This is a genomic window from Pusillimonas sp., from assembly GCF_044464525.1.
In the GTDB taxonomy this organism is placed as follows: domain Bacteria; phylum Pseudomonadota; class Gammaproteobacteria; order Burkholderiales; family Burkholderiaceae_B; genus Pusillimonas.
On record NZ_JBIQLE010000029.1, the window covers coordinates 1 to 41,441 of the forward strand.

General features: G+C 59.2%; 28 protein-coding genes, 1 tRNA gene and 1 pseudogene. 23 read left to right on the forward strand and 7 right to left on the reverse strand.

All coding sequences use genetic code 11. The features are described from left to right. Positions 1-278: 278 nt before the first annotated feature. Positions 279-2,576, reverse strand: a complete 2,298-nt coding sequence (locus ACIY1O_RS14080; protein WP_397475731.1) for an NADP-dependent malic enzyme — start codon at positions 2,574-2,576, stop codon at positions 279-281. Positions 2,577-2,860: 284 nt separating this feature from the next. On the opposite strand from ACIY1O_RS14080, the gene ACIY1O_RS14085 reads away from it, so the two are divergent. The 5 genes from ACIY1O_RS14085 (at position 2,861) to ACIY1O_RS14105 (ending at position 11,036) form a co-directional block, all read left to right on the forward strand. Continuing rightward, positions 2,861-5,731, forward strand: coding sequence for a 2-oxoglutarate dehydrogenase E1 component (locus tag ACIY1O_RS14085; protein ID WP_397475732.1), 2,871 nt, complete (start codon positions 2,861-2,863; stop codon positions 5,729-5,731). 28 nt (positions 5,732-5,759) lie between these two features. Continuing rightward, positions 5,760-6,974: a 2-oxoglutarate dehydrogenase complex dihydrolipoyllysine-residue succinyltransferase gene (odhB, locus tag ACIY1O_RS14090; RefSeq protein WP_397475733.1), complete on the forward strand. Its 1,215-nt coding sequence runs from the start codon at positions 5,760-5,762 to the stop codon at positions 6,972-6,974. Positions 6,975-7,092: 118 nt separating this feature from the next. After that, the gene (gene lpdA, locus ACIY1O_RS14095; protein WP_397475734.1) at positions 7,093-8,520 is read left to right on the forward strand and encodes a dihydrolipoyl dehydrogenase; all 1,428 of its coding nucleotides are present in this window, start codon (positions 7,093-7,095) and stop codon (positions 8,518-8,520) included. Between the two features lie 75 nt (positions 8,521-8,595). Continuing rightward, entirely contained in the window at positions 8,596-9,687 is a 1,092-nt protein-coding gene (zapE, locus tag ACIY1O_RS14100) for a cell division protein ZapE (RefSeq protein WP_397475735.1), read from the forward strand. 20 nt (positions 9,688-9,707) lie between these two features. After that, a complete protein-coding gene (locus ACIY1O_RS14105) occupies positions 9,708-11,036 on the forward strand; it encodes a tryptophan--tRNA ligase (protein WP_397475736.1) in 1,329 nt (442 codons plus the stop codon). Positions 11,037-11,094: 58 nt separating this feature from the next. Here the strand turns inward: ACIY1O_RS14105 and ACIY1O_RS14110 are convergent, their stop codons facing one another. After that, complete coding sequence (locus ACIY1O_RS14110; RefSeq protein ID WP_397475737.1) at positions 11,095-11,613, reverse strand: hypothetical protein; 519 nt, start codon at positions 11,611-11,613, stop codon at positions 11,095-11,097. Positions 11,614-11,624: 11 nt separating this feature from the next. Beyond that, complete coding sequence (locus ACIY1O_RS14115; protein WP_397475757.1) at positions 11,625-14,006, reverse strand: Tex family protein; 2,382 nt, start codon at positions 14,004-14,006, stop codon at positions 11,625-11,627. Positions 14,007-14,117: 111 nt separating this feature from the next. Here ACIY1O_RS14115 and yoaA point away from each other — a divergent pair, with 111 nt between their 5' ends. After that, on the forward strand, positions 14,118-16,106 hold the full coding sequence (gene yoaA / locus ACIY1O_RS14120; RefSeq protein WP_397475738.1) for a DNA repair helicase YoaA: 1,989 nt from the start codon (positions 14,118-14,120) through the stop codon (positions 16,104-16,106). Positions 16,107-16,681: 575 nt separating this feature from the next. Here yoaA and ACIY1O_RS14125 read toward each other — a convergent pair. Then, positions 16,682-17,503 (reverse strand): outer membrane protein assembly factor BamD, encoded by an 822-nt coding sequence (locus tag ACIY1O_RS14125; RefSeq protein ID WP_397475758.1) that lies wholly within the window; start codon positions 17,501-17,503, stop codon positions 16,682-16,684. 73 nt (positions 17,504-17,576) lie between these two features. On the opposite strand from ACIY1O_RS14125, the gene ACIY1O_RS14130 reads away from it, so the two are divergent. From ACIY1O_RS14130 to phaR, 5 genes are all read left to right on the forward strand, one after another. After that, entirely contained in the window at positions 17,577-18,539 is a 963-nt protein-coding gene (locus ACIY1O_RS14130; RefSeq protein WP_397475739.1) for an RluA family pseudouridine synthase, read from the forward strand. Beyond that, positions 18,527-19,387: a peptidoglycan editing factor PgeF gene (gene pgeF, locus ACIY1O_RS14135; RefSeq protein ID WP_397475740.1), complete on the forward strand. Its 861-nt coding sequence runs from the start codon at positions 18,527-18,529 to the stop codon at positions 19,385-19,387. Before ACIY1O_RS14130 ends, pgeF begins: the two co-directional genes overlap by 13 nt. Positions 19,388-19,526: 139 nt before the next feature. After that, positions 19,527-21,161: a PHA/PHB synthase family protein gene (locus ACIY1O_RS14140; RefSeq protein WP_397475759.1), complete on the forward strand. Its 1,635-nt coding sequence runs from the start codon at positions 19,527-19,529 to the stop codon at positions 21,159-21,161. Between the two features lie 51 nt (positions 21,162-21,212). Continuing rightward, the gene (gene phbB, locus ACIY1O_RS14145) at positions 21,213-21,950 is read left to right on the forward strand and encodes an acetoacetyl-CoA reductase (protein WP_397475741.1); all 738 of its coding nucleotides are present in this window, start codon (positions 21,213-21,215) and stop codon (positions 21,948-21,950) included. Positions 21,951-22,064: 114 nt separating this feature from the next. Then, positions 22,065-22,634, forward strand: coding sequence for a polyhydroxyalkanoate synthesis repressor PhaR (gene phaR / locus ACIY1O_RS14150; protein ID WP_397475742.1), 570 nt, complete (start codon positions 22,065-22,067; stop codon positions 22,632-22,634). Positions 22,635-22,642: 8 nt separating this feature from the next. Here the strand turns inward: phaR and ACIY1O_RS14155 are convergent, their stop codons facing one another. After that, on the reverse strand, positions 22,643-23,791 hold the full coding sequence (locus ACIY1O_RS14155) for a GNAT family N-acetyltransferase (RefSeq protein ID WP_397475743.1): 1,149 nt from the start codon (positions 23,789-23,791) through the stop codon (positions 22,643-22,645). 73 nt (positions 23,792-23,864) lie between these two features. Between ACIY1O_RS14155 and ACIY1O_RS14160 the strand changes: the two genes are divergently transcribed. Next, positions 23,865-24,908 (forward strand): CobW family GTP-binding protein, encoded by a 1,044-nt coding sequence (locus tag ACIY1O_RS14160; protein ID WP_397475744.1) that lies wholly within the window; start codon positions 23,865-23,867, stop codon positions 24,906-24,908. 678 nt (positions 24,909-25,586) lie between these two features. Here ACIY1O_RS14160 and ACIY1O_RS14165 read toward each other — a convergent pair. Beyond that, positions 25,587-25,663 (reverse strand) — tRNA-Met (locus tag ACIY1O_RS14165). Positions 25,664-25,733: 70 nt separating this feature from the next. Between ACIY1O_RS14165 and scpB the strand changes: the two are divergent. The 11 genes and pseudogenes from scpB to ACIY1O_RS14220 form a co-directional block, all read left to right on the forward strand. Continuing rightward, positions 25,734-26,372, forward strand: a pseudogene (gene scpB, locus ACIY1O_RS14170) (SMC-Scp complex subunit ScpB); the annotation flags it as partial. Between the two features lie 131 nt (positions 26,373-26,503). Beyond that, positions 26,504-28,111: a pseudouridine synthase gene (locus ACIY1O_RS14175; RefSeq protein ID WP_397475746.1), complete on the forward strand. Its 1,608-nt coding sequence runs from the start codon at positions 26,504-26,506 to the stop codon at positions 28,109-28,111. A 305-nt stretch (positions 28,112-28,416) separates the two neighbouring features. Next, a complete protein-coding gene (gene rimP / locus ACIY1O_RS14180; RefSeq protein WP_397475747.1) occupies positions 28,417-28,914 on the forward strand; it encodes a ribosome maturation factor RimP in 498 nt (165 codons plus the stop codon). Further along, entirely contained in the window at positions 28,911-30,395 is a 1,485-nt protein-coding gene (gene nusA, locus ACIY1O_RS14185) for a transcription termination factor NusA (RefSeq protein ID WP_397475748.1), read from the forward strand. Before rimP ends, nusA begins: the two co-directional genes overlap by 4 nt. A 65-nt stretch (positions 30,396-30,460) precedes the next feature. Then, positions 30,461-33,454 (forward strand): translation initiation factor IF-2, encoded by a 2,994-nt coding sequence (infB, locus tag ACIY1O_RS14190; RefSeq protein ID WP_397475749.1) that lies wholly within the window; start codon positions 30,461-30,463, stop codon positions 33,452-33,454. A 2-nt stretch (positions 33,455-33,456) separates the two neighbouring features. Continuing rightward, positions 33,457-33,870 carry a 30S ribosome-binding factor RbfA gene (rbfA, locus tag ACIY1O_RS14195; protein WP_397475750.1) on the forward strand — a complete coding sequence of 138 codons (414 nt, stop codon included), beginning with the start codon at positions 33,457-33,459 and terminating at the stop codon, positions 33,868-33,870. A gap of 37 nt (positions 33,871-33,907) precedes the next feature. Next, positions 33,908-34,663: a tRNA pseudouridine(55) synthase TruB gene (gene truB, locus ACIY1O_RS14200; RefSeq protein WP_397475751.1), complete on the forward strand. Its 756-nt coding sequence runs from the start codon at positions 33,908-33,910 to the stop codon at positions 34,661-34,663. Continuing rightward, complete coding sequence (typA, locus tag ACIY1O_RS14205; protein WP_397475752.1) at positions 34,660-36,480, forward strand: translational GTPase TypA; 1,821 nt, start codon at positions 34,660-34,662, stop codon at positions 36,478-36,480. The genes truB and typA overlap by 4 nt, the downstream gene beginning before the upstream one ends. Before the next feature lie 206 nt (positions 36,481-36,686). Then, positions 36,687-38,063: an NAD(P)-binding domain-containing protein gene (locus tag ACIY1O_RS14210; RefSeq protein ID WP_397475753.1), complete on the forward strand. Its 1,377-nt coding sequence runs from the start codon at positions 36,687-36,689 to the stop codon at positions 38,061-38,063. 163 nt (positions 38,064-38,226) lie between these two features. Beyond that, the gene (locus ACIY1O_RS14215) at positions 38,227-39,015 is read left to right on the forward strand and encodes an SDR family oxidoreductase (RefSeq protein WP_397475754.1); all 789 of its coding nucleotides are present in this window, start codon (positions 38,227-38,229) and stop codon (positions 39,013-39,015) included. Positions 39,016-39,090: 75 nt separating this feature from the next. Next, positions 39,091-40,626, forward strand: a complete 1,536-nt coding sequence (locus ACIY1O_RS14220) for a flavin-containing monooxygenase (RefSeq protein WP_397475755.1) — start codon at positions 39,091-39,093, stop codon at positions 40,624-40,626. 39 nt (positions 40,627-40,665) lie between these two features. On the opposite strand, the gene ACIY1O_RS14225 is transcribed toward ACIY1O_RS14220, so the two are convergent. Next, positions 40,666-41,441 (reverse strand): AraC family transcriptional regulator (locus tag ACIY1O_RS14225; RefSeq protein ID WP_397475756.1); only part of this gene is annotated, 776 nt, incomplete at its 5' end.

Below are 41,441 nucleotides of genomic sequence, written 5' to 3' on the forward strand. Positions count from 1 at the left end.
ATCCTCAGCGGCAAAAGATTACTTGGCAAACAGGAGGCGTCCATATACGAGTTCTTTCGCCGCCCGCGCGTACGAGGTAGACGCGGGTAGTCCGGCGTAGCCGGACCGCCGGATGCGACCGGTTTTAAGCTCTCCGGCAGCCGCCGGCGCTAAAGAACTCAATTACGATCCAGCTATAAAACACGCACCAACGACACTGCGCAGAAAAGAAAAAACCGGCAAAGCTTCAAAGCCTTGCCGGTTTCAATACGCTGTGCTGCGTTAGCAGCGGTGGCAAACTACAACTGCACTTGCCCCGCCTCTTGCTGCGCATCCACCACGGCCAGCGCCGTCATGTTGACGATGCGGCGCACCGTGGCGCTGGTGGTCAGAATGTGCACCGGGCGGGCAGCGCCCAGCAGTACCGGCCCCATGGCCACCCCATTGCTGCCGGTCATCTTCAGCATGTTGTACACGATATTGCCCGTGTCCAGGTTGGGCGTGATCAGAAGATTTGCCGGCCCCTTGAGTGTCGAATCGGGGAATGCCTTGAGGCGGATTTTTTCAGACAGCGCCGCGTCAGCATGCATCTCGCCGTCCACCTCGAGGTGAGGGGCGCGCTCGGAAATGATTCGGCGCGCCTCGGCCATTTTCCTGGACGACTCGGTAACCCGGCTGCCGAAGTTCGAGTGCGAGAGCAATGCGATTTTCGGCATTACCCCAAAGCGCAACACCTCGGCCGCCGCCAGGATTGTCATGTCGGCGATTTGCTCGGCGGTAGGGTTCTCATTGACATGAGTGTCGCAAATGAACAGCGTCTGCTCGGGCAGCATCAGTACATTCATGGCTGCATAGCCATGCGCCAAATCGCTTAAGCCAATGACCTCGTCAACATAGCGAAGCTGATTATCATAACGACTGGCCACGCCGCAAAGCAGGGCGTCGGCGTCTCCGCGTTGAAGCAGCATTACGCCGATCAGCGAATTGTGCTTGCGCACCATTGCCTTCGCGATTTCGGGCGTGACGCCATTGCGGCCCTGCAGCTTGTAGTATCCGCTCCAGGTTTCGTTGAAGCGTTCGTCGTCTTCCGGGTTGACCACTTCGATGTTCTCGCCGATAGCCAACCGCAGGCCGAATCGCTTGATGCGCATCTCGATGACGGCGGGGCGTCCGATGAGTATGGGCTGCGCGATTTGCTCGTCCAGCACGACTTGTACGGCGCGCAGCACGCGCTCGTCTTCGCCGTCGGCATAGATGACCCGTTTGGGTGCATCTTTGGCCTGCATGAACAGCGGCCGCATGAGCTGGCCTGTGTGGTAGACCAGGCTCATGAGCTTCTGGCGGTAAGCCTCGATGTCGGCGATGGGCCGACTTGCCACGCCGGAGTCCATGGCCGCCTGGGCCACCGCGGGGGCAATCTTGACGATCAGTCGCGGGTCGAACGGCTTGGGGATGATGTACTCGGCGCCGAATGTCAGGTCTTGGCCTGCATAGGCGTTGGCCACTTCGTCGTTTTGCTCTGCTTCGGCTAGCTCTGCGATGGCGTGCACGCAGGCCAGTTTCATTTCCTCGTTGATGATGGTGGCGCCTACGTCGAGCGCACCGCGGAAAATGAAGGGGAAGCACAGGACATTGTTGACCTGGTTTGGATAGTCGGAGCGCCCGGTGGCGATGAGGCAATCAGGGCGCGCCGCCTTGGCCAGCTCAGGGCGGATTTCAGGTTCCGGGTTGGCCAAGGCCAAGATAAGCGGCTGATCAGCCATGGTCTTGACCATCTCGGGCGTAAGCACGCCGGGCGCCGAAACGCCCAGGAATACGTCGGCATCCTGGCAAACGTCGCCTAGGGTGCGAGCAGTGGTTTTTTGAGCGTAGGCCGCCTTGGTCTGCTCCATGTTCTCTTCGCGGCCCTCGAAGATCACGCCGCGCGAGTCGACCACGAAAATATTGTTGCGCGGCACGCCCAGGCTGACCAGAAGGTTCAGGCAGGCGATGGCGGCCGCACCTGCGCCCGAGCAGACGAGCTTGACCGTCGTGATGTCTTTGCCGACTACCTTCAGGCCGTTGAGAATGGCGGCGGCCGAGATAATGGCGGTGCCGTGCTGGTCGTCATGGAAGACGGGTATCTTCATGCGCTCGCGCAGCTTCTTTTCAATGTAGAAGCACTCGGGCGCCTTGATGTCTTCCAGGTTGACACCGCCCAGAGTGGGTTCCAGCGCGGCGATGATGTCGACGAGTTTGTCCGGGTCGTTTTCATTGAGTTCGATGTCGAAGACATCGATTCCGGCAAACTTCTTGAACAGGCAGCCCTTGCCTTCCATGACAGGCTTGGCGGCCAGCGGTCCGATGTTGCCCAGGCCCAATACCGCCGTGCCGTTGGTAATGACACCCACCAAGTTGGCGCGTGACGTATACATGGCTGCGGCTTCATCGCCGCCCTGATAGATGGCCATGCTGGCCGCCGCGACGCCGGGCGAATAGGCCAAAGAAAGATCGTCCTGGTTCGCCAGTGTCTTGGTGGGCGTGACCGAAATCTTGCCCGGAATAGGGGACGAATGATAGTCCAGCGCCAGTTTTGAAAGGTCCGCGTTGGCATCCATGGTGAGTGTGACTCCTGTTTTATTCAAGTAGTAAGTGTACTGCGTGATAATGTAACCCGCCGAGTGTTAGTTATCGTCAACGCTTTTGGGTCTATAGGCAAAACCCGCTGGGTTTCACGTTACACAATAGGGGTTTGTGGGTATACTATCCGTACTACGGCTGATCACAAGGCGTCGTACACGTTGCCTTCTGCCCCCCGCTATCCGCTAACCGGTCCGGCCGTGTCGCGGAAGGTTGTCCTGCATCATAACGAGTGAGACACTCGGATAGGTGAAGCGTTTATATGTCATCGGAAATAGAACTTTTAACTAACTCTTATCTTTTTGGTAGCAACGCCCCATATGTAGAGGAACTCTACGAATCTTATCTGGACAATCCCGGTTCGGTTTCAGAGCAATGGCGCACCTACTTCGATCAGCTCCAGCATCAGCCTGCCACTGACGGCCAGGAAACCACTCGCGATCAGGCTCACGCCCCCATCGTCGAATCTTTCGCACAGCGCGCCAAGTCCAATGCGTTCGTCGCCCGTTTGCAAGAGCCCGATCTCGCGGTTGCGGGCAAGCAGGTGTATGTCCAAACCTTAATCGCTGCATACCGCACCCTTGGTGTGCGCGTTGCCGATCTCGATCCGCTCAAGCGCCAAGAGCGCCCAAGCATCCCGGAACTCGATCCCGCCTTCTATGGCCTGACCGAAGCCGATCTGGACCAGGTCTACGCCGCTACAAATACGTATTTCACCAAAGCCGACACCATGACCATGCGCGACCTGCTCAAGGCGTTGCGTGATACGTATTGCCGCACGGTTGGCGCCGAGTTCATGCATATCTCCGATCCGGCCGCCAAGCGCTGGATCCAAGAGCGCCTGGAATCCAGTGTTGGCGTCCCGGCATTCTCCACCGAACGCAAAACCCGCATCTTGCAGCAACTAACCGAAGCCGAAGGCCTCGAACGTTATCTGCATACCAAATACGTGGGGCAAAAGCGCTTCTCGCTCGAAGGCGGTGAAAGCTTCATCGTCTCGATGGACGAGGTCGTGAACCACGCGGGCGATAACGGTGTGCAGGAAGTCATCGTGGGCATGGCCCACCGCGGCCGCCTCAATATGCTCGTCAATATCATGGGCAAGATGCCCAGCGACCTGTTTGCCGAGTTCGAAGGCAAGCACAGCCAGGCGCTTACCGACGGCGACGTCAAATACCACAACGGTTTTTCCAGCGACCTTTCCACGCGTGGCGGCCCGGTTCATTTGTCCTTGGCTTTCAACCCGTCCCACCTTGAAATCGTCAACCCGGTGGTAGAGGGCAGCGTTCGCGCCCGCCAAGACCGCCGCGCAGATGCCGACGGCAGCCAGGTTCTGCCGGTGCTTGTGCATGGCGACGCGGCCTTCGCGGGCCAGGGCGTGGTCATGGAAACCCTTAACCTGGCGCAGACGCGTGGTTACGGCACCGGCGGCACGGTGCACATCGTCATCAACAACCAGATCGGCTTCACCACCTCCGATCCACGTGATACCCGCTCCACGCTGTATTGCACAGACGTGGTCAAGATGATCGAAGCGCCTGTGTTCCATGTTAACGGCGACGATCCCGAGGCGGTTGTCTACGTTACCCAACTGGCGCTCGACTATCGCCGCGAATTCAAGCACGACGTCGTCGTTGACATCGTCTGTTTCCGCAAGCTGGGCCACAACGAACAAGACACCCCCTCGCTGACCCAGCCGCTGATGTACAAGCGTATCGGCCAGCACCCGGGCACTCGCAAGCTCTATGCAGAAAAGCTGGTGGCGCAAGGAGTCATGAGCGAAGGCGAACCCGACAACCTCGTCAAGGGCTATCGTCAGCTCATGGAAGACGGCAAGCGCACTGTGGAGCAGGTGCTTACCGACTACAAGAACAAGTACGCAACCGACTGGACGCCATTCCTGAACGCCAAATGGACAGACCACGCCGACACAGGCGTGCATCTGTCCGAGCTTACCCGCATCGGCGAAAAGCTCACCACCGTACCCGAAGGGTTTACGGTGCACCCATTGGTCAACAAGCTGCTCAACGACCGGCTCAAGATGGCTCGTGGCGAAGCCAGGCTCGATTGGGGCATGGGCGAACACTTGGCATTCGCCACGCTGGTGGCGTCCGGCTATGCCATACGCATGACCGGACAAGACTCCGGTCGCGGTACCTTTACTCATCGCCATGCGGTGTTGCACGACCAGAAGCGCGACCGCTGGAACGACGGAGCCTACATTCCGCTGCAGAACGTATCCGAGAAACAGGCTCCGTTCACGGTCATCGATTCGGTGCTTTCCGAAGAGGCGGTTCTGGGCTTTGAATATGGCTATGCCACCGCCGAGCCCAACACCCTTACCATCTGGGAGGCTCAGTTCGGCGATTTCGTCAACGGTGCTCAGGTCGTAATCGACCAGTTCATTTCGTCGGGTGAAGCCAAGTGGGGCCGTCAGTGCGGTCTTACCCTGATGCTGCCGCACGGCTACGAAGGTCAGGGCCCCGAGCACTCGTCCGCACGCATCGAGCGTTTCCTGCAGCTTTGCGCCGACAACAACATGCAGGTGGTGCAGCCCACCAACGGCTCGCAGATCTTCCACGTACTGCGCCGCCAGATGATTCGGCCGTTCCGCAAGCCCTTGGTCATCTTCACGCCCAAGTCGCTGCTGCGCAACAAAGACGCCACGTCGCCGCTCGCCGATCTGGCCGAGGGACAGTTCCAGCTCGTCATTGGCGAACAAGACGACACCATCGACGCCGCGGCAGTCAATCGCGTGCTCGTGTGTTCGGGCAAGGTGTACTATGACCTGGTCCACGCGCGTGCCGATGCGGGTCGTTCCGACATTGCCATTTTGCGCATCGAGCAGCTTTATCCGTTTGCTCACAAGGCTTTCCAGGCCGAGCTGCAAAAATACGCCAACGCCAAAGAAATCATTTGGGTGCAGGACGAACCCCAAAACCAGGGGCCCTGGTTTTATATTCAACATCATTTGTACGAGAATATGGTTGAAGGTCAGCGCTTGGGCTATGCCGGGCGCAGCGCCTCGGCCTCGCCGGCGGTGGGCTACTTGGCCAAGCACCAAGAGCAGCAGCGCAGCTTGCTCGAGCAGGCCATGGCTGCCAAATACAAAGGCTTCATGCTGACCAAATAACGAACATTTATCTTTACGGAAAAACACCATGGCAATTACTGAAGTTCTCGTACCAGAGCTTTCCGAGTCTATCTCCGAAGCCACGCTGCTCAACTGGAAGAAGCAGCCTGGCGAAGCCGTTGAGGCCGACGAAATTCTCATCGAAGTTGAAACCGACAAGGTGGTGCTTGAAGTGCCCGCCCCGACGTCGGGCGTCCTGAGCGAAATCGTTAAGGCTGACGGCAGCATGGTTACCTCGGGCGAAGTGCTGGCCCGAATTGATACGGAAGCCAAAGCCACCGCGGCGCCTGCCGCGCCCGCGCCGGCGGAGGCTCCGGCGGCCGAGACCCCGCCTGCCGCCGCGGCTGCTCCAGCGTCGGCGCCGGCTTCGGCCATCGCTTCACCCGCCGCGGGCAAGATTCTCGCCGAGAAAGGCATCGATCCGGCCAACGTTGACGGTACCGGCCGTGGCGGTCGCGTCACCAAGGGCGACGCGCTGGCCGCCGACACCGCGCCCAAGAAGGCTGTTGCCGCACCCGCCGCCCCAACGCTGTCCCTCGATGGACGCCCCGAGCAGCGTGTGCCCATGAGCCGCTTGCGCGCTCGTGTGGCCGAGCGCCTGCTGCAGTCGCAGGCCGAGAACGCCATTCTCACCACGTTCAACGAAGTCAATATGCAGGGCATACTTGATCTTCGCGCCAACTACAAGGACAAATTCGAGAAAGAGCACGGCGTCAAGCTGGGCTTTACCTCGTTCTTCGTCAAGGCGGCCGTGGCTGCGCTCAAGAAATATCCTGTGGTCAATGCCTCGGTCGACGGCAAAGACATCATCTACCACGGCTATTTCGATATTGGTATTGCCGTGGGCAGCCCACGAGGCCTGGTGGTGCCTATTCTTCGTAACGCCGATCAGCTTTCCATCGCCGAGATCGAAAAGCAGATCGCCGACTTTGGGGCGCGCGCCCGCGACGGCAAGCTGACACTCGAAGAGCTTACCGGCGGTACGTTCTCCATTTCAAATGGGGGCGTGTTCGGCTCGATGTTGTCCACGCCCATCATCAACCCGCCTCAATCGGCGATTCTCGGCATCCACGCCACCAAAGAGCGGGCTGTGGTTGAAAACGGCCAGATCGTCATCCGTCCGATGAACTACCTGGCCCTGTCTTACGATCACCGCATTATCGATGGCCGCGAGGCTGTACTGGCCCTGGTCGCCATGAAAGAAGCGCTGGAAGACCCGCAGCGCCTGTTGCTGGACATCTAAGCACCCGCAACTTTCACCACCATGCCCGGCCTCATGTATCCCTGTCCAAGCGTCGACGCCTGCGTCGGCGGGGCCAGGGGGCTTGGGCGGTCGCATCCTATTTCATTGAGTACATAAAATGGCTAAACAATTCGACGTAGTGGTAATTGGAGCCGGCCCCGGGGGCTATATTGCCGCCATTCGAGCCGCGCAATTGGGCATGTCTGTCGCGTGTATCGACGCGTGGTCCACCAGCGACGGCAAGCCGGCGCCCGGCGGCACCTGCACCAATGTGGGATGCATCCCGTCCAAGGCGTTGTTGCAATCGTCCGAACATTACGAGCAGGCCGGTTCGCACTTCGCCGAGCACGGCATCGAGGTCAAGGGCCTGGGTCTAAAACTCGACACTCTAATCGGGCGCAAAGACACCGTCGTCACGCAAAACAACGACGGCATTCTTTATCTGTTCAAAAAGAACAAGGTTACTTTCTTCCACGGCAAGGGTTCTTTCGTAGCCCAGGTCGACGGTGGATGGTCGATTAAGGTTTCGGGCACTTCAGACGAAGACCTGGTCGCCAAGCACGTGGTCGTGGCCACGGGCTCTGCTCCGCGCGAGTTGCCCGGTTTGCCGTTCGACGAAAAGAAAATTCTGTCTAACGATGGCGCGCTGCGCCTAACTGCAGTGCCCAAGAAAATGGGCGTTATCGGCGCCGGAGTCATTGGCCTGGAGCTTGGCAGCGTCTGGCGCCGTCTGGGCGCCGAGGTTACCATTCTGGAAGCCATGCCCGATTTTCTACCCGTGGCCGATCAGCAGGTAGCCAAAGAAGCGCTTAAGGCGTTCACCAAGCAAGGTCTCAATATCCAGACCGGCGTCAAGATCGGCGAGGTCAAGACCACATCCAAGGCAGTAACCGTACCCTACACCGATGCATCGGGCGCCGAACAGTCAATGGCCGTTGACAGCCTCATTGTTTCCATTGGCCGCGTTCCTCATACCGATGGCCTCGGTGTTGAAACTGTCGGCCTGAAACTGGACGAACGCGGCTTCATCGTGGTGGACGACGACTGCCGTACGAACTTGAACAACGTCTGGGCCGTCGGAGACGTCGTGCGTGGTCCGATGCTGGCGCATAAGGCCGAGGAAGAAGGCGTGGCGGTGGCGGAAAGCATCGCGGGCCAGCACGGCCATGTCAACTATGCCGTCATACCCAACGTGCTTTATACGTCGCCCGAGATTGCCTGGGTGGGGCGTAACGAGCAGCAGCTCAAGACAGAAGGCGTGGCCTATAAGGCCGGAAGCTTTCCGTTCATGGCCAATGGTCGGGCGCGCGCGCTGGGCGATACCACTGGTTTCGTCAAGGTGCTTGCCGATGCCAAGACAGACGAAGTTTTGGGTGTCCATATCGTCGGACCCATGGCATCTGAATTGATTTCTGAAGCGGTCACCATTATGGAGTTCCGCGGTGCTGCCGAAGACATCGCTCGCATCTGCCATGCTCATCCGACTTTGTCCGAGGCCATGAAGGAAGCTGCTCTGGCGGTCGACAAGCGCACTCTCAATTTCTAAGGCGCGACTCATCGTCAACAGCAGAGCAAAAGGGGGCATGCCGCCCCCTTTTCTTTCTTATAGGTTCCATCTTTAATGAATGTTCGTGAATACTATCATCAGGCGCTCGAAGAGCGGGGTTACCAGCCTGATGAGGCGCAAATGGCGGCAATAGAACGCTTGCAGGCGTTTTATGATGAATGGGTGTTGTACAAGCAAGCCCGATCTTCGCCGCTGCGCAAGCTGTTCAAAAGACCGGACATTCCTCGTGGCGTCTATATGTGGGGCGGCGTAGGGCGCGGCAAGAGCTTCCTGATGGATGCCTTTTTTCAAACCGTGCCGCTCAAGCGCAAGGGACGCCTGCATTTTCATGAGTTCATGCGCGGTGTTCATCGCGAGCTGGGCCAGGTCAGCGGCCAGGCCGACCCGTTGGACGAGGTCGCGCGCCGCATCGCCAAGCGCTACCGTCTGATCTGCTTTGATGAATTCCACGTCTCCGACGTGGCCGATGCCATGATTCTGCATAGGCTGCTGTTCAAGTTGTTCGAGCATGGCACATCGTTCGTCATGACCTCCAACTACGAACCCTCGGGCCTGTATCCAGACGGCTTGCACCGTGACCGCATCTTGCCCGCGATCAAGCTCATTTACGACAGGCTTGACGTCCTCAACGTGGATACCGGCGTAGACTACCGGCGCCGCACGCTTGAACAAGTGCCTTTGTACCTGACGCCCATCCGAAAGGATACCGATGAGCAATTGCGGGTGGTTTTTGATCGACTTGCCGATACTGCGGCGCTAAAGCCCGTGCTTACGGTCGAGAACCGCGAGCTGAAAGCCATTGCGCTAAGCGGCACGGTGGTGTGGTTCGACTTCGCCACCTTGTGCGATGGGCCGCGTTCGCAAAATGACTACCTCGACCTGGCCAGTCGTTTTCAAGCCGTCATTTTGTCCGATGTTCCCAAGATGCAAGCGCGCGATGCTTCTGCTGCAAGACGCTTCACCTGGCTGATCGACGTGTTCTACGATCACAAGGTCAAGCTGGTGATGTCAGCCGAATGCCCCGCCGATGAGCTCTATACTGACGGCCCGATGTCCAACGAGTTTCATCGCACAGTGTCGCGCATTATCGAGATGCAGTCGCGCGAATATCTTGAATCCGAGCGCCGCGAAACGGCCGACCTGTAAACCTTGACAGCTTCATACCTATGACTACCCGTGTACTGACCGGCATTACCACCACCGGTACGCCGCACCTGGGCAACTACGCCGGGGCGATCCGTCCTTCGATCGAGGCCAGCCTGCGGCCCGATGTCGATGCCTTTTATTTCATGGCTGACTATCATGCGTTGATCAAGTGCGATGATCCCCAGCGTGTTGCACGCTCGCGGCTCGAGATTGCGGCCACTTGGCTGGCCGCCGGCCTTGACCCTGACAAAGTCACGTTCTATCGCCAGTCCGACGTGCCTGAAATACCGGAGCTGTGCTGGATGCTTAGCTGCGTCACCGCCAAGGGCCTGATGAATCGCGCGCATGCCTACAAGGCTTCCGTGGACCAGAATACGGCCAAAGGTGTAGAGCCGGATGACGGCGTCACCATGGGCCTGTTTTCGTATCCCGTACTGATGGCCGCAGACATTCTCATGTTCAATGCGCACAAAGTGCCTGTGGGTCGCGACCAGATTCAGCATTTGGAAATGGCCCGGGATATCGCGCAGCGTTTCAATCATCTTTACGGGCGGGGCGAAGACTTCTTCGTGTTGCCCGAAGTTCAGATAGACGATGACGTGGCTACGTTGCCCGGCCTGGATGGGCGCAAGATGTCCAAAAGCTACGACAACACCATTCCGCTTTTCGACGGAGGTGAAAAGGCAACGCGGGCGGCGGTAATGCGCATCGTCACAGATTCGCGGCAGCCAGGCGAGCCCAAGGATGCCGAGGGTTCGCATCTGTTCACCCTCTATCGGGCGTTCGCCGGGGCCGAGCAAAGTCTCGCGTTTCGGCGCGCACTTGAAGAAGGTCTGGGCTGGGGCGATGCCAAGCAACAGCTGTTCGAGCTTATCGAGCAAGAGGTCGGCCCGATGCGGGCTCGTTACGACGAGCTCATGGCGCATCCGGATCGCATCGAAGACATTCTTCAGGCTGGCGCGCTCAAAGCACGCGAACTGGCGGCGCCATTGATGGAGCGTTTACGCGAGGCGGTGGGCTTGCGCAGTCCGCAAGCCACAGGCGCGCCCAAGGGCGTGGCCGCGAAGGCGTCGGCCGGCAAGAACGCCCGTTTCGTCAGCTTCCGTGACGACGATGGTCGCTTCAGGTTCCGCCTGCAGGACGCTGACGGAAGCGACGTGTTCCTTTCTGAGCCGTTCGACGATCCCAAAGCGGCCGGCATGATGATCAAGCGCCTGCAGCAGGGTCTGCCCGCCGAGGCCGTGCAGCATCGAGAAGGCTCAATCGAACTGACGTTTGATGGCGTCGTGGTATGCCGCCTGGACGAAGCGCGGTTGCAAAAGGTGCATGCGACGCTGGCTCAGCTTTAGCGAGCCCTGCGCACACGCTTTTCATCGTCGGTGAGGCGTGCGCCCAAAATACCTTGCATCAAGCGGAACACGGCTGGGCGAGAATCCCAAGGTCTTTGCACAGGGCAAGAATCTGGTCGACTGTGTCGCGCAATACCAATATGGTCTGGAAGTCGTGGGTATAGCTTTGCCCGAACTCGATCAAGCGGTATTTGGGGTGATGGGCGAGCAACTGTTCGTCGAGCCAAGCGAAATAATCCATGACGGTTTCAAACTCGTTGTCCTCGTATGGATATTCGGGCAGCGCAGGCGTTTCGAAAGCGGCTATCACCTGCTCGTGCAGCTCGTCAACCGTGTCCGAGACGGCAAAATAGTCTTCCAGCTCGGTGAAGATCACAAAAGCCGTGACCCCCGCCGGGTCGTATTGCTCTATTTGCGAGGCATCCTCGCCATAGTTGTCGGCGAGGGTGCGGGCGGGCTCTTGCCTGGCCTGCATGCACAGCAAGACGATGGCTTCCACCTCGTGCGCGTCAAGGTCGTGGCAGCTTAGCAGTTCGACCAGCTTGGCGAGCTTGTGCTGGATATCTTCCTGTTCCACGCGCGCTGCTCCTATTGCTTGAGTTTGGCAAAAGCGGCCGCCATGGCGCCCGCGCCCTGCCCGTTATCGCGGCCGCTTTGGCGTGTCCGATCGCCGCGTGGACGCTCTGGCCGGCTTTCGGGCTTGCCGGCGCCACGGCGCGCTGCAGGCGGCCCGTCGTCATTCAGGCGCATGGTCAGGCCCACCCGCTTGCGGGCGATGTCCACTTCAAGCACCTTGACCTTCACGGTCTGGCCCACGCGCACAACATCGCGTGGATCTTTTACGTATCGGTCGGCCAAGGCCGAAATGTGCACCAGGCCGTCCTGGTGCACGCCGATGTCGATAAAGGCGCCAAAGTTGGCCACGTTGGTGACCACGCCCTCGAGAATCATTCCTTCATGCAGGTCGTTAAGCGTGTTGACCCCTTCTTTGAACTGGGCGGTCTGGAATTCGGGTCGTGGATCGCGGCCGGGTTTTTCAAGTTCGGCGAAGATGTCGCGAACTGTAGGCAAGCCAAAGCGTTCATCTGTGAATTCGGATGGCGAAATGCCTTTCAGGGCAGCTTGCTTGCCCATGACCAGACTGACATCGGCATTAATCTTCTTGAGAATGCGTTCGACCACGGGATAGGCTTCCGGGTGGACGGCAGAAGCATCCAACGGATTGTCGCCGTTCGCAATGCGCAGGAACCCGGCAGCCTGTTCGAATGATTTTTCTCCGAAGCGGGACACCTTCATCAGCATTTTGCGGTTGGCGAAGGCGCCGTTTTCGTCACGCCAGGCGACTATATTGCGTGCAAGCAGCGAGTTGAGCCCCGACACCCGGCTGAGCAGCGGTGCAGAGGCCGTGTTCACGTCGACTCCGACCGCGTTGACGCAGTCTTCGATTACTGCGTCGAGTGATCGGGCCAGGTCGCGCTGATTGACGTCGTGCTGGTATTGCCCCACGCCGATGGCCTTGGGCTCTATCTTGACGAGTTCGGCCAACGGGTCTTGCAAGCGTCTGGCAATGGATACGGCGCCGCGCAGGCTGACATCCAAATCGGGAAATTCTTGGGCGGCCAGCTCAGAGGCGGAATAAACCGATGCGCCGGCTTCGGACACGACAACGCGCGTCAATTCAAGCTGAGGAATGGCAGCGAGCATATCACCGACCAGTTTTTCGGTTTCACGCGAAGCGGTGCCGTTGCCGATGGCAACGAGCTCTACCGAGTGCTTGGCAGCCAGCGCAGCCAGGGTGTTAATCGAGCCCTGGCGGTCGCGCCGGGGTTCAAAAGGATAGATGGTGGCGGTATCCAGCAGCTTGCCGGTGGGATCAATGACGGCGATTTTGACACCGGTGCGTATGCCCGGATCCAGCCCCATGACCGCCTTGGGGCCGGCGGGGGCCGCCAGGAGCAGGTCTTTGAGGTTGGCCGCGAACACTCTGATCGCCTCGGCTTCGGCATTCTCGCGCAAGCGGCCGATCAGTTCGGTTTCGAAGGCGGTAAGCAGCTTCACGCGCCAGGTCCAGCGACACACTTCGGCCAGCCAGCGCTTGCGCGGCGCCGCATCGACGGCGAAGTCGACGTCCAGCTCAAGCCGCCGTGCAATACGTGTCACGCAAGGGTGGGGCGTCTGGGCTTCGAGTTCGGCGTCGAGCCCCAGGCGCAATTCAAGCATGCCTTGCTGACGGCCTCGAAGCAGAGCAAGCACGCGGTGCGAGGGCAAGGTGCGCAGGGTTTCATTGAAATCGAACCAGTCGCGAAAGTTGGCTCCTTCGGCTTCTTTGCCGTCGGCAACCTTGGAATACAGCCTGCCGGTACTCCACAGGTGCTCGCGTAGATCGGCCAGAAGATCGGCGTTCTCGGCATAGCGCTCGGCAAGGATGTCGCGTGCGCCGTCAAGCGCTGCCTTGGCATCATTGATCGACGCTTCTGGATTGATGTAATCAGCCGCCAGGACGACCGGGTCGCAAGAGGGGTCGGCTACAATAGCGTCAGCCAGGGGCTCCAGCCCCGCTTCGCGCGCGATTTGCGCGCGGGTGCGCCGTTTGGGTTTATAGGGCGCGTACAGGTCTTCCAGCCGTTGCTTGGTGTCCGCCGCACGTATATCGGCCGCCAGCGCGGCAGTGAGCTTGCCCTGCTGCTCGATGGATTCCAGCACCGCCGCGCGGCGTTCTTCCAGTTCGCGCACATAGATCAGCCGCACTTCAAGGTTACGCAGCACCGTGTCGTCCAGGCCGCCCGTGGCTTCCTTTCGGTAGCGAGCAATAAACGGAACGGTGGCGCCGCCGTCAAGCAGCTCGATCGCTGCGGCCACCTGATGCGGCTTGGCGCCCAGTTCGTTCGCCAGCAGCGCAATAATGTGTTCGGGTTTGCCTTGGTCGGCAGTGTCGGGCGCGGAGGTTGCAGTGATACTTGTCATGTCCAAACTGTAAAACAGATTCAAGCAGGACATTTTGCCACATGGCGGGCCTCAAACGCCCGCGGGCCGGGTATTATCCCCTGTGGGTCGAACATTTATTGTAAAGAAGCGTTCCCGATGCTGTCGCAAGAGCTTACCGAGATTTTTTCCGAGCAGGGGCCCATCGCCCAGAAGGTGGCTGGTTTCCGGCCGCGGCAGGCGCAGATGGAAATGGCCCAGGCCATAGGACAAGCCTTGCACGATCACTCGACCCTCATCGCCGAAGCGGGTACGGGCACGGGCAAGACCTGGGCGTATCTGGTGCCGGCTTTTCTCAGCAATGCCAAGGTGCTCGTGTCGACGGGCACGCGCACCTTGCAAGATCAACTTTTTCGTCGCGATCTGCCACGGCTGCGCGAGGCATTGGCCCTTCCCATAGATGTCGCCCTGCTCAAGGGGCGGGGCAACTATGTGTGCCACTATCATCTGGAGCGCTTGTCTGGAGACGACCGCGCCCTGAAGTCGCGTTCCGAAGTGAGCCAGTTGCGCCGGATTCAAGTTTTCGCCCAGAATACACGCAGCGGCGACCGCGCTGAGCTGTCCGAGGTGCCGGAAGATGCGGATATCTGGAATCGGGTCACGTCGACGCGCGAGAACTGCCTGGGCCAGGAGTGCCCTCATGTGCGCGATTGTTTCGTGCTCAAGGCGCGCCGCCAAGCCCAGGACGCTGATCTGGTGGTGGTGAACCACGCCTTGTTCATGGCCGACCTGGCCTTGCGTGAAGAGGGCATCACCGACCTCTTGCCCTCAGTGGACATGGTGGTTTTCGACGAGGCGCACCAGCTGCCCGACATCGCCACTCGCTTCCTGGGTGTCAGCGTGTCGTCGCATCAATTGCTCGATCTGGCACGTGTAATCGAGGCGACGGGCCTGGCGCAAGCGCGCGAAGCAACAAACTGGAGCGAGGCCGGCAAGGCGGTCGAGCAGGCAGCGCGCGCCTTGCGCCTGTCCACCGCCGCGCTCGACAAGCTGCCAGGGCGCAAGGCCACCTTCGATGCCCTACCCAACGCGGACGAGTTCGACGCAGCGCTGGCTGATTTGCTAGCAGCCATGGATCGAGCCTCGGAACTATTGAAAGCGGTTTCCGACAAACATCCCGATCTGGCGGCTGCCGCCAATTCCTGCCTCGAGTTGCGTGCGCGGCTGTTTCAATGGAGCCAGCCCGACCGGCAAGGGCACAACGCGCTAGAGCGATCCGACGAGGACGAGGCCTCCGTTCGCTGGGTCGAAGCGGGCACTCATCACATGCGTTTGCACAGCGCCCCTTTGTCCGTGGCGCGAATTTTCTCGCGCTACCGGCGGCCCGAACAGACCTGGATCATGACCTCGGCCACACTGTCTGTGCATGGGGATTTCGGGCACTTCCAGCGCCAATTGGGGCTGTGGGACGCCCAGACGCTGCGCTGGGAGTCTTCCTTCGATTATTCCACCCAGGGCTTGCTGCTTGTTCCACAGAATTTGCCGCTGCCCAGTCATCCGAACTTCAACCAGAGATTTGTCGAGGTGCTGGCGCCGCTGATTGAAGTGGCGCCGGGCGGTGTTCTGGTTTTGTGCACCACGCTTCGGGCGGTCGACCGGATCGCCGAACTGCTCGAAGAGCAATTCGAAGATCGCGGCATTGAACGGCTGTTGCTGAAGCAGGGCGACAGTTCGCGACGCGCTTTGCTCGAACGTTTCCGCGCAGGACAAAACGCGGTGCTGGTGGGCAGCGCCAGTTTCTGGGAAGGCATCGACGTGCCGGGCGACGCCTTGACACTGGTCGCCATCGACAAGCTGCCGTTTGCGCCGCCTGACGACCCTGTGCTGGAGGCACGCTTGAATCAATGCCGCAGCAGCGGCGGAAACCCGTTCATGGAATACCAGGTGCCCGAAGCGGCCATTGCGCTAAAGCAGGGCGCGGGCCGCCTGATACGTTCGGAAAGCGATTGGGGAGTACTGATGGTGGGCGACACGCGCCTGGTCGACAAGCCCTACGGGCGGCTATTGTGGCGAGGGCTGCCGCCTTTTGCGCGTACCCGCGATCCTGAGCAGGCGCTGGCTTTTTATGGGGCTCGTAAGCCTGATTGACTGACTGTTATATCAGCGTTGGCAAAGGGCGGGCCCGCTGTTGCTTGATCGATAGCGTAGCTGTGGGATTGCGTGTTTGGTCGCGATTGTGTTTGGTCAAGATTGGGTCTCGTCAAGTGCGTATCTGGCCAAAGTTGTGTTTGGTCGAGTTCGTATTTGGCTTTGGTTGAATTTGGGCTAGTTTGAGTTTGGGTCTTTAAGCGCCGTTGTGGTGGATGGTGTTTTACCCGGGCGGTCGGGCGGTTTGCGGCAGCGCCCTCCAACGCCCGGATAAAACACCATCCACCACAACGGCTTGCAGCAACGGCTGACAATGACCGGCAGAAGTACGCCGACCTACGCAGTTACGCTAACCTGAGCCGCTGGAAGGGAAATAAGCCTGGGCCGGACGTTGGAGGGCGCTGCCGCAAACCGCCCGACCGCCCGGCCCAGGCTTATTTCCCTTCCAGCGGCGGCTAAAGAACTCAGTAACGGCCCCGCAAGAACTCCAATAATAGCCAAGCAAGAAAACAAAACGGCGCCGCTCAAGAACAAAGAACGGCGCCGCTCAAGCCGGCAACAACAATATCGTTACGTTAGAACCAGTTCATCGGATTCCAGGCGTTGACCGGTTCGTCCAGGCCTTGCTCGTAATACTTGGTGTCGGGAAAGTTCTCGTCGAGTACCCGTTTGGCGTCGTCGCGCAGGTCGGGCATATTGAGCTTGTCGTACGACAAATACATGATGTACAAAGCTTTTTCGGCCACGGGCACACCTTGAAAATCAGTGACTACGGTTTGCGCCCGGTTGGCCGCTGCCAGGTAGGCCTTGCGCTCGTAGTAATACTGGGCCACGTGAACTTCGTTTTGGGCCAGCGTAGTCACCAGCCACGCTACGCGCTTGCGGGCATCTTCAGTGTATCGGCTGTCGGGGTAGCGGGTAATAAGCTCGTTGAACGCCTCGTATGATTCGCGCAGGCCTTTAGGGTCACGTTCGCTGGGGTCTTGGCGCGTAATGCGCGAAAACACAGCACTGGGCGGCGTGAAGGTGATCAACCCCTTCAGGTACAACATGTAGTCGGTGCCGGCGTGGTTGGGATATTGCTGCTGGAACCGATCGATTGCCGCCAGCGCCTGCTCGGGTTCGTCGTCTTTCCAGTTGACGTAGGCAAGGTCCATTAAGGCTTGCTGGGCGTAGCCGCCAAACGGATAGCGTGCTTCAACGGCTTCGAGCCGCGTACGGGCGTCGTTCCAGTTGCCATCGCTTATCTCGGTGCGCGCACTTTCGTACAGGCGTTCTGCGCTCCATCCGGCGGTCGGGTCAACGTCGCCCTTGAAAGAACCGCAGCCGGCGGCGGCAAGAACGATGGCCAGGGCGCCGAGGGTGCGCGCCCAGTTTTTGAGACTGGAAAAGCGCAATGGTTGGGGGTCGGAGCGAGTCACAAATGAGTCCTTGGTGTTAGCATGCAGGCAGATTATATGATTTGTCGCCATGCCTGACACAAATATCGATCAAGATAGTTTAACCGCGCCCGGGCCGCAGAGTTTTCGGCAACCCTGGGATGCACGGCCCGAGCGTTTGGACAAGGTTCTCGCCCGACTGATCCCCGAACATTCCCGCAGCCGTTTACAAGGCTGGATCGAAGGTGGGCACGTATTGGTCAATGGCGTGGCGGGGCGCGTCAAACAAATCGTCGGGCCGGGAGACGAGCTTACTGTATGGCGCCAACCTCCACCCGATGCCATGGCCTTTTCGCCCGAGCCGGTCGAGTTCGGCGTTGTCGGCCAGGGCGAGAACTGGATCGTTGTTTTCAAGCCGGCTGGGCTGGTGACACATCCGGGCGCGGGCAACTGGACGGGCACCTTGCTCAACGGCTTGCTGCATCGGTTTCCAGAGCTTGCCCAGGTCGCGCGTGCGGGCATCGTCCATCGTCTCGACAAGGATACTTCGGGCTTGCTTGTCGTGGCTCGCAATGAACAGGCTCAGACTCATCTGGTCAGGCAGTTGCAGGCGCGTACAGTCAGCCGAGAGTACATTGCCCTGGTGCACGGCAGGCTGGTCGCCGGAGGCACAGTCGACGCGGCCATTGGCCGCGATGTGCGGGTGCCGGTGCGCATGTCGACCGATCGCCCCATTGCGCCCAAGCAAGCCATTACGCACTACGAGCCACAGCGCGCCGGCCGCCTTGATCCCGGAGGCGCCGTTACCGAGGTGATCTGCAGACTCGAGACGGGCCGTACGCATCAGATTCGGGTGCACATGGCAAGTATCGGGCACCCCCTGGTTGCCGATGTGCTCTATGGCGGAAAAACATTGGAGGTCATGCAGCGGCAGATGCTGCATGCTCGCGGCCTGAGCTTTGATGAACCGGGGTCCAATCGCCTTCTGTCTTTCGAGGCGCCGCCGCCGCCCGACTTTAATAAAGTTCTCCAGGAGGTGGCATGGGAGTCATGAGCTGGCAGGGCCTGCCGGTCGTGACGGGCAGCCCGTGGCCGGGCCTGCGGTATTTTTGCACTTTGCGCATGCGGCCTGGGTCGGCGGCGGCGTGGCCGGAAACAGCGGACGGCGCAACAGGAGCCAGTGCCGCGCCCTACGACACCTTTAATCTTGGCGACCATGTGGGTGATGACCCTTTGGCGGTGCAAGCTAATCGCGATCGACTGGTGGCCACGTTGCCGACGGCTCCGTTATGGCTCAGTCAGGTGCACGGCGTCGAGGTCGTCGACGCGGATAAATTCCCGCCCGTCGGAGCGGCTGGACTGGGCCGGATGGAAGAGGGCGGCCGGCCGTCCACGGTCACGCATCCGAAGGCGGACGCCGTCGTTAGTTCTGTGCCGGGCCGTGTGTTGTGCATCATGACCGCAGACTGCCTGCCTGTGTTGCTTTCCGATGAACGTGCCAAGGTGGTGGGGTTGGCCCACGCCGGCTGGCGCGGACTGGCTGCAGGCGTACTCGAGAACACGCTGGCGACCCTGCGTCGGCGTGCCCCGGCCGGTTCATCGTGGCGGGCATGGATAGGCCCGGCCATCGGGCAGGCTGCGTTCGAGGTTGGCGACGACGTGCGCCAGGTCTTCATCGATCAGGATGCCCGGACGGCGTCCTGCTTTACGCCGGGACGGCCGCAGCGATGGCAGGCCGACCTTGCCGGCATTGCCTCCCACCGCCTTGGCCGAGCGGGTGTCGGCCAGGTAGAGACCTGCGGGCTTTGCACGCATGCGCGTCCCGATTTTTTTTACTCGTATCGCCGAGACGGAATGACGGGTCGGATGGCGACGTTGGCCTGGTTGGACTGCGCCGCTTGACCCTGGGGAATCGGCCGGCGGCTCCCTAGCGTATATTTGCGCTAATCAAGTGTTGACGGGCTCTAGCGACTTACCCTGATTGACACTGACTTGGTTGCAAGACACCATTCCAGCTAAGAGTTTTATGTAGGATTGCATGATGCGCGCCCCATCTTCACCTGAATGGCCCGTTCCGGTCAGCGTCTCCCCCGACAAGCTGGCCGGCATCCAGGCAGAGTTCTCCAAAGGATGGGCCGACATGCTTTCGCAAGCCCAACAGGGCACTCTCACGCCTCCGGCCGATCGGCGTTTCAAAAGCGACGCTTGGGCTTCAAATCCAGCCAACCTCTTCATGGCTCACGCCTATCTGCTTTCGGGCAAGGCCATTCAGCAAATGGCCGACGCGGTGCAATTGCCCCAGCGCGCGCGTGACCGGCTACGCTTCAGCTGCATGCAGTGGGTCGAGGCGATGTCGCCCGCCAACTTCCTGGCGACCAACCCCGACGCCCAGCAGCGCATGCGCGAAAGCAACGGAGAGTCTCTGCGTGTCGGCTTGCTTAACTTGCTGGCCGACATCCAAAAAGGGCGTATCACGCAAACCGACGAAAGCCGTTTCGATGTGGGTGTCGACCTGGCCACTACCGAGGGGCAGGTCATTTACGAAAATCGGCTGATGCAGCTGATCCAGTACGCGCCGCTTACGCCCACGGTGTATCAGCGCCCCTTGCTGATGGTTCCACCCTGCATCAACAAGTTCTACATACTTGATCTTCAGCCGCACAACTCTTTTGTCCGTTACGCGGTCGAACAGGGCTTTACCGTGTTCCTGGTTTCCTGGCGCAACCCCCAGGTGTCTGACGATGACGGCATCGATACCGCCACCTGGGCCGACTATCTTCAAGAAGGGGTACTCGAGGCCATCGAGGCTGTGCGAAGCATCACGCGCCAGAAGCAGATCAACGCGCTGGGCTTTTGCGTAGGCGGTACCTTGCTTGCCTCTGCGCTGGCCCTGGCCAAGGCGCAAGGCGATGGTCCAGTCGCGTCGCTTACCTTGCTTACAACCCTGCTCGATTTTCACGATACCGGCGTGCTCGACGTATTCGTCGACGAGCTTCACGCCCAAACGCGCGAGCGCCAGCTCGGAAATGGCGGGCTGATGTCGGCGCGCGAGCTTGCCACCACGTTTTCCTATCTGCGTCCCAACGAGCTGGTCTGGAACTATGTCGTCGGCAACTACCTGAAAGGCGAGGCGCCGCCGGCCTTCGACCTGCTGTTCTGGAATGCCGACGGCACCAACTTGCCCGGCCCGTTCTTTACTTGGTATTTTCGCAACGCCTATCTCGAGAACCGTATTCAGGAGCCTGGCGAGATCAAAATTGACGGCCATTCGCTCGATCTGGGCACCTTGTCCATGCCGGCTTATCTATACGGTTCGCGCGACGACCATATCGTGCCGTGGCGCGCGGCTTACGCAAGCACCGCGCTGCTGCGCGGGCCCATGCGTTTCGTGCTGGGGGCGTCCGGCCACATCGCGGGGGTCATCAACCCCCCTTCTCAGGGGCGGCGCTGCTATTGGGCGGCTTCAGGGGTGGTCCCCCATTCCGATATGCCAGGTGATCCCGAAGCCTGGCATGAACAAACCACCGAACATCCTGGAAGCTGGTGGCCCGATTGGTCCCAGTGGCTTGCAGAACAATCAGGAGCCCGTAAAAAGGCGATCCGAAAATTTGGTAACGCCCGCTACGCGCCGCTCGAGCCGGCGCCAGGGCGTTATGTCAAAGTACGATCCCAGTAAGGGAAGAGCCGCATACGCGGCAACAGAAATGTTCGCAAGAAGGAGAAGCACATGAGCGGTAAACTGGCTTACGTCACAGGGGGCATGGGCGGCATCGGAACTTCCATTTGCCAGCGCCTGGCAAAAGAGGGGTATACGGTCGTGGCGGGTTGCGGTCCAAGTCGCGATTATCAGCAGTGGCTCAGCGAACAAGCTGCGCTCGGTTATAAATTCCACGCTTCCGTGGGTAACGTATCCGACTGGGATTCCACTACCGCCGCATTCGAAAAGGTCACAGCCGAACATGGGCCCGTGGCCGTGCTGGTCAATAACGCGGGCATCACCCGTGATGGCCTGTTCCGCAAAATGAGCCGCGAAGACTGGCGCGCGGTCATGGACACCAACCTCAACAGTCTGTTCAACGTTACCAAACAGGTCATTGAGGGTATGATAGAAAATCAGTGGGGACGCATCATCAATATCAGTTCGGTCAACGGCCAGAAGGGGCAGTTCGGCCAAACCAATTACTCTACGGCAAAGGCGGGTATTCATGGGTTCACCATGGCGCTTGCCCAAGAGGTCGCCAGCAAAGGCATCACGGTCAATACGATTTCCCCGGGTTATATCGGCACAGATATGGTCAGGGCCATACGACCCGATGTGCTCGAGAAGATCGTCAGCACCATTCCGGTCAAGCGTCTTGGCACCCCAGACGAGATCGGTTCGATGGTGGCTTGGCTGGCATCCGACGAGTCGGGCTTTGCCACTGGCGCCGATTTCTCGCTGAATGGCGGTCTGCACATGGGTTGAGGCTGATATCAAGTCATTTGATAGTCGATGCCATTTAAAAAACCACAGGCCGCGCTCTAGTAGCGCGGCGCTTTCTTCAACGCTGTTTTTTTCTTCGTACTCGACCACACCGACATGACGCAATCTCAAAAGGCAAACTCGCCACGACTGATAAAAAAATATCCTAACCGTCGGCTATACGACACGCGCACCAGCGCCTACATCACGCTGGCCGACGTCAAGCAATTGGTGCTCGAGAACGAAGAGTTCCAGGTAATCGACGCCAAGTCTTCCGACGACCTGACGCGCAGCATCCTATTGCAGATCATCCTCGAAGAAGAAAGTGGCGGAATGCCGATCTTCTCGTCCATGGCCTTGCGCCAGATCATTCGTTTCTACGGCCACTCGATGCAAGGAGTGATGGGTTCCTTCCTTGACAAGAACATCCAGGCCTTCATGGAGATCCAGGAACGTGTGGCCGAGCAGTCGCCGGGCGTGTATGGCACGCAGTTCGGCCCCGAGGCCTGGAGCCAGTTCATGAATGTCCAGACGCCGATACTGCAAAACATGATGAACAACTACATTGACCAGAGCAAGAACCTGTTCGTTCAAATGCAAGACCAGATGCAGGGTCAGACGCGCTCGATGTTCAATGTGTTTCCGTTTTCAACACCCGGCTCAACCGACGACGACAACAAAAAATAAGGTGTGGGTCAATCAGTTTCCATTGAAGCCCGAGCTACTGCCTTGTATGGGCTGTGGTCGTGCAAAGCGTCGGCATAGCCGTCAACCGCGGCGGTTTCTCGTTCCAGAAAATCGGCAATGGCCTGGGCATACCGCGCGTCGCGTATCCAATGGGCCGAATAAGTACGCACCGGCAACATGCCCCGCGACAGCTTATGTTCGCCTTGTGCGCCGCCCTCAAAGCGCTTGAGCCCCTTGGCGATGCAATACTCGATGGCTTGCATGTAGCAGGTTTCAAAATGAAGACCTGAGATGAATTGCGTGGCGCCCCAGTAGCGACCGTAAAGCGTATCTTCGCTTTGAATGTTCAAGGCGCAGGCGATGGGGGTGCTGCCCGAGCTTGCCATTACGATAACCAGGTTCTCGGGCATGCCAGCGGCCAGTTGCTCGAAGAACGGTTTGTTCAGATAGGGCGGGTTGCCGTGCTCGAAATAGGTGCGTTCGTAGCAGTGGTAGAAAAAATCGAGGGCGGCATCGTCTATGTCGCGGCCCACGAGCCATTGAAACCGCAGCCCCGCCTGCAATGATTTTTTCTTGTCCTGCTTGAGCTTCTTGCGGTTTTTTTGATTGAGGCGGGACAAGAAGTCGTCGAGGTCGCGATAGCCTTCGTTGTGCCAATGAAACTGTATGCTTTCGCGAAACATGAAGCCCGCCTCTTTGAGCGCGGTCATGTCGCATTCGGATGGAAACAGGACATGCAGGGACGAAAGCTCATTTTGTTCCGCAAGCGCGATAGCTTGCCGTGCAAGCAAGACGCGATCACGATGGTGATTGGCCAGAAGTCTGGGGCCGGGAACGGGCGAGAACGGTACGGCAGACAAGAGCTTCGGGTAATAGTGCAGGCCGTGCTCGGCAAAGGCGCGCGCCCAAGCCATGTCAAACACATATTCACCGCGTGAGTGGTACTTCAGGTACAAAGGCATGGCTGCAGCCAAGCCGCCGTCACGGTACAGCGCCAGGAAATGCGGCGACCATCCTGTTTGAGCGGCCGCGCATCCTGTTTCTTGAAGCGCCAGAAAAAACTCATGCCGCAACAAAGGATGGCCTTGGGCCAGACTGTTCCAATGTTCGGCGTTAATATCGCTGATATGTTCTACCAATGCAAAATGTTCGGACAAGGCGGTTACCAGAAGCTTGAAGGTATGAATCGATTATTCAAAGTGTAGTGATTTTCCGGCGGAGGGGCGAGCAATGAGCAATAGGATTCCAGTCACGGTGGTCACGGGTTTCCTGGGTAGCGGCAAGACCACGCTGCTTAATCGAATGTTGGCGCCAGACCGGGCGGATGCCGACGAAGTGCGCCGCACCGCCTTGCTGGTCAACGAAGTGGGTTCTGTCGGCATCGATCACGAGCGTGTCAGGCACATTAGCGACAACGTTATCTTGCTTGAATCCGGTTGCGTGTGCTGCAGCGTCCGGGGCGACTTGGTCGAAGCCTTGCGCGAGCTGTTTCTTGCGGCCCTGCATAAGTCCATCCCGCCTTTTTCACGTATCGTCATCGAAACCACGGGGCTTGCCGATCCGGCCGCCGTGATGCACACCCTGAAATACGAGGGGTTTCTTCGCGACCGCTATGTCTATGCGGGCTGCATCACCGTTGCCGATTGCACGCACGGCTTGCGTCAGTTGACGGATTATCCTCAGGCTTTGCAGCAGGCCGTCCAGGCCGACGTGGTTGTGCTTAGCAAGGCCGACCTGACATCAGCGGCCGACCGCGAGGCGCTTGTAGATGCCCTGGGTACGGTCAACTCCCGGGTGCAGATATTCGATCAACAAAACTTGCCTGCCCTTACCGAGCTATTGGCGGCGGCTACCGTTAACCAAACCATAGTGCGTGATGCCGGGCAGGTTGCAGGCTTGCTTTCGAATGGTACGCTCAAGGCGCGGCGCTTCGCTCACGACGCTGTTCATGTGGTTACCCTGCTTGTAGGCGGAGAGGTCTCGCACGCTGCGTTCAGTCGAGCCATGGGTCGCATCCACGAATTGCCAGGCATCGACCTATTGCGGCTTAAGGGTCTGCTGCGCTTTATGCACGAAGACGGGCTCAGCGCCGTGCATGGGGTGCACAGGCAGCTTTATCCGGTCGAGCCGCTGGCGCATACTGGGCCAGACGCCGCTCAAGCCCCGCAAGCGGCATTGGTTTTTATTGTAAGCGGAAGCAAGGCGCCCGAATTCGAATCGCTTCTGCGCGATATTTTGGCCGAAGAAGGCATCGAAACCGGTGTGCCGATGTAGCGCACCGTTGTAAAAATGGTATGCGGATAGCGGTGCAACCATTGCAATATGTGCAGTGCGGTGGTGTAATAAGGAAAAATATCGCTAATATTTTTTTGGTCGGCTTATTAGTCAAGGCAGTCTATGCCGTTCGCCAGTGTGCGATTCTTTTTCGACCCCCAACTCGTTCTCGATGTATCCACTAGTGCCAACTGGTGTTCCAGGCGGGTTGTTTTAAGCAAATTCAAAAATAATTGATGCCCGGCTTCGAATTCCAATTCGAATCAGCCAGGGCAGTACTGAACACATATTCGTATTTTGCTTTGCAGGCCCGGGCAAGTTCCGCGACCACACGTGTGTCCCTTGCGCCGCTTGGCGCCGCAACAACGGCGCATCGTTCAAAAATCGCTTGTCCGTTGGCGCCGGCAAAGGCAGTACGCAAAGTTCTAGGCTGAAAGTTCTTGGCTGTTTGGCATATATGGTTTTAATACGCTGTGAATCCCATAGGTGTACCGCCCAGTTTCAACAGGGTGGTTTGCTACGGCGTGGTCGTTTGCTGCTTACCGGGGTTCTGCGGGCCGCGCAGGGGCTTGTCCATGTTGTGGCGGGTTTTTCCAAAGCCTTGGGTAAAGAGCTGGCCAAAAAAACTGCCAAAACAAAAATGGGCCAAGCACCTTGGCGCTTGGCCCATCTGAAAGCTGGTTGCGGGGGCAGGATTTGAACCTACGACCTTCGGGTTATGAGCCCGACGAGCTGCCAGACTGCTCCACCCCGCGTCTGGAAGATGAAATATTAACGCACTTTTTCCCTTCATGCAAATAGGGTAGCCAAGCTACCTGCCAATTGATGACAGAAACACAGATAACACGCATTCTTGAAGCCGCTTTACTATGTGCCGACGAGCCCTTGTCGATCGAGCAGCTAGGCAGGCTTTTTGGTGAAGGCGGCCCCAAAGGCAGCGAACTGCAGACGTATCTTGAAGGCTTGCGCGAGGCGTGGGCGGATAAAGGTCTCGAATTGGTACAGCTGTCCAGCGGATGGAGGTTCCAAAGCAGGGCCGAGATGCAGCGTTACCTCGAGCGTCTCAATCCCGAGAGGCCGCCGCGCTACTCTCGTGCCGTTCTAGAGACCTTGGCCATTATTGCCTGGCGCCAACCTGTTACGCGTGGCGATATCGAAGATATACGAGGGGTCACGGTTTCCTCTCAAATCGTCAGGACGCTCGAAGAGCGGGGCTGGATCGAGGTGCTCGGGCACCGCGATGCGCCCGGCCGGCCCGCGCTGTTGGGCACCACCGCACAGTTTCTTGACGACCTTGGCCTGAAGGCCCTTGACGAGCTGCCGCAGCTCGAAACCCAGGACGGCGTTGCGGCATTGGCGGGGCTGAACTTCGAAGAGGTTTCCGTTCCCGCAGCCCCACCCGACGATGAAGCCGTAAGCGAAGCCGCCGACGACGGACATGCTGCCTCAGGTGATGACATGGCCGAGGCGCCAGCGGTTGAACCTGCTATGGAGCCGGCCGTTGCAGACGATGACACTCAGGACGAGGCATTGGGCCGCGTATCGGTCCTGCAAGAACATGACGACAAAGATTGACACGGAGTATTTCTAACAATATGAATCAAGCAGAACAACCAGCAGCGACAGATAAAGAGTCGCTGGCAAAGCAAGACACTGAAACTGGCACAAGCGGCCACGACGGAAAGCCCGGCGCAGCCCGTGGAAGAGGGCGCAAGCTGCGCACGCCTTTCCGGCGCCGCCGTGGCGATGCCGCAGAGGCCTCGGCCGAGCAGCCTGCCGCCGAGGCGGCGCCCCAAGAGGCGAGCCCGGGCGCGCGGCCGGCGCGTACGCGTGGGGCCTCCAAGGCAGGTGCAGAGAAAGAAGCCGACAAGGCGTTGGCTTATCTGGATAAAGAAGCCAAGATGGAACAACGGCTGGGCAAATTCCTTAGCAGCGAGGCCGTCATGCCCAAATTGCATAAGGTGCTGGCTGATGCGGGTGTCGGTTCACGCCGCGAAATGGAAGAGCTCATCGTGGCCGGCCGGGTATCCGTCAATGGCGAGCCGGCTCACATCGGCCAGCGAGTGGGCGCACAAGACCAAGTAAGGGTCAACGGCCGCCTCATCGCCAGGCCTAATTCCTCCAAGCCGCCGCGCGTCATCCTATATCACAAGCCGGCTGGTGAAATCGTCAGTCACGACGATCCCGGCGGGCGAGCCACGGTATTCGCGCGCCTGCCCAAGATGAAAATTGGCAAGTGGCTGTCCGTGGGCCGGCTTGATCTTAATACCGAAGGGCTGCTCATCCTGACCACCTCCGGCGACTTGGCCAATCGCCTCATGCACCCGCGTTACGGCGCCGAGCGTGAGTATGCCGTCAGGGTCCTGGGCGAGCTCGCACCAGAACAACAAACGCGCCTGGTCGAGGGCATGCAGCTCGAAGACGGCGAGGCCAAGTTTGGCGTGCTCGAATACCTGGGCGGCGAAGGCAGCAACCGCTGGTATAGGGCCACGTTGCAAGAGGGGCGTAATCGCGAGGTGCGGCGTATGTTCGAGGCGGCTGGAGTTACCGTCAGCCGCCTGATTCGCACCCGTTTTGGCGAGGTCGTGTTGCCACGCAACCTGCGCCGGGGGCGCTGGGAAGAGCTCGACGCCTCTTTGGTAACCGCCCTGATGGTTCAATTGGGCTTGATCAGCGCTGATGGCGAAGACGGCGATCCGCGGCGAAGCCGCAAGCCTCGCCAGCCCGTCTCGAACGAGAATGCCCTGCCTCCGGGTTACGGCACGATGGAGCGTAATGGCTTGAACGGCGCGAAGATTAGTCGACGGGGCAAGCTGTCGGGCGGCCGTCCGGCAAAAAGCGGCGCCGCCCCAAACCAGACGTTCCCATCCGACCCCTATGGCACAGGCTTGATGTTTAGCGGTGGCCTGCCTAATGGCCACCCTGAAGCCGGCGTCAACAAGCCCAAAAAGCAAGGGCGGCGAAAGCCCCCTCACGGAACCAAGCCTGCGGGCCAAGGCCCTGAGGCGGCGGCGGAAAAACGCCGCACGCCGCGTAAAGGCAAGGGCCAGCCAAATAAAGCGACTGGACGCCAGGGCGACGCCAAGCCTTCCAGCCGAGGCCAGGCGAGCAAGGGAGCCTCGGCGCGTGGCGACGATTGGCAGCCACGCGGCGCGTCGGCGCATGAATCCAGGCTCGGAATAATTGGCGGTCGAGGGCGTTAAAACACCGGCTGTTCGGGCCGGCTGGCAATAAGCACGCGGCCCGCGCACCTTTATCGCGCCCTTTTCAAGGTAAGGCCTAGATAAATCACGATCTTTTGCCTAATTCTGTTAGAATGTAGGGCTTTACAGCTATATGTGTTTGCGACAGTAGGCTTGCAGCGCAAGGCCTTTGGGCAAAGGGTCGTTTGACAGCACTGAAATATAGCGGCACATTTTCTAGTGCGCCCGACGCCTGGCCGGTATCATGGCAAGGCATTGATGGCGCAACAATATGGGCTGAATGACAGCCCTTTTTTTTTGAGTTTATGGCAGATCTATTCGCACTGACACAACAGGCCATTGCAGGTATGGATGTCGAGCTTGTCGATGTCGAACGCGCCCCATTGGGGTTGCTGCGCGTCACTATTGACCGTGATGGCGGAGTGCGCATAGAAGATTGCGAGCAGGTCTCGAAGCAGTTGTCGCGTGTGTACGAGGTCGAAGACATCGACTATAAGCGTCTCGAAGTCGGTTCGCCGGGCGTTGATCGCCCTCTTAAAAACATGGCCGATTTTCATCGCTTTGCGGGGCAGCGTGTCGAAATACGGCTGCGCCAGGCTATCGATAGCCGTAAGGTGTTCTCGGGCATATTGCATGCTCGCGACAATGCCGGCGAGACCGGCGCGGCTGCAGGTGCTTCCTTCGAACTCGAGCTCGAGCCCGAAGGAAAATCCGACGAAGCCAAGGTCTTGAGCTTCGTCTTCGATGATGTTGATCGTGCCAAATTGGATCCCGTTCTTGACTTCAAGGGTAAAAAGCGATGAGTCGCGAAATTCTTCTATTGGTTGACGCCCTCGCGCGTGAAAAAAACGTAGCGCGCGAAGTGGTATTCGGTGCGCTGGAAAACGCATTGGCGTCCGCCATGAAAAAACGCTTCAAGGAAGACGCCGATGTCCGCGTGTCCATCGATCGCGAAACCGGAGCCCACGAGGGCTTTCGGCGTTGGCTGGTGGTGCCCGATGACGCCGGCTTGCAAGAGCCCGACCAGCAAGAGCTTTATTCCGAGGCTCAAGAGCTTGTGCCGGGTATCGAGGTGGGCGAGTACATCGAAGAGCCCCTCGAGCCTGAAGAGTTCGGTCGCATTGGCGCCCAAGCGGCCAAACAGGCTATTTTGCAGCGCATTCGCGACGCCGAGCGCGAGCAGGTGCTCAATGATTTCCTCGAACGGGGCGAAACCATTGTGTCCGGCTCGGTCAAGCGCATGGACAAAGGCGACGCCATTATCGAAACCGGCAAGATCGAGGCGCGTTTGCCCCGCACCGAAATGATTCCCAAGGAAAACATCCGCGTGGGTGATCGCATCCGCGCCTGGGTGCACAAGGTTGATCACACGGCGCGTGGGCAGCAGGTTATCTTGTCGCGCAACGCGCCTGAGTTCATCCGCCAGTTGTTTGACAACGAGGTGCCCGAGATCGAGCAGGGCCTGCTCGAAATCAAGGCGGCCGCGCGCGATCCCGGCGTGCGTGCCAAAATAGCTGTTGTCGCCTATGACAAACGCATCGATCCCATCGGCACTTGCGTGGGTATGCGCGGTTCGCGCGTCACCGCAGTGCGCAACGAATTGGGCGGTGAACAAGTAGACATCGTGTTGTGGTCCGACGACCCTGCCGAATTCGTCATCGGTGCGTTGGCGCCGGCCCATGTCGAATCCATTGTGGTCGACGAAGACCGTCACGCCATGGACGTCGTGGTCGATGCCGAGAACCTTCCCAAGGCCATCGGCGCGCGGGGGCAAAACGTGCGTCTGGCTTCCGAACTGACGGGCTGGCAGATCAATATCATGACGCCCGAAGAAAGCCAGAATCGCCAGGACGAAGAGCGCACAGAGCTTCGTCAGGCCTTCATTACCCGCCTAGACGTCGATGAAGAAGTCGCCGACATCCTCATCGATGAGGGTTTCACGGGGCTCGAGGAAATCGCCTACGTTCCCATCCAAGAGCTGCTCGAAATCGAATCCTTCGACGAGGATACCGTCAACGAGTTGCGCTTGCGTGCGCGCAACGCCCTGCTGACCGAGGCCATTGCCCAGGAAGAGCAGGTGCAAAAGGTCGATCCCGCAGTGCTCGAGCTCGAAGGCATGACGCCCGAGCTTGCCGTCAAGCTTGGCGAGCACGACGTCTACACGCTGGACGACTTGGCCGAACTGGCCACGGACGAATTGTCCGAAATCACCCAGTTGGACGAAGAAGCGGCCAGCGCCCTCATCATGAAGGCGCGCGCCCATTGGTTCAGCGACGAAACATGAGTGCAATCATGTCGGACTGAACCCTATATTCATTGAAAACGTAGTTGCAAGTAAGAGAGAGTCGAATGTCGAGTAACACCGTCGCCCAGTTCGCAGTCGAGCTGAAAATGCCTGCCAACGTGCTGCTAGAGCAGTTGCGTGCCGCCGGCGTTGAACTTCAGTCGGTTGACGATGGTGTCACCGACGCAGACAAGGCGAAGCTGCTCGAGTCTCTACGGCGGGCCCATGGCGCCTCCGAGGGACAGAAGATCACGCTCACCCGCCGCCAAACCTCCGAAATCCGTCAGGCCGACAGCTCTGGGCGCTCGCGCACCATTCCTGTCGAGGTACGCAAGAAACGCGTATTTGTCAGGCGCGACCCGAGCGAGCTTATGGCTGAGGCAGCCAAGGCCGAAGCTGCTGCCAAGACTGAAGCCGCTGCAAAAGCCGAAGCCGATGCCAAAGCGGAGGCAAGCAGTGCAGAGTCAGCCGAAGCGCAAGACGTCCAGAGCAAGGTCGAGCAGGCCGCCCCCGAGCCCCAGGCTGCCGCGCCTTCTGCTGCTCCCGCAAGCGAATCGGCCGAGCCGCAGGCTGTCGAACCCGCCCAAGAGGCTCCCAAGTCGCAAGCCGACGAGCCTCAGCAGCCCGCTGCCGAGAGCCCGAAAGCTCAGCCTGAGCCTGAGCCTGAGCCTGAGCCCGAAGCCGAGCCCGCCCAGCCCGAGGCCGATCGCGAAGCCGAAGCGCCCGCAGCTGAACCCGTCGAACCGGCTGAAGCGGTTGCTCCTGAAGCGCCTGCCGAGGCCGACGCCGTTGCTGCAAAGGCCCAGGCCAAGGCAAGCGCCGCACAGGCTGCTGACAAGAAAGCAGAGCCTGCGCCGGTAACGCAGTCGCCTGCCGAACTAGAGGCGGCCGAGGCCGCCGACCAGCAAGCTCGCGACGAAGAGCGCGAGCGTGCGCGCAAAGCGGCCGAAGCCGAAGCTGCAGCGTTGCGCCAGATGCTCAGCCGTCCTCGAAAAGTGCTCAAGGCGCCCGAGCCTGAGCCTTCCAATATGTCAGGTACGCTGCACAAGCCGGCTGGAAAAGGCGCCGCCAAGAAAGACGGCAAGGCTGCGGGCGAGGTCAAGAAAACCGTCAAGGGCTCCGAGATTTCCACCGCCTGGAGCGACGACAGCGGCCGCAAGAAGCCTTCCCCGCGCGCTGATGCGGCGCCGGCCAGCCCCAGCCGCGATGGCTGGCGTGCTTCCGGGAAATCCGGCAAGGGCGGACGCGGCCGTAACAGGCACTCGCAGGTCGAGCGCAAAGAGCCGCAAGTAGTCGAGTTCATCGCGCGTGAAGTCCACGTGCCCGAGACCATCAGCGTCGCCGATCTGGCCCATAAAATGTCGGTCAAGGCGGCCGAGGTCATCAAGCAATTGATGAAGCTGGGTCAGATGGTCACCATCAACCAGGTGCTCGACCAGGAAACGGCCATGATTCTGGTCGAAGAGCTCGGACACATTGCCATCGCGGCCAAGCTCGACGACCCGGAAGCCTTCCTGGATGTTGCTGAAACCGACGGTGTCGAGGTCGAGTCCTTGCCGCGTGCTCCGGTGGTCACTGTCATGGGCCACGTCGACCACGGTAAAACCTCGCTGCTCGACTATATCCGAACCGCCAAGGTTGCCTCCGGCGAAGCCGGCGGCATTACGCAGCACATCGGCGCCTACAGCGTCAAGACCGAGCGGGGTGTGGTTACCTTCCTCGATACTCCCGGCCACGAGGCGTTTACCGCCATGCGGGCGCGCGGCGCCAAAGCGACCGACATCGTCATTTTGGTGGTGGCGTCCGATGACGGCGTGATGCCCCAGACCAAAGAGGCCATCCATCATGCCAAGGCCGCCGGCGTGCCCCTGGTTGTGGCAATCAACAAGATCGACAAGCCCGAGGCCAACCCCGAGCGTGTCAAGCAAGAGCTCGTCGCCGAAGAGGTCGTGCCTGAAGAGTACGGCGGCGACGTTCCGTTCGTGCCCGTGTCGGCCAAAACCGGCCAGGGTATCGACGAACTGCTCGAAAACGTGCTGTTGCAGGCCGAGATGCTCGAGCTCAAAGCGCCGGTCGATGCTCCCGCCAAGGGCATTGTCATTGAGGCTCGCCTCGACAAGGGGCGCGGGCCGGTGGCCACTATCCTGGTGCAAAGCGGCACGCTGTCGCGCGGCGACGCAATGCTGGCGGGCGCGAGTTTCGGTCGGGTGCGCGCCATGCTGAACGAGAACGGCAAGCCGGTTACCAGCGCCGGGCCCGCCACGCCGGTTGAAATCCAGGGCCTTACCGAGGTGCCCGCTGCGGGTGACGAGGTAATCGCCATGACCGACGAGCGCAAGGCCCGCGAAATCGCCTTGTTCCGCCAGGGCAAGTTCCGCGACGTCAAGCTGGCACGTCAGCAGGCGGCCAAGCTCGAGTCCATGTTCGAGAACATCGGCGAAGGTACGCAAACCCTGGCCCTCATCGTCAAGACCGATGTCCAAGGCTCGCAAGAGGCTTTGGTGCAGTCGTTGCTTAAGCTGTCCACCGACGAGGTTCGGGTGCAAGTGGTGCACGCGGCGGTCGGCGGTATTTCCGAAAGCGACGTCAACCTGGCTATCGCTTCGCATGCGGTCATCATCGGTTTCAACGTCCGTGCCGAGCAAAGCGCCAAGAAACTGGCTGACAATAACGGCATTGATCTGCGTTACTACAACATCATTTACGATGCGATCGACGACGTGCGCAACGCGATGTCCGGCATGCTGGCGCCCGAGAAGCGCGAAGAAGTCATCGGCATGGTTGAAATCCGCGAGGTCTACAGCGTTTCGCGCATCGGAAACATCGCAGGCTGCATGGTCACCGATGGCGTGGTGCGTCGCGATTCCCAGGTTCGCTTGCTGCGCAACCATGTTGTGCACTGGACCGGCCATATCGATTCCCTGCGTCGCTTCAAGGATGACGTCAAAGAGGTCAAGTCGGGCTTCGATTGCGGTATTACCCTCAAGGGCAATAACGACATCGAGGTCGGCGACCAGCTCGAAATTTTCGAGATCAAAGAGTTCGCAAGGGCGCTGTAAGCATGGGCCGTCACAAATCCAGACCGAACCAGGGCCGCAATACGCGGTTGGCCGACCAGATCCAGAAAGATCTGGCCGGCCTCATCCAGCGCGAGATCGACGTGTCCCGCGCAGGCCTGGTGACGCTTACCGGTGTGGACCTGTCCGCCGATTACGCTCACGCGAAAGTGCATTTCACCGTCATGGGCGCCGAGCCCCAGGCGGCCGAGGCAGCCCTGAACGAAAAGGCCGGATGGCTGCATTCGCTGCTGTTCAAGATGCTGCATATCCATACCGTGCCCACCTTGCGTTTCGTCCATGACGAACGTTTGGTGCGAGGCATCGAGCTATCGCGTCTGATCGACGAGGCCAACCGGCCGCAAAGCTATTCCGCCGCCAAGCCCGCCGAGCCCGAAGACCCCGACGAGCGCTCCTGACGGGGCTGTCGTTGCTGCTTACAAGAGAGACGAGACGATGGCTTCCCGACGCGGGCAGATGCTCGATGGTGTCTTATTGCTGGACAAACCTGAGGGTTTGTCCAGCAACCATGCCCTTCAAAGGGCCAAACGTGCGCTGGATGCGCGCAAGGCCGGCCACACCGGTACCTTGGATCCATTTGCGACGGGCTTGCTGGTCTGTTGCCTGGGCCGGGCCACGAAGATTTCGGGAGCCATGCTCGAGGCCGACAAAGTCTATGAGGCCACGGTGCGCCTGGGTGAGGAAACCGACTCGGGCGACCTGACCGGTCACATTGTATTTCAAGAGCCGCCCGATGCGCAGCCCGTTACACAAGCGCGTTTCGAGCAGGCGCTGGAGGGTTTTCGCGGAGAAATCCTGCAGGTTCCCCCCATGTACTCCGCCTTGAAGCGTGATGGAAAGCCGCTTTACGAATACGCCCGCCAAGGCATCGAGCTTGAACGGCCGCCCCGCGCGGTGACGATACATCGTCTGGAGCTGCTGGATTTCAATGGCCGCGATGCGCGCATTTTGGTGCATTGCAGCAAAGGGACGTATATTCGCACCCTGGCCCAGGACATCGGCCGGGCGCTGGGTTGCGGCGCGCATCTGTCCGCCTTGCGGCGAACCGAGGTCGGGCCTTTCCGCCTTGAGAACGCCGTGGCGCTGGAAACGCTTCAGGCAATGCCCGAGCCCCAGTCAGTGCTGATAGCGCCCCAAGACTTGCCCGATGGTCTGTGGCCGGAAAATTTCAAATCAAAGGATCAACTATGAAACGCGCCTTGCGCAATGTAGCCATCATCGCTCACGTCGATCATGGCAAGACCACACTGGTGGACCAGTTGCTGCGCCAGTCAGGCACCTTCCGCGATAACGAGCAGGTGTCCGAACGGGTAATGGACTCGGGCGACATCGAAAAAGAGCGCGGCATCACGATTTTGTCGAAGAACTGCGCGGTGGAATACGAAGGCACCCACGTCAACATCATCGACACCCCCGGCCACGCCGATTTCGGCGGAGAGGTTGAGCGCGTGCTGTCTATGGTCGACGGCGTGCTGCTGCTGGTGGATGCCGTTGAAGGCCCCATGCCCCAAACTCGCTTTGTTACCCGCAAGGCGCTTGGCTTGGGACTGAAGCCCATCGTGGTGGTCAACAAGATCGACCGGCAGGGCGCCCGCCCCGACTATGTCATAAACGCCACCTTCGATCTGTTCGATAAACTGGGCGCCACCGAAGAGCAGCTTGATTTCCCGATTATCTATGCGTCGGGGCTGTCCGGCTTCGCGGGTCTGACCGATGACGTGCGAAGCGGCGACATGCGTCCATTGTTCGATGCCGTGCTCAAGCACGTGCCGCAGCGGGAAGACGACGCCGAAGGACCCTTGCAGCTACAGATCATCTCCATCGACTACAGCACCTATGTTGGCAAGATCGGCATCGGCCGGGTCAATCGCGGCAAGGTTCGTGCAGGCCAGGATGTAATGGTGCAGTTCGGCCCGGGCGGAGAAAGCCTCAGGGGGCGTATCAACCAGGTGCAGCAGTTCAGCGGTCTGGATCGTGAATTGGTCGACGAAGCCCAGGCGGGCGATATCGTGCTGATCAACGGTATTGAAGACATCGGCATCGGATGCACGGTAATGGATCCGGCACACCCTGACCCGCTGCCCATGCTGCGCATCGACGAACCCACGCTTTCCATGAACTTCATGGTCAACTCTTCGCCCTTGGCGGGCCGAGAGGGCAAGTTCGTCACGAGCCGCCAGCTTCGCGACCGGCTTGAGCGAGAGCTCAAATCCAACGTTGCGCTGCGCGTGAACCCCACTGATGACGACATGGTCTTCGAGGTGCGCGGGCGCGGCGAGTTGCACTTGACCATCCTGCTTGAAAACATGCGCCGCGAGGGCTATGAGCTGGCTGTTTCGCGCCCGCAGGTATTGATCAAGGAAATCGACGGTGCGCGCCATGAACCCTTTGAGCTGCTTACTGTCGACATCGAAGAAGGCCACCAGGGCGGAGTGATGGAAGAACTGGGCCGGCGCAAGGGCGATTTGCTGGACATGCAATCTGATGGCCGCGGCCGCACCCGGCTTGAATACCGGATTCCGGCTCGCGGTCTTATCGGCTTCCAGGGAGAGTTCATGACCCTGACGCGCGGCACCGGCCTGATGAGTCATATTTTTGACGATTATGCACCCATGCGCGAAGGCGGGGTGGGCGAACGCCGAAACGGCGTGCTGATAAGCCAGGACGACGGCGCCGCTGTGGCCTACGCACTTTGGAAGCTGCAAGAGCGCGGACGTATGTTCGTCAGCCCAGGTGATGCGCTGTACGAAGGCATGATCATTGGTATCCATAGCCGGGACAACGACCTGGTCGTTAACCCGATCAAGGAAAAGAAGCTCACCAATATCCGCACCACCAGCAAGGACGAGCATATCGACCTGGTGCCCCCGGTTCGTCTGACGCTCGAGTACGCGGTGGAATTCATCGCCGACGATGAGCTGGTTGAAGTCACTCCCAAATCCATTCGGCTGCGCAAACGCTATCTGCAAGAGCACGAGCGTCGCCGCGCCATGCGCGAAGCAAGCTAGGCTCGTCCACGAAACAGCCTGCGAGGCTGTTTCGTGCTTGACAGGTTCGGGCTGCTTGGCAACGAACACTTACCAGCTGTGTTAACAAACGCCGGCTCCCGCGATGATGGGGCCGGTGGCATTTTAGCGTCTACGCCTTTTGACGGTCGCACGACGCAAGTTCATGAGGAGAAATCCGTCATTTAATGACTTTCAAGGAGTATGTCTTGACTCGAAACACGAGAATTGCAATTTTGGGCGCCGGCCCAAGCGGGCTGGCCCAGTTAAGGGCATTCGAGGCTGCGCGCCGGGCCGGAGCGAAGGACCTTCCCGAAATCGTGTGTTATGAAAAGCAGAACGATATCGCCGGCATGTGGAACTACACATGGCGCACGGGGCTGGATCGAAACGGCGAGCCCGTGCACGGCAGCATGTACCGGTATCTGTGGTCGAACGGACCGAAAGAGTGCCTGGAGTTTGCCGATTATTCTTTCGACAGGCATTTTGGCCGGCCGATTCCTTCATATCCGCCGCGTGAGGTTCTTAAAGACTACATCATGGGCCGCCTCGACAAACGGGCCATTTTTAACTACATAAGGCTCGAATGCCCGGTCAGGTGGGTAACGTACGACGAAGAAACCGAAAAGTTCACCGTTACGGTCATGAACCACAAGAGCGGCGACCAGGAAACCGAAGAGTTTGATTATGTAGTCGTGGCAACCGGCCATTTCTCTACGCCCAATATGCCTTATTTCGAAGGCCTTGAGCAGTTTCCCGGCCGCGTTCTGCATGCTCACGATTTTCGTGACGCGCTTGAATTCGAAGGCCAGGATCTGTTGCTTGTGGGCGGAAGCTATTCCGCCGAAGACATCGGCACGCAATGTTACAAGTACGGTGCCGCGTCGGTCACCCTGAGCCACCGTGGAGACCCCTTGGGCTTCGACTGGCCCGAAGGTATCGAAGAGCGTCCCTTGCTTACGCATTTGGAAGGTAACGTCGGCCATTTTGACGACGGCAGCAGCAAGAGCTTTGACGCTGTAATTATGTGCACCGGATATTTGTTCCACTTTCCGTTTTTGCCCGACGAACTGCGCCTGCAGACACATAACTGTCTTTATCCCGAGAACCTCTATAAAGGTGTGTTCTTCCAACCGAACCCCAAGCTGATCTACCTGGGCATGCAAGACCAGTATTTCACCTTCAATATGTTCGATGCACAGGCCTGGTTGGTGCGTGACGTTATTATGGGCAAGCATGCTCTTCCAGATGCCGACGAAAGGCTGAAGGACATGCATGAATGGCTGAAAGAGCACGAAAAACTTCAAACCCCTCACGAGTCCATCGATTTTCAGGCCAAATACATACGCGACCTGATATCGCACACTGATTACCCCGACTTCCCGATCGAGCAGCAGGCCGAGCTGTTCAAGTCTTGGCTGCAAGACAAGGACGACGACATTATGGGGTTTCGCAATGTATCGTACCCATCGACGATCACCGGCACGATGGCAGCGAAACTGCCTCGCCCTTGGCTGGATATCAAGGACGACTCTCTGGAGGGCTTTATGGCGCTTAAGTTCGTCGAAGCCGAGTCTGCCAAGTAGATAAGAAATCGGCTGGGGCTTTCGGCTCCGGCCGGCCGTGTGCGCTTTTGGGATAATAATGGGCGCTTGCGGGATAGCCGCGTTGCGCACGCCGCTCATAATGGTCTGTAACCATCCTACGACAATAAAACCCGTTCGACCGTAGCGGGACAGGAGACAGACCATGGACGGAATCCACGACAAAGTTGCCATTGTTACCGGTGGCGCGACAATAATCGGCGCTGCGGTGGCGGCCGCGTTACATGCTGGTGGTGCGCGGGTAGTCATCGCTGACATCGACAGCGAAGGCGGCCAGCGTGTTGCCGACAAGCTCGGAGAAAGAGTCACCTTCATTGCAACCGACATTTCCGACGATGACCAGATTGAGCAATGCGTGGCGGCCACTGTCAAGGCGCATGGCGGGGTAGATTTCCTGGTAAATCTGGCCTGTAGCTATGTCGACGACGGCATTGAGTCTTCGCGCGATGATTGGAACCAAAGCCTCAGTGTCAATGTGGTGGGCGCCGTCATGATGAGCAAGGCGTGCCGGCCCCACATGATCTCCCGGGGCGGTGGCGCCATCGTCAATTTCAGCAGCATCAGTGCCAAAGTCGCCCAAACGGGGCGATGGCTTTACCCGGTCGGAAAAGCCGCCGTCGCACAACTTACACGCAGTATGGCCATGGACCTGGCCCGCGATGGTATCCGAGTCAATTCGGTCTCTCCGGGCTGGACTTGGTCCCGCGTGATGGACGAGCTTTCGCAGGGGAATCGAGCCAAAACCGACAAGGTGGCCGCGCCGTTTCACATGTTGGGGCGTGTTGGAGACCCGGAAGAAGTTGCACAAGGCGTGTTGTTCCTATGTTCCAAGCAGGCTTCCTTCATTACCGGGGCCGACTTGCCCATTGATGGCGGCTACAGCGCCATGGGGCCGGAGCAGGGCGTGCCCGCAATTCCATTGCTGGCGCAGTAAACGGCAAGCCCGCACTTTGCCCACACATCGTATTTCAGCCGGAAACCATAAAACCGGCGAAAACAGGAGACAAGCATGAAGATCGGAATTATCGGAGCCGGCTTTGCCGGAATGGCCTCGGCCAAGGTATTGACGCAGTTTGGACATGAGGTAAGCGTATTCGAGAAGGCGTCGGACGTGGGTGGCGTATGGAGCGCTACGCGCCGTTATCCGGGCCTGCGTACGCAAAACAATAAAGATACCTATTGCTATACAGATTTCCCCATGCCCGCCTCTTACCCTGAGTGGCCTTCCGGCGAGCAGGTACAACAATATCTTGAAGACTACTCCAGGCACTTCGACCTTAACGGCTCCATACGGTTGAACACCGAGGTGCAGGCGGCCGAGCAAAGAGGTGACGAGGGCTGGAGCCTGACAGTGCGTGACGTTAATAGCGATCAGACAACGCAGCACGAGGTGGATACTCTTGTGGTGGCCAACGGCATTTTTTCTGAGCCTTTCATCCCATCTTACGAAGGTCGCGAGGCTTTCGAGGCCGCGGGGGGCCGGCTGTGCGCAGCGTCCGAATTCCACGACGTCGAAGAGGCTCGCGGCAAGCACGTGCTGGTGGTGGGCTATGGGAAGTCGTCGTGTGATGTCGCTGCGGCAGTGGGTGAAGTTGCCATGTCGACCAAGGTCATAGCGCGAGAACTGTTGTGGAAGATGCCGCGCAAGATCATGAACGTGCTCAATTACAAATACCTGATGCTGACACGCATGGGCGAGGGCTTGTTCCCCTACATAGAAAAACGCGGTTTTGAGCGCTTTTTGCATGGCCCCGGAAAAGGTGTGCGCGATGGCATGATCAAATCGCTACAGTCTGTCTCAACCAAACAGCTAAGGCTCGACAAGCTCGGCCTGGTGCCCGATGGAACCTTCGACCGCATCGCCCGCAGCACGGTCAGTCTTGCCACCGACACCTTGTATCGTCAAATAGAAGAAGGGCGCAGCGAAGTTGTGCGTGATTGCGAAATTATCCGCCTGGGGCAAGATGGTGGCCAACCGGTGGCCGAGTTAAGCGATGGCCGAAAGGTGCCGGCCGAACTGATCATCTGCGGTACCGGTTTCAAGCAGGTTGTGCCGTTCTTTTCCGACGAATTGCAAGAACGGCTCACCGATGAAGAAGGCAACTTCATGCTGTATCGGCAAATTCATCCGCTCGAGGTTCAAAACCTCTATTTTTGTGGCTATAACTCTTCTTTCTACAGCCCTCTAAGCGCAGAGGTGGCCGCGCTATGGATCGCCGCCTCGATGATGGGTGACATCACCTTGCCGCCGCTAGAGCAAAGGCGCAAGCATGTAACGACGCGCCTGCGCTGGATGGAGGAACGCACCGAGGGCAAGCATGCCCGGGGCACCAATATCATTCCATTCTCGATGCACAATATTGACGAGATGCTGAACGAAATGAACCTGAATGTGTCGGCGCTGACTCGGTTCAAGCAATGGTTGCTGCCTACAAATGCCAATGACTATCGTTCAGTGACAAAAAAGCTTCAAAAGCGGCTTAAGGTGCATGCAAAGACGGACAAGCCGGCTGCTCCGAACTGGCGCGGCAGGCCCGCCGCCTAGCGAGCTTCATCTTATTAAGACAGAACGGCTGCCGCCTTGCTAACACTTTCGAGCGGCGGCCGTTTGGCTGGGAGTTTCGCCGAATTGAGCGCGATACGCCTGGGTGAAGTGCCCAAGATGCGAAAACCCGGCATTGAGCGCCAAGCGGGTGATTTGAACAGTTTGACCCGCTTCGCGGGCGCGCAAGAGTTTTTCTCGCACTTTTTGCAAGCGCACCAAGCGTAGAAAACCCATGGGCGATGTGCCTTTGTATTGCTGGAAGCCCTTGTGCAGGCTGCGCGAACTGATGGCGGCGTGGCGCGCGAGCATGTCGACGGTAATGGGTTCGCTGTAATGCGCCAAGATGTATTCTTCTGCGCGTTTCACGTAATGTATGGGGGGCGTGTGGGCCGGTCCGGACAATGCCTGACTGTAGTTGTGCGGGTGCTGGCTAAGCAGGGTCGTGATCAGTAGGTCTTCGACCTGGCGGGCGATTAGGACATGTTGGCTTGCATGATCTGAAAACGCCGACGAGGCAAGGAACTGAACCAGTGCCCTCCAGGCGGCGCCCTGGCGCGTACGAAGATCCATTCCAAGCTGGAACTCGATCGGGCGGGGCAGGGCATAACCCAACTGGGCGCTGCAGGCGGCTTCAAGGGCAGTGCGCTCGAGGCGCACGATAAGTTGGTCGCATTGCCCCTGCCAGCGCATGTGCAGGGGCAGGGTCGGAGTCAGCACAGAGGCCAGCAGAGGATTGGATGAGATTTTTTGATCGCCGCAGCGGATTTGGGCGGTGCCCTGCAAGGGCATTTGCACCAAGAGGAAGTCGTTGAGGC

Bases quoted from the DNA above. Each gene is read 5' to 3' on its own strand.
- ACIY1O_RS14220 (WP_397475755.1), top strand. From the start codon at position 39,091: ATGAAGATCGGAATTATCGGAGCCGGCTTTGCCGGAATGGCCTCGGCC.
- nusA (WP_397475748.1), top strand. From the start codon at position 28,911: ATGAGTCGCGAAATTCTTCTATTGGTTGACGCCCTCGCGCGTGAAAAA.
- infB (WP_397475749.1), top strand. From the start codon at position 30,461: ATGTCGAGTAACACCGTCGCCCAGTTCGCAGTCGAGCTGAAAATGCCT.
- ACIY1O_RS14080 (WP_397475731.1), bottom strand. From the start codon at position 2,576: ATGGATGCCAACGCGGACCTTTCAAAACTGGCGCTGGACTATCATTCG.
- ACIY1O_RS14130 (WP_397475739.1), top strand. From the start codon at position 17,577: ATGCCTGACACAAATATCGATCAAGATAGTTTAACCGCGCCCGGGCCG.
- pgeF (WP_397475740.1), top strand. From the start codon at position 18,527: ATGGGAGTCATGAGCTGGCAGGGCCTGCCGGTCGTGACGGGCAGCCCG.
- ACIY1O_RS14085 (WP_397475732.1), top strand. From the start codon at position 2,861: ATGTCATCGGAAATAGAACTTTTAACTAACTCTTATCTTTTTGGTAGC.
- lpdA (WP_397475734.1), top strand. From the start codon at position 7,093: ATGGCTAAACAATTCGACGTAGTGGTAATTGGAGCCGGCCCCGGGGGC.
- odhB (WP_397475733.1), top strand. From the start codon at position 5,760: ATGGCAATTACTGAAGTTCTCGTACCAGAGCTTTCCGAGTCTATCTCC.
- typA (WP_397475752.1), top strand. From the start codon at position 34,660: ATGAAACGCGCCTTGCGCAATGTAGCCATCATCGCTCACGTCGATCAT.
- phaR (WP_397475742.1), top strand. From the start codon at position 22,065: ATGACGCAATCTCAAAAGGCAAACTCGCCACGACTGATAAAAAAATAT.
- phbB (WP_397475741.1), top strand. From the start codon at position 21,213: ATGAGCGGTAAACTGGCTTACGTCACAGGGGGCATGGGCGGCATCGGA.
- rbfA (WP_397475750.1), top strand. From the start codon at position 33,457: ATGGGCCGTCACAAATCCAGACCGAACCAGGGCCGCAATACGCGGTTG.
- ACIY1O_RS14105 (WP_397475736.1), top strand. From the start codon at position 9,708: ATGACTACCCGTGTACTGACCGGCATTACCACCACCGGTACGCCGCAC.
- yoaA (WP_397475738.1), top strand. From the start codon at position 14,118: ATGCTGTCGCAAGAGCTTACCGAGATTTTTTCCGAGCAGGGGCCCATC.
- rimP (WP_397475747.1), top strand. From the start codon at position 28,417: ATGGCAGATCTATTCGCACTGACACAACAGGCCATTGCAGGTATGGAT.
- ACIY1O_RS14160 (WP_397475744.1), top strand. From the start codon at position 23,865: ATGAGCAATAGGATTCCAGTCACGGTGGTCACGGGTTTCCTGGGTAGC.
- zapE (WP_397475735.1), top strand. From the start codon at position 8,596: ATGAATGTTCGTGAATACTATCATCAGGCGCTCGAAGAGCGGGGTTAC.
- ACIY1O_RS14215 (WP_397475754.1), top strand. From the start codon at position 38,227: ATGGACGGAATCCACGACAAAGTTGCCATTGTTACCGGTGGCGCGACA.
- truB (WP_397475751.1), top strand. From the start codon at position 33,908: ATGGCTTCCCGACGCGGGCAGATGCTCGATGGTGTCTTATTGCTGGAC.
- ACIY1O_RS14175 (WP_397475746.1), top strand. From the start codon at position 26,504: ATGAATCAAGCAGAACAACCAGCAGCGACAGATAAAGAGTCGCTGGCA.
- ACIY1O_RS14140 (WP_397475759.1), top strand. From the start codon at position 19,527: ATGCGCGCCCCATCTTCACCTGAATGGCCCGTTCCGGTCAGCGTCTCC.